Here is a 54,078-nt window from a genome sequence, read left to right on the forward strand (position 1 = left end):
TGACCACATAGCCGAGGCCGCCAGCTTCCGCTGTCAGCAATTTCTCATAGATGCGCTGCAATTGGGCGCGCAGTGCGGTGGAATAGAGCAAGTCCTCCCGCATATGATTGCCGGTGGCGAATTCGCGAAAGCTTGCGATGCCCACCGCCATGACAATGGCGACGGACAGCAGGGCGCCGATCAGCCCGATGATGGTCACGGAGCGGATCGAGCGCCGGTAGGTGCTGCCTTTGTCGCTCATGGACGCGATCCGCCGCGCCGCGGTGCCGGGCGCGCCTTGTGCGGGCGGACCTTATGCGGGCGGGCGCGGGCCGACACGCCACCTTCAGCCGCCTTCGCCGGCGCGTGCCTGGCGCGAACCTGCATCCCTAGCCCCATCTCCCGCGGCGCGTGCCGGCGTGGTGCATGCCCACGTGGCACGAAGCGTTGTCCATCGGTCCGCCGGACGCAAGGGCGCAGGGCGAGAAATTTGGGGTTTCAAGAGACTTAGCGGCATTGGGCGCGCGCTGGTCGGTGTGGGTTGGCCCTCCCGGCGCGGGGCCAACGCCGGCGGGGCGGCTACCGGCTCTTCTCCGGCATGGTCAGGCCGAGCCAGCTGTCGAGGAAGCAGTCCAGCCAATGGCACACGGCGGGGTCATAGCGGCTCCAGCCGGCAAGATGCGCCTCGCCCGGTTGAGCACCCGGCTTGGTGAGGTGATGCGCCCCGCGGGTTGCCCAGCGGCACATCATGTCCTGGGTGACTTCCGGATGAAACTGCAGGCCAAAAGCATTGTGCCCATGGCGAAACGCCTGGTTCGGAAAGGTCTCGCCCTGGGCCAGCAGCTCGCTGCCGTGCGGCAGGTCGAACCCTTCCGAGTGCCAGTGATAGACATGGCTCGGCCAGGGTAGCAGGTCACGCCCGAGGTCGGTGGGCACGAGGGGATAATAGCCAATCTCGCTCATGCCCTCGGCGTGGCGCGACACTTTGGCGCCCAACTGAACCGCCATGATCTGCGCCCCGAGGCAGACGCCGAGCAGCGGCGTGTCGGCAGCCATGGCCTTGCCGACAAAGTCGATTTCGTCGCGCATCCAGGGCAGGGGATCGTTGACGCTCATCGGGCCGCCAAACACCACCACGCCGGCATGGTCGTCGAGATGCGCGGGCAAGGCCTCGCCAAGGGCGGGGCGACGGATATCGAGCGCATAGCCGCGCTTCTCCAGCCGCTCGCCGATGCGTCCAGGCCGCGAATGAGCCTGATGGAGAATGACCAGCATCCGCCCCGTTTCCAGGGCCTGCGGGCCGGCTTCGATCTCCGGGTTGTCCTCGTTAACTGCTTTGTCCACCTTCGGTTTCCGTGTCGTCTCGGACTTCCCGACGAATACGTACCCGCTCGCGCGAGCTGACATTGAGCAGTTCGGCGGCGCGCCAGACGAGATTATCCTCGAATTCGGACAATGCGCCATCCGCATATGCGACCTCGAACATCATCTCCACCACCCGCTCGCGGCCCTGATCGTCGAGGGCGCGATTGAGGATGCTGGTAAAGGAATAAAGATCAACCGCTTCCGCATCCCGCGCGATGGCGAGATCCACGAGCGCGTCGGTCTCCGTGTCGGCGAGGTCGAAGCGTGTCGCCAGAACGGTCTTGAGGACATTGCGTTCCTGCTCGGTCACCGCGCCGTCGATCGACATCACATGCACCAGCAGCACCGCCGCGGCGAGGCGATAATCATTCTCCACGAAGGTGCTGGCGTCGCGATGACCGCCGGTGATCTCGGTGATGAAGTCGGACAGCGCGCGGAACATGTGACCCCCTGGCCGTGGCTCTGATCCAGTTGCCATGGGGTCAGGCGCCCTTGCAAGTCGCTGGGGCGGAAGGAATTGTCCCAAAAGGAAAAATGCGCGACTGTGACATTCCTGTCACTGGCCGTTCACGTTGGGAAGCGGCTTGCGGGTAGAGCCCTGGATGCGGTTGGCGGCATCGCCGGTGGAGGGGCGCGGCGGGGTCGGCGGCGGGGCGATCATTTGCTGACGCGGTGCCGGCGGCGACGTATTTTGCCCCGGTACGCCCGGATAGGGCACGGTCTGGGTTTGATAGGGCTGGACACGCTGCACCTGCGCCACCGCGGGGGCGGTCATCAGCACGGCGGCGATCGCGGTCATGAAGAAACGCATGTGAACCTCGTTCTGCGGTGCATGTCGTGGCGATCTGGCGTCACGTCGACCGTTCTTACGCGCTTGTGATCTCAAAATACCAACATGCCATAGGGCCGGCTGTTCCTACACAATCGCGTGGTGCCCCATCCCGGCATGACCTGAGCTGCGCCATCTCTCCGCCCGCGTCGGCGCGATGAGGGGGCGGGGGCGCCGCCGCTTAAGTCTATTTCCCTAGAGGAATTTTCTTAAAAAAACGAATAAAGCGTGATCTTTGCAATACGCATCAAGCTTTGCATTTTTGTCTGTCAGATTTAATTCCCATCCAATGATATTTAGACCGAATGCGCGATTGGTAGCGAACGTGACTTGCGTGTATCGGGGAACCTTGCGGCCATGGTGACGTTGCTTTCTTCGTAATCCCGCGCTGAACGCGGCGCTAGAGAACGGAGTTTGCCATGAACACGAAGATGCTCACTGTCACCGCCCTGGCCGCGCTTCTTGCCGGCCCCGCCTTCGCCCAGACCGCGACGCCGCCGAGCGCCGCGCCGTCCACGCCGTCCACCACCACCCCTTCGACCACCACGCCGTCGGCGGCCACTCCCTCCACCTCCAACATGCCCTCGTCGGCCTCCAGCACGATGCCGTCCTCGGCCACCGGCTCGGCCGCTTTCATCGAGAGCCAGAAGCAGGAACAATGGCTTGCGAGCAATCTGATCGGCACCAAGGTGCGCGGCTCGGGTGACGAGAACCTCGGCGAGGTGAATGACGTGCTGCTCGATCGCAACGGCGCCGTGGTCGGCGCGGTGATCGGTGTCGGCGGCTTCCTCGGAGTCGGCGAGAAGGATGTCGCCGTGCCGTTCAACGCGCTCGAACTGGTGCGCAACACCAATGGCGACAGCTTGGTGCTCCGCAAGTCCAAGGACGAGCTGAAGGCGGCGCCCGAGTTCAAGGAATATACCGCTTCGAGCTCGGCCTCCACGGGCGGCACGGCCGGCGCTCCGGCCACCAAGGCGCCTCCCGCGCGCTGATCCTCGCATCGCGCCTGAGACATTGGGGGGTAGGTGCCGGAATGGCACCTACCCCCTTTTCTTTTGGGTTCCTCGCGGCGGCAAGTGGCCGCCGGCGGGCTCTATCCCTTCGCTGCGACGAAAATGCTATCGTGCGCCGGTACGTCACGAAGCGGCCGCGCGGCGGAGCGAGGAATTGGCCCGATTGATGAAAGGGTAAGACGTGTCGCAAACGCCTCAGCCGCGGGGGTGTGCCCTGCTGGTGGAAGACGAACCGTTCGTCGCGATGGTCGCCGGTCAGATTCTGGCCGATGAGGGATTCGAGGTGGTCGAGGCCGCTTCGGCTGCCGCCGCCCTGTCGCATCTCGACGGCAGGCCGGGGGGCTATGCCCTGGCGGTCGTGGACCTCGGCCTACCCGACATGCGGGGCGAGGCCCTGGTCATGGAGTTGCGCGGCCGTGCCGGTGACCTGCCGATCATCGTCGCAAGCGGTTACGGCCTTGGGGAATTGAGGGATATTTTCACGACAGTCGCCGGGGTCGCGCTGGTCACCAAGCCCTATGACACCGCCGCCTTGCGCCGGGCCATGGAAACCCTGGGATTTTCGGTGGGGACCGACTGACTGCGGCCGCCGCGCGGCGGTGCCGCGCCGTCCTCCCAGAGAGGTCGTCTTACCTGGATGGGGAAGCGAGCAGCGTCCATGTCGGAAGTGGGGGGAGGGGAAGGGGTGAAAAACCTCCGCCACGTCCGCCGCTCAGCCTTTTCAACGCCGGCTCGGGGCGCCGGTTCCGATGGGCCGGGACGGGTGGTGATTATTTTTGCAATGCACCCGGGCAAAGGCGAGTTGCGCGCAAACGGCTCGCTCGCCGTCGCCGTCGCCGTGGCCGGGACGGCGGGCAAAAAAAGACCCCGGATTGACCGGGGCCTCATTCACGCAAGGCCGAAGCCGAGACGCCGGATCGCCCGCGAAGGGGATCCGCTGCGGTGGAATCTCTACCGGCGCCGGCCGAAGAGTATCGCCTGGCCAACCCCGATCAGGGCCGCGACCGCCACGGTGGCGATCGGATGGCGCTCCGCCACGCGCGTCACCGAGGTGAACGCGCCCAGCGAAAGGGGCGCAATCCCCTGGTTGCGGCGCCCGGCGGTGGCGATGGCGGCGAACAGGCCGGCCACGACGAAACCCGCGAGGGCGGTGAAAAGGGCTGCCATCGTCGGATCGTAATGCTGGCTCAGCGCCTGATAGAGGCAGATGGCAAGGAAAGCCGCGCCGATCCACAGGAAGCCGACAGCGATGAAGATCAGCAGCGCGCGCGCTGCCATGGACTTCACCGACGAACCAGCAACTGGCCCAGCAGGGCGCCGGCGCCCGCGGCGATGGCGCAGGCGGCGAGCGGCTGGGCGACGATGCGCTCACGCAGGGTGTTCATCTGGCCTTCGGCCCAATCGGACACTTCGTCCGCAGCGGCTTCCGCTTCGCCGGCCGCGCCGCGCACGCCGTGGCGCGCGGTCTTGCCGAGGGTGCCCACCAGTTGCGCGAAATCGGCGCGCAGCTTCTCCAAATCCTGCCGCAGGTCCGCGAGGCTCGGCTCCACGCCGGCGTCGAAGGGCTTTCCGGTTTTCGCGTCCGGCTGATCGACCATGCTCTTTTCTCCGCTGTGTGGAAGCTTTCGCGCGGGCTTTGACCCGCTCGCGCACACAACGCGGGGACCGCTGTCCAGTTCCAGATATCGACGCGGGAGAGGGGCGCCTCTCCCGCGGTCGGGACCTGGAGCATCAGGCGGAGCGCGCTTCCGGGCCGAGGGTGCGGGCCTCGTGGAAGAACAGCGCCTGCGCGATGGTGGCCTTCACGGTCTCGCTCAGGAACGGCTTGGTGATGAGATAGGTCGGCTCCGGCCGCTCGCCGGTCAGCAGGCGATCGGGGAAGGCGGTGATGAAGATCACCGGCACGTTGAAGGTCTGGAGGATGTCCGTGACCGCGTCGATGCCCGAAGAGCCGTCCGCCAGCTGGATGTCGGCCAGCACGAGGCCGAAGTCGCTCTTCTGCGCCAGCTCCACCGCCTTGGAATGGGTGGGCGCGACGCCGACCACTTCATGGCCGAGCTCGGTCACCAGGGTCTTCAGGTCGAGCGCGATTACCCATTCATCCTCGATGATGAGGACACGGGTGGCCAGCTGCTCGTCGATCTCCTGCTGCGCGGCAACCACCTGGGCTTCCACCTCATCCAGCGAGATCTGCAGAATGGAGGCCGCCTCGGCGAAGGAAAAACCCTCCATCGCCGTCAGCAGCAGCGCCACGCGCGAGGAGGAATCCAGCAATTGCAGGCGCTGGTCGGCGCGGCTGGCGACTGCCGCCTGGGCGGCCGGGCGCTGGGCCCACACATGGTGAAACGCCTGGTAGAGCGCCACCCGCGGTGAGACCGAAAGGTCCAGCGGCACGCTCGCATTGAGAATGCCCTGCAGGGTCGCCTGCACAATGCCGTCACCGGCTTTCTGGGAACCAAGAAGTGCGCGGGCATAACGGCGCAGATAGGGAAGCTGCTTGATGAGCTGTTGCTGTGGCATGCTCTCTCGCCTCGGGACAGGTCCCTCATAACTCGGCCGTGCAGGAAAAGTTCCCCGGTATAGGAACTTTCAAGCGCTCGTGCGCATTATAGACGCGGTTGGCCGGCAATGCAGCATCCCTTGGAGCTTCAGTGCCGTCGGCTGCGGACGGTTCCGTGAACAACGCAGGATCAGGCCCGGCGCGCCGCCGGGTGGGGTGGTCAGAACAGGCCGAACCGCGGAGCGAGGCATGTGGTGGGTGAGAGGCGAGGCGGCTCGGGCGCGTCATCGCGAACGAGCGGCCATTTTCGCTTCTGCGGTCGGGCAGCCGCGTCATTTGCTGGATAGCGTGCGGCGTGGACTGCTGGTGGTCATCCTGCTGGCGATCACGCCGATCGCCTCCGCGAGCATGTTGCAGGGGGTCCTGCAATTGCGCCGCGCGGGGGAGGAGGCGCAGCATCGGCTGCTCCAGGGTGCCATCGCCGGTGCCGGCAGCCAGCAGAATGTCTTTGCCTCCGCCGAGAACGTGCTGCAGGCGCTTAAGAATGTGCAGGCCGTGCGGGCCGCCGGCAGCGAATGCGCGCCCACCTTGTACGGCGCCACCTTGAGCTTGCCGTTCGCCTCCAATATCGCGCTGATCGACAAGGAGGGACGGGTCGCCTGCTCCGCCCTGGCTGCGCGCGGGCACGATGTGTCGCAGGCGGGATGGTGGCGCGAGGTGCTCGCCTCCAAGGTGTTCGTGATCAGCCATCGGATGCTGAGCCCGGTGACCCGCCAGCAGATCCTTGCCGCCACCCTTCCGCTTTATGGCGATACCGGCCTGTTCGAGGGCGCGATCTCGATCGCCATCGACGCGACCTGGCTGGACAATCTGCTGAAGCGCGAAACCCCCCTCAGCGACGGGGTTGCGGCGGTGCTGGACGATGACGGCACCGAGCTGGTTTCGAATGCGCCGGACATCTCGCGCCGCCTGTTCGCCGACAATGCCGCCGTACAGGCCCCAGGATCGCTCGAGGAAGCGACCGACCAGGCCGGCCGCTCCTGGACCTTCGCCACCGCCCCGCTGGACCGCCAGGGGCTTCGGGTCGCGTTTGCCAAGCCCACCGACCAATTGTTCGCCTGGACCACCTTGCATGTCGCGGTGAGCTTCGTTCTGCCCGTGGTCATGGTGCTGTTCACGATCGTCGCCATCTGGCTCGCGACCGACCGCATCGTGCTGCAATGGCTGTTGTATCTGCGCCGGGTGACGGCGGTATACGCGCAGGGGCATTATGGGTTCCGCCCCTCGCGCATGGGGGATGCGCCGAGCGAGTTCCGTGTGCTCGGCAACGCCATTGAGGACATGGCGCTTGCGGTGCGCGAGCGCGACGGCAAGCTGCGCGAAGCGCTGGCGGAGAAGACCGCGCTCGTGCGCGAGATCCATCACCGCATCAAGAATTCGCTCCAGGTGGTGGTGAGCCTGCTCAGCCTCTACGGCTCGGGCATCCCGCAGGGACCGGACCGGCGGCGGTTCGAGCAATTGCGGACGCGCGTCAACACGCTCGCCGTCGTGCATCGCATCCTGTTCGAGGCCAATGAAGGATCGGAAGTGCGCCTGCGCGAACTGCTGCGCGAGTTGAGCGCGCTGCTGGAGGGCTCCTCCGACCGCAATGTGATGGTGATCGTCGATGCCGAGGACGTCACCCTGTCCACCGATCTTGCCGTGCCGCTGGCGCTGATGCTGTCGGAAATCGTCATGGCGCTGTCCGTCAGCAAGACGCGCGGACCGGTGCGGATCGCGCTGCATTGCGTGCAGGAAGCGGAGCTGATCGCGCTGCGCATCGAAATCGGCGAACCGCTCGGCGATCGCCTGGCCGAGGGCAATGCGGACCTGGCCTACGGCTTTGCCCGGCAGATGGGGGGCTCCATCGTCACGGAGGAAAACCTGACAGGGGCGCGTGTGATCGTGCGCTTTCCGCCCCGCCAGATTCATCGGGCGTCGTAACGAGATACCCTTTCTCCCTGTGAGGTATCAAGATAAGGGCGAGTTCCTTGTCTTTAGTCGGAACCTCCGCCGCTCCCGCTCGTTGTTTGGAGGAGACTCGGAAGGGCTCATTCCCCCAACGCTAAGGAGCTAGGAGATGACGAAGGCTCAAGGAAAGGGCTCGTCCAACCGCGGCTTTGCGGCGATGGACGCCGAAAAGCAGCGTGCCATCGCCCGGAAGGGCGGCGAAAGCGTGCCTGCGGAAAAGCGCAGCTTTTCCCAGGATCGTGCTTTGGCCTCCGCCGCGGGGCGCAAGGGCGGCCAGAGCGTGGCGGACGAGGATCGCAGTTTCTCGCGCGATCGTTCGTTGGCTTCGCAGGCGGGCCAAAAAGGCGGCCAGGCCTCTCATTCCGGCCGGTCCTGAGAACCGGCGGATTTGTTAATCCCTCTGCGGGGGAGCCGACGTGGCTTCCCCGTTTCTTTTTGCGATCGCCGCGCATTTTGGCGGCACCACGGGAACTTCGACACGCCGCGTGCGTTAGGTCGGGATGGAAGGGATGATACGCTTCGCGATCGCCACGGTTTCGGGACGGCGCCCAATGGCGTCGAAATCGGCCGTGCCGCTTTCACCGGGGCGCGCGTCGTCCGGGTGGGAGAATGATCGTGGACGCATCGATGTGTCATCCGAAGGAAGCGGAAACCAGAAGCCCCATGGATGCTGACACCGAGACTTCCGCCCCCGTGGCTTTCGACCTGCGAACGCAGGTGCTGGAACTTCTCCCCGCCCTGCGCGCCTTCGCCCGCTCCTTGACGCGGAACCGCACCGAGGCGGACGATCTCGTGCAGGAGACCCTGCTGAAGGCGCTGTCGAACATCGACAAGTTCGACCCCGGCACCAATCTGCGCGCCTGGCTCTTCACCATCCTGCGCAATACCTATTACACCGAGATCCGCAAGCGCCGGCGCGAGAACGACGGCATGGCGACCTTGGCCCAGCAGGATTCCAATATGGGTCCGGGCCAGGAATGGGCGGTCACGCTCACCAGCCTCAAGGAAGCGCTGGAATTGCTGCCGGCGGACCAGCGCGAGGCGCTGGTGCTCGTGGGTGCGGCGGGACTCTCCTATGAAGAGGCCGCCGACGTCTGCGGCTGTGCGCTCGGTACCATCAAGAGCCGGGTCAATCGCGCCCGTGCCAAGCTGCTGACCCTCATGGGCGCGGAAGATACCGCGGACGTGGTGGAGGGCGACGCGCTCGCCATGTCGGCCGCCCGTATCACCAGCAGCAGCACCTGATTTTTTAAATCCTCCTGAGCGTCCCGTGGCCATTGCGCCCTGCAAAAGGGGCGCGTGGCGCCGCGGGTCCGTTCTGCGGCCCCCTCAGACAGTCTCCCGCCCCTCCCTGCTCTTGATCCTCCCGCCCGGCGCAGTCAGCAATAGCGCCCGCACGGCTGCACGGCCTTGGGGGCGACCGGGGCTGTCTCGGCATAAGGGGATGGGCCAAAAAAAGAGCCCCTTGCGGGGCTGCTGCGGCTTTAATGCGGCCCGCCATAAGGGCACGGGCCGACGAGTGCCGTGCCCACAGACCCGTGAATCGCTCGAAAACCCGCGACAGGCGAGCCTGCGGCAGGAGTTCACACGGGATCGTAAAAATCAAAAAACGCGGCACCTCTTCCTTTGGGGGAAGGGATGTCGCGTACGATCGAACAAGGCGGACGGGCGTTACGCCTCGTCTTTTTGCTTCGGCGCGTCGGGAGCTGCCGGAGTGTCGTCGGCCTCGGCCTCGGTCTCTCCCTCGCTTCCGGAACGAGCTTGAACCGCACCCTGCAATTGCTGCGCGAGACGCAGCAGATCGTCGGGCACGTCTTCCTGGGTGAATTCATCGAACAGCTGGCGCAGTTCCTTACCCAGAAGATCCTGGCGTGCGGAAATGTCCCTGCGATGAGGGGCTCGCATACCGCCTCCCTCTCTTTGGTCCTGCATGGTCACGGTTTGATCTGGACGCAGAGTGCGCATGACGTGGGTTCGCCAAATGGCAGGTGGGCACTGCACAAGAGCAAGCCAAGCTTTGCCATGTGAGTATCCATCCCTGCAAGGGGCCGGTGTGGAAACGGATGCGGGCGGGCCGTGGACGACGTCATTCGCGGTAGAGCCGCGAGGAACCGTCCGCCGGTCCGCTGTCGGTGTCATTGTCCCAGCGCGGGCTTAGGGCCGGTGCGGGAGGCCGGGACATCGGGCGCTCGGCTTGGCCGGGGGTCTCCCCGTCGCCGATGGCGGCCGAGACCGCGCGCAGATGCCGACGCTCTTCGTCCGGACCGTGAGCTTTGCGCGGCCGGGCATAATCACGCGGCGCCTGGGCGGGCGTGAATTCGCACTGATCATATCCGTGCGGCGTCAAAAGGCCCTGTGGCAGGGTCTGTTCGGCCGGGTCATGTCGCGGTCCGGGCATTCTGCTCTCCTCCGCTGATGCACTATTCGCAAACAAACGCGGACCCGGGGTCTTTGTTCCGGCGGATTGGGCGCCCGCGCAAAATATTCCATTCCTTCGCAAAGCCTGGCCGGAGGCGGGAACTCCGGCGGCGCGTGGCGGTTGACAGGGCAAGGCTTCATTTGCCTCGCAGCGCGCCGCGTCGGGACGCGTCGCGGCCGGGGCGCAACACGGAAAGGCAATGCCATGATCAGCTGGGCCATCACGTTTCTTGTGGTCGCTTTGGTCGCCGCGGTCCTCGGCTTCGGCGCCATCGCTGGCACCGCCATCGAAATCGCGAAGATCATCTTCTATGTCGCGATCGTCCTGTTCCTCATCTCCGCGGTCGTCGGCTTCATGCGGCGCGGCGGCGGACCGAGCGTTCCCTGATCGGCGCAGGCTGCCGGGCCAATGGCTCGGCGCGGCTGCACGCAACGAGCCCCGGCTTCGGCCGGGGCTTTCGTTTGTGCGGATCGCAGTCAGCCCGGCGTTTTTCGGGCGAAAGGTGAACCCGCCGCCAGGATAAAAAAATGGCGGACCGCAATTTCGGCCCGCCAATGAAGATGACTTGGAGGCGTCGGCACCAAAGCCGACACCGAATCAACATTCCAGCCCGTGTCCGGTTCCATGCGAAACCGGGTCGCGGCTAAAAATATAAGCCGGAAAACAAAAAGGGCGCCCGGTGAGGGGCGCCCTGATTGCTTGCTGTCCCAATATCGGGGGAATGATCCGCCCGATATGACTCAGGGGCAGGTGACGCGATAGGAATTGCCATAGGCGTCGCGCGCCCAGCAGGCCTTGGGGGTGGTGGCCGCGCCGACGATGGCGCCGGTGGCGCCGCCGAGCACGCCGCCCACCACGGCGCCGCCGGCCGTGCCGGTGGCTGCGCCGCCGATCAGAGCGCCCGCGCCCGCGCCGAGAAGACCGCCGCCGACAGCGCGATCGGATTCCGAATACTGGCTGCAGCCAGCGAGCGCGAGGCCCGCAGCGAACACGATGATAGCCGCCCTCATTTTCATCTCCACATATCCTTCTCGCCGGCGGGCGCCGGGATGCGTCCGGCCGTTAGACTCTTTTGCCCTCGTTGGCGGCCGGCGGACAACCCGCCAAACGAGGGAATTCTCAGTGGCGCCGCGAAGGCGCACCCGTCATAGCATACAGGGCATATCCAACGGTCAAGCCCACGACCACCGCGCCCAACAGGATCGAGCCCGGCTTGCGGGCCACCAGATCATGAGCCTGGTCGACCACGTCATCAATGTGACGCCCCGCCTCGTGGCGCCCCTTGCGCGCCAGCGAGAGGCCGTTCTTGGCCACATGGGCGGCTTCCTGCTCCAGCGTTTGCAAGGCGTCGGAAAAATAGCGGCCGGCCTGGTGGCGCGGCGCGCGGGTGTTTTCCTCCGCCGCATCTGCCAGGGCTTCGCCCAGAAGCGAGATATCGTGGCGCAGGGCTTCGAGGCGCTTGGAAATGTCGCTCGAGGAAGATCGGGACTGTCCGAACATGCGTTTTGTCTCCGTGGATTCGCAGACCAAACGCCAGCGGCCGCGCGCGGTTCCGGTCGAGGTTGGCGAAAGGCCCGGAAACCAAGAGCCGGCGCTGCTTTATTCATCGTGGCGCTTTTTTGTTCGGATTATGGGGGAACCTGAGCTCGACCAGGGACGTTTCAATGGCATCATGACCCTGGATCGACGTTTCATGGCGACTTTCACACCCGGCTTTTCCGCTTCCGCACTCGCTGGCTCCGGCCAGCACGAGGTGGGCGGCGAAGCTGTCTCGGGACCTGGTGTCGAGGCCTTGATGGATCGGCTCGACCCCGCCCGCTGCGCCTTCTTCTTCGACGTGGATGGAACTCTGATTGATATCGCATCCCATCCGGACGCCGTGGTGGTGCCGCCGCGCCTGCTGGAGGATCTCTCCGCGCTCCAGGCGCGCAGCGACGGCGCGCTTGCCCTTGTGAGCGGGCGCGCGATCGCAAATCTGGACCGGCTGTTCGCACCCTTGCGGCTTGCGGCCTCCGGCATCCATGGCGCGGAAACCCGGACCCAGCCCGGGCAGGAAATCCAAGCTTCCGTCATGCCCCTGCCGACCGACGTGCGTGAGACCCTCGCTTCCATCGCCGACGACCTGGACGGCGTGATGGCCGAGGACAAGGGCTCCAGCGTCGCCATGCATTATCGTGCCGCGCCCTCCATCGGCCCGGTGCTGGAAGGGCTCGTCCACGCCCTGGTGGATCAAAGCTTCGGCCGCCTCGTGGTGTTGCCGGGGCGTTTTGTTTTCGAGGTGAAGCAGGCGGGCCACGACAAGGGCCTCGCCATTCGCGCGTTCATGAATGTGCCGCAGTTTGCCGGCCGCACCCCGGTCTTCCTGGGCGATGACGTGACCGACCAGGCAGGCTTTGCCGCTGTCTCCGCCCTTGGCGGTGTTGCTGTTTCCGTCGGCCGCCGGTTCCCCGGTGTCCATGCCGTCCTTCCGGAACCGGAGGATGTGCGTGCCCTCATCGCCACCTTGGCGGCGAACCCCATCGAACGGAGGAATTGACCGTGTCGCGTCTCATCGTCGTATCGAATAGGGTTGCCGTTCCCCAGCAGGGCGGAAAGACCGCCGCTGGTGGTCTGACCGTCGCCGTCAATGCCGCCTTGAAGGATCGCTCCGGCATCTGGTTCGGCTGGTCCGGCCGCATCAATGACAACCCCTCCGATCGGCCGGTGGTCTCGACCCGCGGCAAGATCAAATACGCCGTCGTGGATCTCAAGGACGACGATTATCAGGAATATTACAACGGCTTCGCCAATCGCGTGCTGTGGCCGATCCTGCATTACCGCGTCGATCTCGCCGAATTCCAGCGGGCGGATCTGTCCGGCTATATCCGCGTCAACCGCAATTTCGCCGAGCATGTCTCCAAGATCTTGCAGGAAGACGACGTGGTGTGGATCCACGATTATCACATGATGCCGCTCGCCAAATATCTGCGCGAGCGCGGGCACAAGAACCGCATCGGCTTCTTCCTGCACATTCCCATGCCGCCGCCGGAATTGCTGGCGACCTTGCCGCGCCACGGCGAGATCATCGGCTCGCTCGCCCATTATGACCTCGTGGGCTTCCAGACCGAAAGCGACCGCGACAATTTCGGGCGCTATCTGGAAACCCGCGGCGGACAGGCAACTTCCGACGGAACGGCCTATGACATCGCCGGCCGGCGCGTGAGGATTGGCGCGTTCCCGGTCGCCATCGAGACCGAGGCCTTCGCCCGCCGCGCCCGCCATGCCGGCCGCACCGCTTATGTGAAGAGCTTCGGCGAGAGCCTGACCGGCAAGAAGCTGATTCTCGGCGTGGACCGGCTCGATTATTCCAAGGGCATTCCCAATCGCCTGGAAGCGTACGAGCATCTGCTGCGCACCGCGCCCGAACTGCACCAGAAGATGACCTTCGTGCAGATCACGCCCAAGAGCCGCACCGAGGTGCCCGAATATATCGAGATGGATCGCTTCATCTCCCACAAGGCCGGGCAGATGAACGGCCTGTATGGCGATGTCGCCTGGACGCCGCTGCGCTATGTCAACAAGACCTACTCACGGTCCGCGCTCGCCGGCTTCTATCGCCTCGCGGACGTGGCGCTCGTCACCCCGCTGCGCGACGGCATGAACCTGGTCGCCAAGGAGTTCGTTGCGGCGCAGAAGCCGGATGATCCCGGCGTGCTTGTGCTCTCGCAATTCGCCGGTGCGGCGGCTGAGCTGTCTGGCGGCGCGCTGATGGTGAACCCGCATGAAACCGAAGGCATGGCCGTCGCCTTGCGGCGTGCGCTCGAAATGCCGCTCGACGAACGGCGCGAACGCCATGCCCGCATGATGGCGGTGCTGAAGCGCAACGACATCGACAGCTGGGCGCAATCCTTCCTGGAAGCGCTCAACGAGAAGCCGCGTATTCCGGCGAGCCATTTCACCACCCGCTCGCCCCTCCAGAGCCTGAGCTTCGGCACCGGCTGGCATGGTGTGCACAGGCCGCAGGGCCTGTAACCCAGCCGTCCGGTCCCGAACAGCCGGCTCCCGGATGTGACCGGCGGTGACGCCGCCTCAGGCGGGAGAACCGCGCTTTTTTTGTTGGCGCGCCCCGCAAGCCGTTATAGATAGCGCCTGATGCGGGCGTGGTGGAACTGGTAGACGCGCCGGACTCAAAAAGAGGTTTGTCTACCAATTCACAGGAAATCACGATGAAGTGAAAACATCGTATTTTCAACGGGGTGGCGGTGTGGAAGGGAAGTGTGAGAATTCCGCCGAAATGGCGCTAGGGGCAGGCTAGGAGCCAAGGCCCAGGGTGACATCGGCGGCGAAGTGCGGGCGTGGCGGAATTGGTAGACGCAGCGGATTCAAAATCCGCCGTCCTTACGGATATGTCGGTTCGAGTCCGACCGCCCGCACCATCATCCTAGTGTACCGCTCGGGCACCGTGGTTTCGGGGACCGGCGCCGATCATAACTCGTGATCGACGCCGGGAGAGATGGTTGCGGGAGCATGCATCCATCTTAACTTGCTTTTCCGTACGGCAGCATAAGTGTTTCCAGAACTTCGGCGCCACGTCCATCGAGTCCAGGCGAAGGATTTCCAGGAATTATCGGCTGAAGCCGGTCTTACTAACGACTAGCTTTAGATTGCCGTGCTCATCGATAATTTCTCGCGGGCGCAATTTTGAGACCCAAGTCGGGTGCATTCCCCCATCGCGCCCGCTCTTGATCGGGGCAGTTTCCACGCCCTGCGAGACGAGTTGCTCGAACTCCTGGTCATCGCGTCGCTGCTTGTTCCGCACCGCCTGAGCGATCTCCGTTGGCACTTCATAGGCCGGGCATTCACCATATGGATCGAATTTCAACTGAAAGGCATGGTCTCCTGGCGCGAACGCGTTGAACACGTAGCGTTTGTTGCAGACATCGACTTTAGGTGGGCGGCTCGTCACCTCGAAATGATCGTTGCCCTCCTTGAGCATGCGCCAGAACGGCATGTGGGGGTTTCCGCGATGCCTGGCCATGTTGGCGGGGGTCATGCGGAACGGGAAAGCTTGCACTTGGAAAGACCTCTGTCCGCCGGAGAAGGACTCCCGGCCGAGTGCGAAGATTTCCAGGATTTGCGCGTCGGTCATCGCGTAGCAGCCTTGCGAAGAGCAATCACCATGCACCATGAGATGGGTTCCGGTGCGCTCATGGACACGATCGAAGGCGTTCGGGAAGCCGAGATTAAACGACAGATAGTACTCCGAGTTCGGATTCATCTGCGCCGGCGTGATGTCATAAAAGCCCTCCGGCGTCTGCCGGTCGCCTTCCCTGATCTTCGGGCCTAGATCGCCTGACCACTTACAGATTGGATAGATTTTTAGGAGCGCGAAGCGGCCTTTGCGATCCTCCTTCCATACTTCGAGCTCGGCTTCTACTTTGAACACGCGCAGAAGGATCGGCGATCCTAATTCCATGTTCAGAGTTGCCATTTTGGCTCGCAGCGTGCGCGGGACAGGAGCAATTGCCTTAGTGTCGGCGGTTGCCAATATGTCAGTCTGGCAGCCCCCAAGCGCCGCCGTCCCTAACAGAGCGGCCGAGTTCGCGATGGTCCGCAACGCGCTTCGGCGGGCGATCAGTTTGCCGGGCTTCAACGTCCTTCCCCCGTTTCCAATCGCCCGAGGCAACATCGCAAACTTAACGCAAGCTTAAAGCAGGAATTCTCGGCAAAGGAGACAGCGAGATAGGCAAATAGCGATATGGATGGATCATGGTTTTCGAGCGATCCGTATTGCATGAGCACCCGCGGGTTGAACCAACGGTATATCTGACTATTTCAGCCAAATGGTCCGATGTTCGCAGCGTAGACGCCCTGAGTTTGCATCAGGTTTTGAGAACCGCTCGGATAACGAAAGCGACCAGCGTCAGCATCAGGACGCTGGCCAGCCAGATGGCTCCGAACCACATCAGACGTTTCCAGAGCTTTGGCACAGTCTTGTCAGTGGTATCCGGTTTCATCTACTTTGCCTCGGAAGACCCAATAGGCCCAGGCTGTATATGCCAGGATAACCGGGACGAGCAGGCCCGCACCGATCAGCATGAAGACCTGGCTTCGTTCGGGCGCGGCGGCATCCCAGATCGAAACTCGGCCGGGGATCACATCGGGCCAGATCGAAATCGCCAACCCGGCCATCGAGAGACCGAACAGAATAAGCGTCATCGCAAACGGCAGCCAGTCACGGCCGCGGTCGATCGATCGCCAGAGAATAAATGCGGCAATGGTGACGAGCAGAGGCATCTGGGCCGCCGCGAGCACACCCGGCCAGCCGAACCAACGTTGGTAATAGCTGGCATCGAGAAAGGGTGTCGCTGCGCTGACAGCGACGATCGCCCCGACAAGCGCGATCGTGAGTAGGCGAGCATGTTTGCGCGCATGGGCCTGCGTTGGGCCGTTAGTCTTCCAGATCAACCACCCCGCTCCGAGTAGCGCGTACCCCGCCATGAGGCTGGCACCCGTAAGAAGGGTGAACGGGGTGAGCCAATCCCACCAGCCGCCACCATAGGCCCGGCCCTCAACATGGATGCCTTGAAGAAGCGCGCCGAGCGTGATCCCCTGAGCGAAAGTGGCGACAACCGACCCGCCGCAAAAGGCTATATCCCAGAACCGTCGATGGCCCGGATCACGCCACCGGAATTCGAAGGCGACGCCGCGAAACACCAGGCCAAGCAACATTGCGATGAGCGGAGCGTAAAGGGCCGGAAGCACGATCGCGTAGGCAAGCGGGAAGGCGGCCATCAGGCCGCCGCCGCCGAGGACTAGCCAGGTCTCGTTGCCGTCCCAGACCGGCGCGATGCTGTTCATCGCGCGGTCGCGCTCGCCGCCGACTCGAAACGTGGGGAACAGGATACCGATTCCGAGATCGAACCCGTCCATGACGACATAGGCTGCCACGGCAAAAGCGATGATCGCTGCCCAGATGATGGTGAGATCGATCATCACGACGCTCTCCCTTCGACGGCCACTGCCGGGGTGATGCCGGCGGCGCGGATAGGCTTTCCACCCGACGGATCGGCTGTCTCGTGGGGCTGCGGTGGTTTGGCCATTAGCTTCAGAATGTAGAAGGTCCCCGCGCCGAAAACCGCGAAGTAAACGACGATGAACGCGACCAATGAGGCGGCGACAGCGGGTGCCTCCAAGGGCGCCGCCGATTCCGCCGTCCTCAGCAGGCCGTAGACTGTGAAAGGCTGACGCCCGACCTCGGTTGTGACCCAGCCGGCGATCACCGCCACGAAACCGCTCGGCCCCATTGCGATCGCAGCGCGATGCAGCAACGGCCAATCGTAAAGGCGTTTGCGATACCGGGCGGCGAGGCTCCAAAAGCCAAGCCCCAGCATCGCGAAACCCAGAGCGACCATGATGCGGAAGGACCAGAAGACCACGCCAACCGGAGGATGCTGATCCTCGGGAATCGTGTCGAGTCCGGCCAGGGGCACATTAAGATCGTGCTTTAGGATGAGGGAGGACGCCTTCGGAATCTCAAGGGCGTAGTCGACGCGCTTCTCGGCGCTGTTGGGGATACCGAACAGGATGAGCGGCGCACCTTCAGGATGACTGTCGTAGTGCCCCTCCATCGCCATCACTTTGGCGGGCTGGTGCTCAAGCGTATTAAGGCCGTGCAGATCGCCGGCGAAGATCTGGATCGGTGCGACAATCGCCGCCATCCACATCGCCATGGAGAACATTTTGCGCGCGCCCGGATTCGTCTTGTCTTTGAGAAGATGCCAAGCACCGACCGCGCCGACCACGAACGCCGTTGTGAGGTAAGCGGCGATGACGGTGTGAACGAGGCGATAGGGGAAGCTTGGATTGAAAACGATCGCCCACCAGCTCGGGCCGGGCAGAAACTGGCCGTTGGCGCCGATCTCGAAGCCGGTCGGTGTCTGCATCCAACTATTGACCGACAGAATCCAGAAGGCGGAAATGAAGGTGCCGAGCGCGACCATGCAGGTCGCCACGAAATGCAGTCTCGGCCCGACCTTGTTGATGCCGAAGAGCATCACGCCAAGGAAGCCGGCCTCAAGGAAGAAGGCCGTCAGCACCTCGTAGGCCATCAACGGACCAATGACGGGACCGGCCTTGTCGGAAAAGACCGACCAGTTCGTGCCGAACTGGTAGGACATGACGATCCCCGATACGACGCCCATCCCGAACGCAAGTGCGAAAATCTTGAGCCAGTACCGGTACAGATTAGCGTAGACCCCGTTGCCGGTCTTCAGCCAGAGCGCCTCCAGAACCATGAGGTAGCTCGCCAAGCCGATGGAGAAAGCCGGGAAGATGAAATGGAAGCTGACGGTAAAGGCGAACTGGATTCTGGCGAGCAGCAGGGCGTCGAGCATCGCGATTTTCCTCGGATTGAGTAGGGTGCGGTCCCGACGCGCCGCCCTTCAACAACAGCCGACCCGTCGAGTACTGAAACTCCGCTCCGCGGCCGAGCTTCACGTTCATTGTCGAGCTTTCTGAAAGCTTTGAACGGGCGCGCCCAGCTCGACAACGGCAGCATTTGCTACCACGGCACGCAAATCACTTATGCTATTTTCGAACTATGTAATTATGTAAGCGTCTTGCGTCAACCCGAACGCCGTGCGACATAGAGGGTGAATGACTTTTGCGAGACCGCTTTTCGAATGGACAATGTGACCACGTATCCCAGGGCTTTGCGGATGGGCGACCCCGCTCCCGACTTCGAGGCACGTTCGACCCAAGGAGCGCTCCGGCTTTCCGACTACAGGGGCCGGTGGCTTGTCTTCTTTTCGCACCCTGCGGATTTCACCCCAGTCTGCACGACAGAGTTCGTGGCGTTGGCCAAGGCGCACGATCGTTTCGTCGCGCTGGACTGTGCCCTGGTGGGATTGTCGGTGGATAGCCTTTACGCGCACCTCGCCTGGACCCGAGCGATCCGCGAACTCTTCACCGTCGAGATTCCCTTCCCGGTCATCGAAGACCCGTCGATGCTCGTGGGCCGTGCCTACGGCATGATCGACGAGGCGGCTGAGAATAGCGCCGGCGTGCGGGCGACCTATTTTATCGACCCGGAGGGCGTGATTCGGGCGATCACGCACTATCCCCTGACGATCGGCCGATCGGTCGACGAGATGGTGCGGATGGTAGCGGCGCTGCAGGCCACCTATTCGGGTGAGAGGCTGGCGCCGGCCGACTGGAAGCCTGGTGAGTCACTGCTTCATCTCGCCGACGAAAAGGCTCAAAACGAAGCCGACTGGTTCTGCCGGAGGGAGGCATGAAAACGCTTTGGCAATCGCGGCCCCAAGCGGATATCGCCGCTGATAAGCTTCGCAGGTTCGCACAGCCCCAGCGTTTGATGATCCTGTCCCTCCTGCTTGAGGGGGAAAAGTCGGTCACCGAAATCGACATGGCGACAGGAATAGGCCAGCCAGCGTTGAGCCAGCAGCTTGCCGAGCTTCGCAAGGCAGAGCTCGTATTGACACGACGTCAGGCCAAGCAAGTCTACTATAGCCTCGCCGACGATACCGTCGTGCTGTGTGTGCGCAGCATCGAGGCTGTCTTCGGGGCCGGAGACCCCGAGCGAGCGCTCATGAGCATGGTCAGACCGGACGTGCGACCGGAGCGCAGCGGCGTGGTGCGTGGAGCGGCCAACTTCGCGCGAATTCGTTGATCTGACTTTTGGCCTTAAGCCGCTCTTAAGGTTGCAGGCAAGGCGCTCTTCCGAACAATCAGCGTCGGAGGAGAGTATTAGAAATGGCAGCAGAAGCACGCCGCAATATCACGCTTATACAGGTCAACGATACGCACGGATATCTGGAGCCGCATCCCGAACTGGTCTGGCACGGCGCCACCCCGCATCTCCCAACGCTTGGCGGTTATGCGCGTATCGCAGGCTATCTCAACAAGATCCGATCGGAATGCCCTGACGCAGTCGTCGCCCTCGACAATGGCGATACGTTTCACGGCACCTATGCAGCCGTTTCCTCCAAGGGAGAAGCCCTCGTTCCATTGACCAACGCGCTTTCCCTCGACGCGATGACTGCACATTGGGAGTTCGCGTGGGGTCCAGCGCACTTCAAAGCGCTTGCCAAGCGGCTCGATTATCCCGTCCTGGCGATCAACTGCTTCGACCAGAAAACTGGGCGTAGGCCGTTTGCTGCATCGCGTGTCATCGAACGCGGGGGCGTAAGGATCGGCGTCATCGGCGTCGCTGCGACCATCGTCGACAAAACGATGCCGCCGCATTTCAGCGAGGGCCTGCGGTTCACCAATGGCGACAAGGAGTTGCCGCGCGAGATACGTCGGCTCCGCCAGAAAGAGCGCGTCGAGCTTATCGTCGTTCTATCCCATCTCGGCCTGCCACAGGACATCAAGCTCGCCGGACTGGTTGACGGGATCGACGTTATTCTCAGTGGCCATACGCATGACCGGCTCGAACGACCCGTCCTGGCCAACGGTGCGATCATAATTCAGTCAGGATGCCATGGCGCTTTCATCGGCCGGCTGGACCTGAGCGTCGGCAAGGATGGTGTCCGAATGGAGGCCCACGAGTTGGTCGCCATGGATGAGACAATCGATCCCGATCCGTCGATGGCCGAGCTCGTGGAAGGCGTGATGGCTCCTTTGCGGGCGCATCTGTCAGTCGCTGTCGGCCACCTCGATATGGCGCTGCATCGCAACACCATCCTCGATTGCACGATGGACGACTTCTTGCTGGCAGCCCTTTGCGACACCTCCGGACGGAAAATCGCTTTCTCGAACGGGTGGCGCTACGGCGCGCCGATCCCGCCGGGCACGGTCACGATGAACGACCTCTGGAATATCATCCCGGTCAATCCTCCCGTCTCGAAGGTGACGATGACCGGCGCAGAGATCCGCGAGATGATGGAGCAGAATCTTGATCGGACGTTCTGCGCGGATCCATTCGGCCAGATGAGCGGCTATGTGAAACGCTTCTGCGGACTGACGATCTTCGCCAAACTCGAAAACCCCTTCGGCAGCCGCATAGTCCAAATCTTTGCCGGGGAGGAAAAGCTCGATCCGGAGGCAGGCTACGAGGTGGCATTCGTCACGGCCCAAGGCGTGCCCAGCCGGTTCGGTCGCGACCGAGGCCAGATGGAGGTTTCCGCAATCGAGGCGCTGCAAGCCTATCTGAAAAAGAGCCCGCGATCCGCCGCCACACCGGGACGTGTCATTCCGATCTGAGGCTAGAGCGCAGTGCGTTGACGCGCTACACGATCGCTTCTTTGCTTGTTCGTGCCGCTTCATACTTCTCGGTCTGCGGTCCGCGCTCTTCCAGCGATCGCATTGTCGACATTCTTGAAAGCCGCAGGCTATTTCCCGCCACGGAAAACGAGCTGGCGAGCATGGCCAGCGCGGCCATGGATGGTGTGAGTACGCCGGCGATCGCGACGGGAACGGCGATCAAATTGTAGACGATGGCCAGGCCGATATTCTGCCGCGCAACTCCCATCATACGGCGTGACAAGGCGATACCCGCCATGAGTTGGGCGATGCCGCCTTTGACGATGACCAGGTCAGCCGTCTGTGCGGCGGCGCCATGCGCTCCGGCGACAGACACGCCGCAATCGGCTGCGGCAAGCGCAGGTGCGTCATTGACGCCGTCTCCAACGAATAGAACCGGGCCAGCCACGCCCTTCAGCAGTTCGACCTTGTCAGCGGGCGAGGAGCCGTACACAGCCTGCTGCGGCGGGATGCCAAGCGCTGCCGCGATCCTGAGCGTCGGACCTGCAGCGTCCCCAGAAGCGATCCACACGTCGATATTCATCTGGCTCAGTCGATTGACGGTAGACAGCGCTTCGTCGGTCTGAACATCGGCCAGACCGAGCTTGCCGATAGGCTCATCGTCGAGGCTGACGGCAAGCCATGTCAGATCGTCATCTCCCCCAACACTGCAGACGGTAATCGACCGGCCATCCCGGTCGAGAGCCTCGGCGCCGCGATCCAGGCGGGTCCCGCCCGTTCCTTCTTCGCGGCCGTGTCGTGCGACGATCGCACGCGCCAGCGGATGATCGATGCCGGTCTCCGCGCAGGCCGCAAGACGCAACACCTCGTCTTCGGTCCAACCCTCGGCTGCAGAGACCGCGACAACCGTCGGGTGGCCGCCCGTCAGCGTTCCAGTCTTGTCAAAGATCGCAGTCGCCGGATTGGCCAGCGCTTCGAACGCAACAGGATCGCGCAGGCGAAGCCCACAACTGGCCGCGATGCTTGCAGCGCGCGCCTGCGCGAGGGGGCCAGCGATCGACAGGGCACAAGGACATGCGGCCGCCAGTACAGTCAGACCTCTGACCACCGCTTCCGTCCACGCTATGCCAGAGGTTGGAAGGACCGTCACTGTGGCGAATGCGAGGCAAGGAATTGCCCAGCTCAAGGCTGCTGCGAGCTGGTCGGCTTGTGACGCCGCCGTACCCTTCTGAGCAACCTCCAGCGCGATTGCCCCGCCCATCCGATCCAGGTCGCAATCGCCGAACGCGCGATCGACGGTTACGAGAATGCGACGTTGCAGGTTTATCGAGCCCGCCTCGACACGATGCCCGATCTCGACGGGGATTGCGCGGCTTTCCCCGGTCAGGACCGCGCGGTTGATAAGGCTTTGCCCGTCAAAAATCTCTCCGTCCATGCCGATGATGGAGCCGGCGTCGACAACGATCCTGTCACCGATCTCGATCTCTTCAGCCGGGATGGCCTCGTCGCCAGTCGCAGTTCGCCTGACAACCATTCGAACGGATGTGTCTTCGAGCGCCTTCAGGGCATCGATCGCGCTTCTTCGCGTGAAGAGATCGACGAGGCGCCCTATGAGCAGCAGCGTGATCAGCATCGTCGCCGTGTCGAAATAGACATGGGAGGAGCCCGACGCGAGCGAGACAATGGAGAGAACGAAGGCGCCGCCGGCGCCGAGCGCGATCAGCAGGTCCATGCCGGGCGCGCGCAGGCGGATTGATCGAAACGCCATCCAGAAAATGCCGGCTCCTGCCCAGAAAACGACAGGCAGTGCCAGAAGGCCGGAGCCCAAAGCGATCCACCAGGCAACCACCGGATCGAGAACGGAAACATAGAGCACGACAGCGAGCGCCATCGACCACATGCCCGACATGACGGCGACGGCAAGGCGCAGAGACAGGCGGCTTATGTCGGCGGACAGGATCGCCGAGAGTTCCTCAGGCTTGTGACGATCGATCAGCCTATATCCGGCCCGTGATACAGCTTCGGCGATGTCGTCGACGGACAGCCGCTGCGCATCCCATTCGACCAGCATCGAAGCCGTGAGGTGATGCACCCCGACGGCGGTGACCCCTTCAAGCCGACCGATCTGGCGTTCCAGCCCGCGCGCGCACCCGCCGCAGGCCATGCCGCTGAGGCCGACGAGGCGACGCATAGCGTTCAGTCCACGGCGCCGACCGGGCGATCCGGATCCGGCGTGCCCACACCGAGCAGCACCCCGTTGACGGTCTGACCGTAGTAAATCTGATCGCCGTCGTGGTATTGCTTGCGTGTTTCCTCGATCGTCTTGCCCTTCTGGCGCGGGTCCTTTGGCCGCTCGAAACTGTCGATATAGGCCGCGACGTCCCAGGCCTCCTGATCGGTCAGGCGTCCGGGTTGCGACAGCGGCATGTTGTGCTTGATGAAGGCTGCGGCAGTGTCGATGCGTGCCATGCCCGCGCCCCAGTTGTAGGAATTCGCTCCCCAGAGAGGCGGGAAGACATAGCGCCCATTGATGTCCTTCTGACCCTGCCCGTCACCGCCATGGCAGACGGCGCAATTGGCGGCGAAGACCTGCGCGCCGCGTTCGGGGGAATAGCCGGCCTCGGTCTTGGCGACCTTGCCGAAGCCGACTCCTTCGAGCTCCTTGTTCGTCGGCGCGTTGGTCGCGAGCCAGAAGAAGTAGCTTTCAAGGTCGCGATAGATGTCGTCGCCATGCGGCGGTGGACCGCCCTTGACCGAATGCTGGGCGTTCATCGAATAGGTGAAGCAGCCCTGGACGCGGTCCTCCATGGTGTTGATCTGTTTGTTCTTGGACCGGTATTTCGGGTACTGAACCCAGGCGGCCCACATCGGCGCCGAGAAAGGTTGGCGGCCGGCGCCGAGATGGCAGTTGGAACAGGACAGGCCGTTGCCGACATATTGCGAGGCATTGGTCGAGGTGTTCATGAAGATTGCCTGCCCGCGGCGGACAGCCGCTCCGAACTGATCGTTCGGAATCTGCTCGTCTGTCGGAGGCTGGAAGAAGTCGGCGGTCGCGTGACCTTGCGTATCCTGCGCCGCCTGCCGACCTGGAATGAAGCCACTCTCATAGGCGAGCGCGCCGAGCGCGGCAACGATCAGGCCGGCGCCGGCCGCATGGATCCACATTCGCGCAACGCGCCCCTTTTGGGGATCGGCTGGTTTGGCTGGTGGGCTTTGTTCTGGCTCCGTCATGGCCGTTCTCCAATCCTGGCAATCTGGGCGTCTTCTCCTGCCGGCACGGGGGGAAGCGAGGCGAGATAGTCTGCGACCGCTCTGCGATCGGCATCGGACAGCGCTCGGGAAATCCGTCCCATCAGGTCGAGCGATGAATTGTTGCGATGTCCACCGACCCAGGCCGCGAGCTGGCTTGCCGTGTAGGAGGCGTGCTGGGCGGCGAGCGCTGGAAACTCCGGCGAGACCCCGAAGCCCGAGGGTCCGTGACAGGAGAAGCAGGCTGGCACGTTGCGGCTCCAGTCGCCGTGCAGCGCCAGCGCTTCGCCGCGCGCGAGATCGCCGCCGAGTTCCGGCTTGGCGTTCGAAGGTACGCGCAGGCCGGCATAATATTCGCCGAGCTGGCGCTTCTCTTCGTCGGTCAGCGACGCCACAACGATCTTCATGGATTCGTTCTGGCGACGTCCGCTATGGAAATCGTCGATTTGCTTGACGACGTAATCGGCGGGAAGGCCCGCAAGACGCGGGACGTTTTCCTTGCCCTGTCCGAGATCGCCGTGACAGCTCGCGCAGGCCCATTGCTCTCCGCGCCCTGTGAAGATCATCGCGGAGACCTCCGGGCTGAGCGAGACGGCGGTCTGCGCCACGAATGGCGGCTGGCTGCCGAGTGCGAGGCCGGAAGAGGACGCGATCTCCGCCCCACCTTTGAAGCTGCCCTTGTCCGCGATATCGCCACGCAGCTTGGCGACGGCCCCCGCTTCGATTGTCTCGGAGGACTTGCCGAAGCGGTGCGCCACATAGGTCGCGAGCTCGCCAACCTCGACATCGGTGAGGACGCTGGCGAAGCTCGGCATGTGGCCGTTGTAATTGTGGTCGCCGACGCGGATCGGTCCGTCGATGCCGCGCAGCAGGATCGTCGACACCAGCTCGGGGCCTTGCGCGACGAAGGCGGAGCCTGCGAGCGGTGGAATGGCGCCGCGCACGCCCATGCCATCTGCCTGGTGGCATGTCGAGCAGCGGGCGGTGAACAGCGCGGAGCCCGGTTCTGTGCCGCCGCCCGTTGCCACGCGGCTTTCCGCAATTCGTTCATCGCGCGCTGCAGCGACATCCTCGCGTGTATCGAAGAGCGTTGCGGCGCCCCAAATCCCGAGGCCGACGGCGATGGCGATCAGCGGCCACGGCATCTTGCCGTGAAGCTCGTAGGGTTCGAAATTCTCATCCGGCCGCCCGGCCTCGTCCTTGCGGGGAGATTTATCTACCGTCATTGCGCACCCTCCGGACGGTTGTAGCCGTCGTCGCGCAGGGCGTTGGCCGGCGCGGGATAGGTTCGGTCGAGGGATTGTAGGTAGGCCGTCAGGTCGAGCGCTTCCTGCTTGGCGATCACGACGCCGGATTTCGGCGCGTATTCCGATGGGAGGGCGACGACAACATCGCCGGGAGCGGCCGCGCTCTTCTCCTCGAACAGGAAGGGATAGGCCGGCATGATGCTCCAGTCGAAGATGGCACGCGGCTGATAGAGATGGGTCAGATGCCAGTCGCGCGAGGGAAGCCGCGCGCCAACATTGAGGAGGTCCGGTCCGGTCCGCATCGTGCCGAGCTGGTGCGGGCGGTCATAGGTGTAGTCGGCGGCGATCGCCGGCCGGCCCCAGCCGCGCACGCCGTCGGGCGCCTGGTCGGGCGAGCGAGGCTGCTGGCTGTGACAGTAGACGCAGCCGAGCGAGACATAGACCTCGCGCCCGCGCGATTGTTGCTCGGTATAGGGCTGTAGCTCCGGCGGGATGTCGTGCCGGCTGATCTGGATGCCGGGCGCGATGACGAGCATGAGGGTCGCGAAAGCGAGAATGCCGAGGGCCAGAACGGAAAGAGGAAGATAGCGGTTCATTCTGCGGGCGCCACCTTTACGGCTGCCGCTGCCCGGCGTGGAAGGAGGATCGCGGCGACGTTGATTGCGAACAGGATGTGGCCAAGCGTCATCAGGCTGCCGCCAACGCTGCGCGCCTCGAGATAGGGAATGGTGACAGTGACGCTATCTGCAAACGGCCGGGTCGCGTCGAGCATGGCAAGACCCTGGAGAACGCCGCCGATCGACAGCCCGAAGAAGTAGATCGCGAAGCCGACCACGATCAGCCAGAAATGTGCGTTGATCAGCGCGGGCCACTGGAATGCTCGCCCGGTCATGCGCGGGAGCATGTGATAGGCCGCGCCGAACATGACGATGGTCACGAAGGCATAGGCACCGAGATGGGCATGGCCGACGGTGTAATGGGTGAAGTGTGTGACGGTGTTGATGGAACGAAGAGCTTCGGTCGAGCCCTGGAAGGATGCCAGCGTGTACATGACCGCGCCGAAGGAGATGAAGCGTAGCGTTAGCGATTCCTTCAACGCCCACAGATTGCGAGCGACCGTGACATGCTGGTTGATTGCGACTGCGATCACCGGGATGAACATCATCACCGAATGGACGATTGACAGGGTCACAACCCAGGTGGGCACCGGTCCGCCAATCAGATGATGGATGCCCACCTGGCTGTAAAAGAGCGCAAGGCCCCAGAACCCAAGCAGTGATACCGAATAGGAATAGATCGGCTTCCCGATGATCTTCGGGATGAAATAGTAGGCTGTGCCGACACCGAGCGGCGTCAACCAGAGTCCCAGGACGTTATGGGCAAACCACCAGTTGACGGTGGCTTCCTCGACACCCGAATGGATGTAGGGGATGTTGGCGATGACGAAGAGACAGGGGAACCAGAGAATGCCGGCGAGGAAGTACCAGCCGGACACGTAGATGTGGTGCACCTGTCGTGCGATCGTCGTCTTGACCAGAGGGATGACGAAGAACACGCCGGCCAGCGCCAGGAGCATGTCGAGCTGCCAGGGGATCTCCAGCCACTCTTCGCCGTCAGTCCAGCCGTTGGCGATGGCGAGCGCGCCGAGACAGACGGCAATGTTCCAGAGGATCGCGCCGATGATAGGCAGCCGGGGTGCGCGCAATGGCGTGTGGAAGATGCGTGGCAGGATCCAGATCATCGAGGCTACGCCCATCTGCGAGAGCCAGCCGTAGATGACGAGATTGAGATGCAGGGTGCGGACACGGCCGAAGGTGAGCGGCGCATAGGCCGAAAGCCAGTCAGGCCAGTGCAGCTTGAGCGAGGCGATCAGGCCGAAGGTCGAGCCGATGATGAGCCAGAAGGTCGCCGCGACAAGCAGCACGGTAACGGGCATGGTGGAAATGCGATCAATGCCGGAGGTGGCCGCGTCGAAGTAATGGCGCCTGGCAGGTGAATGTTCGGCATCGGGACTGTCGAGGTGACCCTCGTCGCCGTCCGCGAAGATGACCTTCGCGTCGTCCTGATCGAGCTTGAGCTGCCGGTTGCTGATTGCCCAGATCAGGAAGGCGAGCGCGAGCAGCGACACGGCGAAGCTCAACGCCAACAACAGTCCCATAGTCACCATGCGCTATCCCTCCCGCTTGCGTCCTGGCTCTTGCGGCAGGCACACAGGGTTCAGCGCTCGGAAACCAACCTTAAGGCAAACTTAAGAAACTCTTCGGACTTGTGAAAAGCGACGCCGAGGCGCGGGATTCAGTTCGTTGCCACGAGCTCGTCGCTGCGCGCGGTCGACCGGCGATGCCAGTTTGCTCTTGTATTGATCCCGGCGAACAGCGGCAGCTCCGCCTGTTCCGATGCGCTGGAAAGCACGCCATGGCTGACGCTGTCCTTGCCGCTGCGCTTCACGGCATACATCAGTCGATCGACACGCCTCATCACTTCTTTCAGCGACGTGTCGACACAGGGCGGGATAACGAGCGCGCCCATGCTGCAGGTGGCATCGATGCTGGTGGCGAAAAGCGCTGCCGCCAGTTGCGCATGGAGCGTTTCTGCCCGGTCTTCCGGGGATTCGTTCGGCTCGAGGGGCATCAGAATGGTGAACTCATCGCCTCCCATCCGTCCAAAACAGTCGTGCTTGCGAAGGAGCGAAAGGGTTGACGCGCCCAATGCTTCCAGTACGCGATCGCCAGCGTCATGCCCGTAGCGGTCGTTGATAGCCTTGAAACCGTCGAGGTCGAGATAGAGCAGCAGCAGCCTCTGGTGTTCGCCGGCAGCGCGCAGGATCATCCGCTCCGCTCTCTGTTCGAACGCCAACCGATTATAGGCGCCGGTTTTCCCATCGCGGCGGGCCAGGAAGTGTTCGCGATCGAAGTTGCAACGAAAGCTGGAGACGATGGCGGCGAGCACCGGGAGCGTCAACAGTTGAAGCGCCAGGTTGCCGAGCGCCAATGCTTTGCCTGGCCCCCACCAGCTCAGGCATATGGCCATCGAGGTCGCAGCCGCGGCGAGCGAGAGAACGATGCCCGCCCGCAGTCCCAGCCTCCAGCTGACGAGGCAGACGGGGATCATGTAAAGCGGCGCGATATGCAGACCGCTCGAATGAAGCAGATAGCCTGACACAGCGATCGAAACGAACGTGAGAGCGGTCACGGCCCACACGCCCCTGATGCTAAGATTATCGACGTGATGGGCGAGAGAAAGAAGCGTTCGGCACGCCTTCTGTTCCGGTGTGGCTCGCTGATGATGCTTCAAAACTTCATGTCCTCCGACGTCTTCAAATACGATGCGCATCCCAAAAAGCTGATGTGACAGCATGCTGGCTGGCAGCGGAGAGAATGACGTGGGTCAACAAAAGTTCGAATGGCATCAAGTCTGACGGCAGCGATTCGGCCGTTATCAGAACTGATGCTCGTTGTACCCTATGCACTTAGGTCGTCTGCTGAATATCGCCGCGCGAGCGATTTCCTTTTAACAGATGAGTGTTAACCTTCGTGACAGCGGATCAGTAAAATTTGAGCGACATGGACGGGGCGGTCGCCCAAGCGCTGATCCGCTCAATATCTCGCATCTTTCGGCTTCTTCACGCCCTTCCAGTCGTTGACCTTGCCCGCGAAATCCGGCCGCGGCATGTGGGTGAAGAATTCCGCCACGTCGACGGCATCCTGATCCGAGAGCACCCCGCCGGCTCCGAGCGGCGCCTCCAGGTGCATGGCAGGCGGCATGGCGTATTTGACGAATTGCGCCGCCTTGTAGGTGCGGGCAAGGCCGGCGCCGATATTGAACGATTCATCACCCCAAAGCGGCGGGAAGATGTAGTCTCCGACCTGATCCTTCATCCCCTGGCCGTTGGCCCCATGGCAGGAGGCGCACTGGGCGGCGTAGATCGTCCTGCCCCTCTCGGGATCGGGCACGAGGCTCTCGTCAATCGGTCCGGCGTTGCGCACCGCTGTCTTGTCGCCTTTCGCAACATCCTGGCGCAGCCAGTCCATATAGGTGAGCATGGCGTGCATCTCGGTGCTGTCGGGATCGAGCGGCTTGCCGTTCATCGAGCGCTGGAAGCAGCCGTTGATGCGCATGGTGAGATCGACCTCGCGATTGGCGCGAGGGTTGAAGGACGGATAGCTGTTGGTCGTGTTGATGTAGGGATTTGCGTCGGACAGCTTTCCCTGGGCCATGTGGCACGAATTGCAGTTGAGACCGTTTCCGACATTGACTGGCAGCAGGCGCGCGGTCTCATTGAGAAGCCGCTTTCCGAGAAGGATAGCTTCGGCGTTCGGCTGCGCTGCGATCGCGCTGTCTGCCGGAATTCGATAGTCGCCGATCCGCTTGTTATTTGCATCCAGGACCGCGATCGCGTCCACGGCCGGCGCGTCCAGCGTCGGTTCGTGCAGGAACGCGAATGCTCCTGCTGTGGCAGCGAGCGCCACGATGGCAGCTCCGGTCAGGATAAGGGAGCGCTTGTTCATTTTTGTTCTCCCGGCACGTAGTGTTTCGGCTTGCGCGCAATCTCGTGGCGCATGCGCGAGATGTCGGCTTCGGTGATCTCGCTGCCGTGATTGCCCCAGCCGTTGCGGATGAAGTTCAGGACGTCGGCGACCTCCCGGTTGGTCAGGCTGGCGAAACCCGGCATCGTAAAGGCCATCGTGTCGTGCGGGGTCTTCGGCATGCGCCCGCCGGCAAGCGTCACCTGGATGAGCGAGCTTGGATCGTCAGCGAACACCATCGAGTTGCCGGCGAGCGCCGGATAGATGCGTGGTGCGCCCTTGCCGTCCATGCGGTGGCAGATTGCGCAATGCTCGACATAGGAGGTCGCGCCCGGTGCGCTGAAATCGCCGGCCCTGAGCGGCGCGGTGGTGAGATCCTCATTCGGCTGCCATGTCGGGCTTCGGTCGTCGCGAGCTTTCAGGGATTTCAGATAGGTCGCGATCGCCGTGAGGTCCTCGTTCGAAAGGTGCTGCGTCGAGTGCTCGACGACATCAGACATCGAGCCGAAGGCCGCGGTCTTGTCGTTGCGTCCGGTTTTCAGGAAGTCGACGATCTCGGCGGTCGTCCATGTCGACAGGCCGGTGTCCTCGCTGCGCAGGTTTTTCGCATACCAGCCCTCGAGGACCGAGCCCGAGAGAAAGCGACTGTTGGCGCCGTCGAAAAGCGCCGTCTCCTGGAACGCGATACCGCGCGGGGTATGGCAGGCGCCACAATGAGCGAGCCCCTCGACCAGATAGGCTCCACGCTCAAGCTGCGGATCCGCGGCCGTCGTGGTGAAGTCGCGTGGCTGAGCGAAGGCGAGCTGCCACCAGGCGAGCGGCCAGCGCATACTGAGCGGCCACGGCATGGTCGTCGGCTGGTTGTCCTGCCGGACTGCCTGGACGCTCGACATGAAGTAGGCGTAGAGCGCCTTGATGTCGTCATCGCGCACGACGGCATAGGACACATATGGCATGGCCGGATAGAGATGCGTGCCGTCCGGTCGGACCCCCTTGCGAACCGCCCGCTCGAAGTCCCCGTAGCTGTAGCCGCCGATCCCGGTTTCCTTTTCCGGGGTGATGTTGGTGGAATAGATGGTGCCCATGGGAGTCTGCATGCCAAGCCCGCCGGCGAACGGTTTGCCGCCGGGGGCGGTGTGACAGGCGATGCAGTCTCCAGCATGGGCGAGATATTCGCCCTTCTGAATCAGCGTCGCATCCGTGATATCGACGGACGCTTCGGTTTTCGGCTTGAACCAATAGGGTGTTGAAAGGGCGATGGCGTAGGACAGGCCAAGCCCGCATACACCGGCAAAAGCGAGTTTGAGTAATAGTTTCACGGCAGATTCCACGACTTTCTTTAATTATGTAACTATCCTGACTCTTCATCATGTCGCCTTGATTTCAATCAATGAGAGTTGGGCCGCTTCAGCGGCTATGCGAACGGGCGCAGGCGTCGAATGAGATCGCGTGCGGTCACGGACCCGACCGATCGGGTGCCGCTGTATTCGCGACCGCTCTCGGTCTGGATCACGAACAGGGTCGGCGGTCCGTCGGCGCGCAGGTGTCTTAGGAGCTCACGGCTCGTCTGATCCATTCGGGTGACGTCGACCTTGATCAGCGCGATCCGCTGCATCGCCCGCTGGACACCGGGATCGGGAAGGATCTTCCGGTCGATCGTCTTGCAGACGGCGCACCACTCCGCTCCGATGTCGACAAGCGCTGCCTGGTAGTGCGGGGACAATCGCGCCAGGGCCTCACGAAATTCACGGAGATTCGTGACTATCAAAGGCGCGGCGTTTGCGTTGGCAGACAGGGTGCCGACCGTCGCCATGGATAGCGCGCCGATGAGGAACTGGCGCCGCGTTGCAGTTCCTTCAACTCGCCATGGGACGCCTTGCCGGCTGGGTGGTATCTCGGCCCGGTTGAGGCCGGTGACGTATTTCCACTTCGTATGAGGCATGCGGGTTTCTCCGTTGTCGACGGCAACGGGAAGCTCCGGCCTTAAGGCAGGCTTAAGGTGGGGTTGTGATTTCGGCCCTCTGAACTGAATGAATTCAGAAGGTTGAGAGACAATTGACGAATACCATGTTTATCGGCCCGATGGGCCGACGCGCGTTCATGCTGGGTGCCAGCGCCTTTACTTTGGCCGGCTGCGTTTCGACCGGCCAAACCGTTCCGACGATGGCGCCTGTCGCTGCGATCGAGCCGGAACCTGTGGTCCCGCTCATGTACGCGGCGCTGCCGAACGAGCAATTTCCGATCCCCGAAGTCGATGTCTCCAAGGTCAACCAGAAATGGTGGCGAACCGAGGTAGACTATCCGACCGGCGAAAAGGTAGGGACGGTCGTCGTCGATACACCAAACCGTTATCTGTATCATGTCAGATCGAACGGTCAGGCGACCCGGTATGGTGTGGGCGTCGGACGTGATGGGTTCGCCTGGGCCGGTCAGGGGCACATCGCGTACAAGCGCGAATGGCCTCGTTGGCGTCCGCCCAACGAAATGGTCGCGCGCCAGCCTGAGCTCGAGCCGTATAGCATCGACAATGGCGGCATGCCTCCCGGCTTGAACAACCCGCTCGGCTCCCGGGCGCTTTATATTCATGAAGGAAACCGCGATACGATCTATCGCATCCATGGGACTCCTGAATTCTCAACCATAGGGAAGTCGGTGTCCTCCGGTTGCATCCGCATGCTCAATCAGGATGTCATTCATCTCGCCGACAACGTCCGCGACGGCAGCGCTATTGTGGTCATCCCTGATCCCTCGATGTCGCATTTGCTGGTTGGATAGCGGGGGTCAGGTGCCGAACGAAGTCGTCAGCTATGAAGTCGAGATGCGTGGGTATGTGCTGCACGCGAGCTACTTCGGGCCTCGGGATCGATCGGCGTTGCTGTTGCACGGCGGCGGCAACACTGCTTCCGCGGACATATTGCCGCTTCGCGTCGATCTCGCCGAGCGGGGAATTGGCACATTGGCATTGGATCATCGGGGCCATGGCCTGACTGGCGGCGACGTGCAGGAGAGCTCGCTTGCGCTGAGGGTCGAAGAAGCGCGAGCAGCGATCGAGGCGATCCAGCCGAGCGATCTGCTCGGTGCGATTTCCATGAGCATGGGAGGCTATGTCGCCGTCAGCTTGTCGCAAACCGTCTCGCTGAAAGCCTTGGTCATGATCGCGCCGGCGATGTACGACGGCCAGGCGTTTGCGGTGCCCTTCGGTCCGGCATTTTCCGGCATCATCCGGCGCCACGAGAGCTGGCGCGACAGCGACGCCTTCGACATCCTGAGAGGCTTTGCAGGGCGGGTGCTGATCGTTGCGGGCCAAGAGGATCGAACGATCCCGCCCGGCGTGATCGAGGCTTGCGCGGACGCAATGCCTCGTGGCCGCTCCGCCCTGATCTCGCTGCCCGGCGTCGATCACTTCGTGATGAGCTGCCTGCGGGAGGTGCCGGCCGCTCGTCTGGCCAGGATCCTGGATCGGATGGCTGTGGCTCTTCTGGGAGACGATCAGCGGTTTGCGACCGCGACATCCGCATCGGGTCGTGCGGAAGCCTGAGCGGCAACACGAGGATCGGCGTGCTCGGCCCCAATCGTCGGTAACGGAAGGGCATCGTGCATTGCCTTTTCGGCAACGAGATCGATCAGCGCCGACATTCCGGAATGCCCCGCACCTTCCTCGATCACGCTGTCATGCGCGCGAAGATGGCGGATTTCCCAATGCCCGAACGATCGGATCAACAGATCCTGTGTATAGAGATGGTCGGCATGCGGCGGGCCTCCGGTGCCATAGCCCTGCATGATCAGGAGCCCGCCCGGCTTCAGGCAGGTGTGAAACCCTTCGAACATCTTGCGGCGCAGTTCGGGCGGCGCGAACTGCACGAAGATCGCGACCACGAGGTCGTAGGTCTCGGGCTCCCACTCCCATTGGGCGAGATCGGCGAGCACGGTCTGCAAGGTGACGCCGCGACGGCGGGCGAGCTCGCGTGCCTTGGCAAGACCGACCGTCGAGGCGTCGATCGACACGACGTCGAGGCCATGCTCGGCGAGCCAGACACCGTTACGCCCCTCTCCGTCGGCGACCGCCAACACCTTCATGCCCGGTTTCAGCCGAAAGGCCTGAGAGGCGAGAAATGCATTTGGCTCGGTCCCGAAGAGATAATCTTCCCGCTCGAACCTGCGATCCCAGTTGTTCTCCATGACAATCGTCCCGGTGATTTGGACGGCTTCCGGCCCGAGGAGCCGGAAGCCTGTTCTTGTTGACCATGCAGCTTTTCGGCACAGCTAGATCACGACAACCTTCGATCCAGTCGGTACGCGGCGATAGAGATCGATGACGTCCTGATTCATCATGCGGATGCAACCGGAAGAAACAGCATGCCCGATCGTTTCCGGCTGGTTTGTGCCGTGAATGCGGAATAGTGTGTCCTTGCCGTTCTTGAAGAGATAGAGCGCGCGGGCGCCGAGCGGATTGTTGGCTCCGCCCTGCATGCCGCCGGACCATTGGGCATATTTTTCCGGCTCGCGCCGGATCATGTCCGGAGTCGGCGTCCACTTCGGCCATTCCTGCTTCCAGGCGATATTGGCCGTGCCCGAGAACTCCATTCCCTCCCGGCCGACGCCAACACCGTAACGCATCGCCTTCCCGCCTTCCTGAACGAGATAGACGAAGCGGTTCTTCGTATCGACCACGATCGTCCCCGGCGGCTCGCTCGTGCGATAGTTCACCTGCTGTCGGAGGTTCTTCGGATCGACGCGGGAAGTGTCGATCGCAGCGACCGGAAACCTCTCATTGGTCTGGGCGGCGTAAGCGGCCGTCGCCGGCCGGCTGCGTTCAAGCTGCTGGGTAACCGCGGTTGTTGGCGTCGTGGTCGTGGTGCAGCCGGCTGCGGCCAGGCTGAGCAGTAAGGCGGAAAACGCGCCGCTCGTCTTTTGTAGATTCATATGGATTCACGCATCGTTGTCCGCGCTCCGGTCAGGCAGGCGGATGGTTCAGGTTCGGGGTTAAGGGAACGGGCTGCCCGCCATCGGATTGGGCAGGCAGGCATCATGTCGAGCCTCCAAGCCTCTCGATGGCGGCGTTGAGCGCCTCGCGCGAGATCTCGCCCATATGCATCGAGGCGAGCGTCCCGTCGGCTCTGAGGAAGAGGGTGATGGGAAGTCCCATGCTTCCGTAGTGACGGGGGATCTGCATCGACTGGTCGAGCAGGACGCGATCGAGCTTGAGGTTTTCTTTTGCGAGATAGGCGCGAATCGTTTCCGAGCCTTCGCCCTGATTGACGAACAGGAAGGCGACGTCGTCGCGGCTTGCAGCGACTTCCGCCAGCAGCGGCATTTCCCTGCGGCATGGCGGGCACCAGCTCGCCCAGAGATTGACGACAGCGGGTTTGCCGATCACGTCGCTCACCGCAAGAGGCGGGCCATCCATCTGCTGGAGCGCCATGGTCGGCGCAGGCTGTCCGAGCGTAGCCTGGGTCAATTGTGTCACGCCGACCCAAAGCACGAGGCTGAGGCCGAGAGCTCCTGCGGCAGCAAGCCCGGCCTTGAGCGAGCGGATGAAGAACGCGCTGACGATCATCACTCCGACAAAGCCGGCGATCGGCTGAAAGCCGCCCTGCCAGAAGGCAAAGACTCGCAATGGCTCGCCGGCAAAGCTCTGCCAGTGCAGCGCGACATGGCCGAGACGGGCCGCGACCAGGCCGCCGATCAGCGCCCATGTCGACCATCGTCCAATGATGGGGTCGACGCGGCGCGCGAGGATCGACGTCGCGATCGTGAAGGTGAAGATGCCGAGAATGGCGGCGAATTGCTCCGAGGCGAAGACGAAAGGCCCGATCGCGATGGCGTTCATCGCATGGTTCCCGTCTTCTCGGCCCCAACCTGCCCAACAGAGGCCTGCAGGGTCGCCTTGGTCACGTCTCCCACAAGCCGCGTTCCGGCCGCCTCCCGCCCTTCGGGATCGACGAAGATCATCGTTGGAGGTCCGACCACCTGAAGGCCCTGCATGATCTCGCGCTGCTCCGGCGTGTTGCCGCTGACATCGAGCTTGATGAGGTTGAAGCGGGCGAGCGTGGACTGGATGGCGGGATCGGACAGCACGCTGCGATCTATGACGGCGCAGGTGACGCACCAGTCCGCGGTGACGTAGAGCAGGCTCGGTTTGCCGTTCCGATCCGCGATCTCCGTTTGAAGCTCGGCGGGCGTGCCTGCGCTGCGGAAGGCCAGCGCTTCCGAGGTGCTGGAGCTGCCGCCTGTTCCGGCAACGAGATTGCCTAGCGGCCGGAAGGGATCGCCGGCGCCGCTAGCCGCCCCCACAGCCAGCACGACACCGTAGAGCGCGGCAACGATGCCGGCAGCCTTCGCCGCCCGGCGCCGTCCTGGAGTATCCGGCCCGATCGAATCGAAGGCCCCGAGCCAGACCGCCATGCCGATCGCGAACAAGGCCCAGAGCGCAAGGCCCGCTTCTGCCGGGATGATGCGCGAGACCATCCAGATGGCAGTCGCCACGAAGACGAACCCGAAAGCCTGACGGACCACCGTCATCCACGCCCCCGCCTTGGGGAGCGCTTTCGGGCCGAGCGTGCCGAAGGCGATCAGGGGAATGCCCTTGCCAAGGCCAAGCGCGAAAAGGGATGCCGCACCGAGCGCGACGTCGCCGGTCTGCGCGATATAGATCAGGGCACCGGCGAGCGGCGCGGTGACGCAAGGTCCGACGATCAGTGCCGAGGTGAACCCGAGCAGCCCGGCCGAGGCGAGCGAACCGCGATTGCCCTGACCGAGCCGGCCAATCGCATTGACCCAGGCCGATGGCAGTTGCAGCTCGAACAGGCCGAACATGGATAAGGCCAGCACGACGAAGAGGGCGGAGACTGCGCCGATGGCGAGCGGAGACTGAAGCGCCATCTGCAAATTCTGCCCGGACCAGGCCGCAGCCACGCCAAGCAGGCCGAACGCGCTCGCCATCGCCAGCACGTAGGCAAGCGACAGGGTAAACCCCCTGAGCGCCGTGACCGACTCACCCTGTCGCGCGATCGCGCCTGCGAGGATCGGGTACATAGGGAAGACGCAAGGCGTGAAGGCGAGCAACACGCCAAACAGCATGAAGCTTGCCAGAACCATTGCGACGCCACCGTCCTTCAGCAGCGAACCGATCATACCGCCATTGTCGGCAGCGATGGCGATGCCGGTGTCGTTCCCCGTCGCGGGCGTCGTGGCCGCCGGCGTCGTCCACTCGCTCGCCTGTGTCGCCGGGGCGCGTTCTTCGGGATCGGTTACGGCAAGCGTCGTCGCATCGACATGGCGCACGATCGGCGGATAGCAGATGCCGTGGTCCTGACATCCCTGATAGTGGACTTCAAGCGGTCCGGACGTCGATGCGTCAAGGGGAATCACGGCGGCGACATGATCGTGGTAGACAGTCGAGGGGCCGAAGGTCGGGTCGTCCTTACTCTGCCCGTTTCCCTGAAGGTCCGGCGCCGTGAGATCCGACCCGCCGCGCGTGAAGCTGATCTTGTCCTGATAAAGGTAGTATCCCGACGCGATCGTCCATCGTATCTGCACGCGACCGTCGTCTTGCCGGCTCGCCGAGAGCTTGAACGCCTGATCGACCGGAAGCGGCATTCCGCCTGAAGACGTCACTTGCGCCGATGCGGGCGTGATCGACAGCGCTGCAAGCGCCATGATCATGGCCGCGAGAATGACAGACCAGACAGTTCTTGAAGGCAATGCACGGCTCCCGCTTGACGTTATCACGGCGGGAGAGGTCCGATCGGCAGCTTAAGGCAGACTTAAGGACATCTGTATTCGTTGAATGTGCGAAACCTGCCGGCTGAAACGCCTAGAGCGGCCCGAAAAGCGCTTCCAGGGCGTCTCCTCGGGGTGCCCCGCTCTGGAGGATCAGTTCGCCATCGGTGCCTTGCGCGACGAGGCCGGGCGTACCGCTGAAGCCCAACCGCCTCATCAGCTCGACATTGCTGTTGAGCTTGGCATTCGTCTCCGGCGATATTTTCGCCAGCGGAGCAATCCCGCCGGAGCCATGGTTCATCTCGTTTTGCGTCAGGGCGGCTTGCGGATCGGCGGCTTCGATGATCGCGGCTGCCTTTGCGGCCGAGTCGGCGCGGATCACGCCGACCATGACATGTCGGATCTGCACCTTGCCGGCCTCGACCCATGGCCGCGCCGAGCGCCATAGCTCGTTGCAGAAAGGGCAATTGGCGTCGGTAAATGCGTAGACGACGCGCTCCGCATTCGGCTTGCCGTCCTGAACCCAGGCCGCGGCTTCCAGCGCTCCCCAGGCCTCGCGTTGCATGGGCTCGCTCGTTGCCTGCTTCAACGCGGCGTCAGCGACAGACTTGCCCTTTGCATCGATCAGGGTGCCGATCAGCGCATAATTGGCGTCGGGCATGATGTAGACGGCGAGCGGCTGCGTGCCCGAGCTCGCGGCATAGGCTTGCAATCCGCCCGGCACCTCCAGGGGGCCATGAATGGTCAGGCCCTGGCTCTTGAGCGATTCGAGGATCGCTTCGGAGCTGCTTGCCGTCCCTGACGAGGTCGTTCCAGTATTTTCGTTGCAGCCGGCGAGCATCGTTGCGAGCGCAATGGCGGGTAGAAGCTTTTTCATTCCTGACGCACCAGTCGATATTTTAGAGATCTTCATGTTTGCTGCCTTTTTGCCTGCAAGCTTAAGGCAGCATTAAGCGCCGCCGCTGCGTTCGCTACGGCGCGACCTTCACCGTCACGAGCCGTCCACCAGAGAGTAGATGTCTTTCCTGAACTGCGCCGGGCCGGCCGGAACGCCCCATGCCGTGATGTAGACGAAATGGACCGGAACCGGACTGGCGATCGCGACGTCCCGGCGCTGACCGTTTGTCAGGAATTCCGCGACGGTCTCGGAAGACCAGCCCGGCGTCTCCTTGAGGAGCCAGGTCACGAATTCCGGAATACGCTGGACCCTGACGCAGCCGGATGAATGAAAGCGGCTGGCGTCACCGAACAGGCCGGGGTCGGGCGTGTCGTGAAGATAGACCGAATGTTGATTGGCGAAGTTGATGCGGACGCGCCCGAGAGCATTGCGGCTCCCCGGCTCCTGCCGGAACATGTAGTTTGTCGCCTCGTCGGTGCTCCAGTCGATGCTCGACGGTGACACCTCTTTCCAATCGCCGGTGTAGATTCGCATTCCCATGCGGGTCAGGTAATCGGGGTCGCGGCGGATGATCGGAATGAGGTCGCGGCGGATGATGCTTTTCGGCACATGCCAATAGGGATTGAAGTTGACCTCGTGGATATTGCTCGAAAGCAGCGGTGTCGCGCGATTGGGCTGACCGACGACGGCCGATTGGCGCAGGACGACCGCGCCGTCCTCGACCATCTCGATCTGCGCCGAGGGAACGTTGACAGTAACCTGGCGGCGATCGTCGACCAAAGCGGCCTGCAATCTGGGAATATTCGCATCGAGGCTTCGCGCCCTGTCTGCCGCCGGAAGGTTGAGTGCTTCGTAGGTAGCGGTGCCCGCAACGCCGTCGACGGTCAGACCATGCCGCGCCTGAAACCTGCGAATGGCAGCGTCGACGAAACTGTCGACGACGCTGCCCGCGCCATATTGCGGCGCGAGGTCACCGGTCACAGCGAGCCGTTGGCGCAGCCAGGAGACTTCGTTGCCCTGCGCGCCAAGGGAAAGCCGTTGCGTGAACGGATAGGCAGGCCATCCCCCTTCAGCCGCCCAGCGGGCATAGGTTTCGGAAGCAATCCGCGTCGCATGCAATGTCGTCGCCGAAAGCAGCGGCGTTTCGACCTCCTGCAGGCCATCCATACGGGCGCTTGCCGTGTCGAAGGCGCCGTCCCAGGCGCGAGCGGGCGCGGCAGCGAAGGTTGCGGATGCCAGCCCGCCTATCAGAAGAGAGCGTCGGTCCAGCATCACGTCCGTTTCCCCCTCGCTTCGAGAACGGCCTGGGCGAGGCCTGTTCGATCGAGCACGCCGCCGTAGATCTTCGAGCCGATGGCGAAGGAGGGCGTGCCGGCCAGGCCAAATGCCTTGGCCATGCGATCGTTGCGCGACAAGGTGTCGGCCACCGCTTCCGGTGAGTGAGCTGGCGCAAGCCCTTTGACACTGGCGTCCTCGAGCACTTCGAGGATGTCGTTCTCGGTGAGCCGTCCTTCCGTATCCATCAGCGCCTCGTGGGCGCGGCCGTAGTCCTGCGGATCGAGGGCCAGAACACGCTCGGCTGCGAACCGCGACGCTTCGCCGAAAATCGGCCAGTCGCGCATCATGAGGCGCAGATTGCCGTCCTCGCTGACGAACTTCTTGAGCTCGGGATAGGTGCTCTTGCAATACGGGCATTGATAGTCGAAAAACTCGACGATCGTGACGTCACCATCCGGATTGCCGAGCACTGGTGTCACCGGATCGGAAAATACTTCCTCACGGGATGGTTGCTGGGCAGCGACGCGCGTGAAGGTCGCGGGGATCGACAAGACCGCGGCGGTCGAAATCAGAAAACGTCGTCGTGACTGCATTCATTCGGTCCTCTGTTAGTTTTCGGACCGAAACGCAGTCGCAAGCTTAAGCTAGCCTTAAGTAGGCGGATCGACGGCTCCCACCCATCGAACATTGATGATGTCGGGAGAGTGTCATCCGTCGAGGACGCATTGCATGATTGGTCGATTGGCCGGCATCGGTACGCGGCGCGCCGGCTTGCCGATGCGCGGCCTTGTCGCCATCATTCTCGGAGTTGCGACGTCAACCGCTTTTGAGCCTTGGGCCGTCTGGTACGCCATGCCGCTCGGAGTATGCTGCCTCATCTGGCTGCTGCATAACAGCGGGACGTGGCGCGACGTGATGCTCTGCGCGACCGCTTTCGGTTTCGGCCAGGCGTTTCCCGCTCTGCGCTGGATCGTAGATGCGTTCGGCTTCCAGGCAGCGCTGCCGCCTGCGATGGGTTGGCTGGCCGTGGCGCTGCTTGCAGGATATCTCGCGCTCTACTGGAGCCTTGCGGCCATGGCCGCTTGGTTCCTTGGGCGATCCGATCCGTTCCGCTTTGCAGTCGCATTTGCTGCGGCCTTCACCATCGCCGAATGGCTGCGTGGCACAGTCCTGACGGGATTTCCCTGGAATCCGATCGGCGTGATCTGGCTGAACGTGCCACCTGTCGCCAGCAACGCGGCGATCGTCGGCACGCTCGGATTGTCGGGTCTGACGATCCTGCTATCCGGGCTTTTGATGCCGCCGGCTCTGCGCGATGGCCGGGCTCGCGGATTGGCGGGCGTCGTGCTGATGATGGCGATAGCCGGCGCGAGCATGTCGTCCACTCAACCACCGCCTGACACGACAACACCTATTGTCGTCGTCCAGCCCAATATCTCGCAGGATCAGAAGTGGCGTCCGGAGGAGGCCGTCGACCATCTTTACCGGCATATGGCGCTTTCGGGGACCAATGCGGAGCCTGGTCGCATGCGTCTGGTGTTCTGGCCGGAAACGGCGATCACGGCGGAACTGGACGGGGATCCGCGAACACGACGGCTGATCGCCAGCGTGCTCGGCGAAAAGGATCTTCTGTTCGTCGGCGCTATCGGCGCGGCCCGCCGTCCAGACGGAGGTGTGAGCGGCGCCACCAACAGCGTGTTCGTCATCGGCTCCCAAGGAGAAATACGCGGCAGGTATGACAAGCGGCATCTCGTGCCTTTCGGAGAGTACGTACCGGTGCCGCACCTGCTTGAGGCGCTCGGCCTGTCGCGCTTTGCGGCCGGCAGTGGGCCATTCATCTCGGGTTCGGGCTCCCGTTCACTGGAAATGGAAGGTCTGACCGCAGGCGTGGACATCTGCTATGAGATCATCTTTGCAGGCGCGGTTGCCGACTCACACCTGCGACCGCAATTCCTCTTCAACCCCTCTAATACCAACGGCCCTCATGCCTGACCGATGTGCGCCCATTCGCGCATCCCGATGGATGTGATGGTCCTGGGCTGATCGACGAGGCGGTTCCATGCGTCGCAGGCGGCGTCGATGATGTCGCCGTAGGTGTCGAAGACGCGGTTTGAGAGCCAGTTGGCGCGGAGATACTGCCAGATGTTCTCGACCGGGTTTAGTTCGGGCGAGCGCGAGGGCAGGAAGATCAGCGAGATGTTTTTCGGCACGGCGAGCCTGGTCGTCGTGTGCCATCCGGCGCGATCGAGCAGCAGGACGGCATGGGCGCCCTTTGCGACCGTCCTGGCGATCTCGTCGAGATGGGCCTGCATGGCGTGCGTATCGGCGAAGGGCATGGCGAGCGCGGCGCCGACGCCCCGTGCCGGGCAGATCGCCCCGAACAGATAGGCGCTCTCGTAGCGCTGATCGGCGGGCTGACGCGGCCTGGTTCCGCGCCTGGCCCATTGCCGGACCAGGCCGTTCTTCTGGCCGATGCGGGCCTCGTCCTGGAACCAGAGTTCGATCGGCTTGCGCTTCGGCAGATGGGCGAGATGGGCCTTCAGCGTCGCCGCGAAGTTTTTTTGAACGCTTCGATCACGCGCGCGTCCTGCGCCGGGTGGTGCGGGCGCGCGCTGATATGGGAGAAGCCGATCTGCTTCAAAATCTTGCCGATCGTGCGCTCGTGATAATCGACGCCGAAGCGCGCGCGGACGACCTTCTGCAGATCGATGCGCCGCCAGCGCACCACCCCATCGACGGCCCGGTCGGGGCCGGTCTCGACGATGGTCGCCAAGGCGGCGAGCTAATCAGTCGAGAGCCTGGGCGGATGCCCCTTCGAGCGGATGTCCTTCAGCCCGTCGGGGCCGCTTTCGTTGAACCGGTGAACCCAGTCGCGCAGCGTCTGGCGATCCATGCCGCCGATCCGCGCGGCCTGCTCCCGATCCATCCCATCGAGAACCGCCGCCAGAGACAGAAGCCGTCGGCTCTGGTTGGCGTGCCGCGACCCCGCCGCGAGCCGTCGCAGGTCGAGGGCCGAGTAGTCCATTCGAAGCTTCACCGCAGCAGCCATGGCGCGAATCCTCCTCGCATCCATGGAATCAGCGAAACAAGCCGCCGGAAAGACCCCGTGAGTCAGCCTCACCGGCCGTTGGTATAACGACGCGTGGTTCGGTGAAGCCGGCCCGCCTCAGCATCTTGCTCAGGCCCGTCTGCGCGCAATCGAAGAAGGGCTCCCCGTGATACGGGCTACGACGAATGGGATCTCCGCAGTCATCCGCGCTGACGGCAGTCTCGCGGCGAGCTCGCCGTGGCGAACGGCCGGGCGGATTGCGACCGTTCTTCCTTCCCAGGCGCCCCCGACCATATTTTCGACATGGGGCAGAATTCTACCGCTGACCGCTGCGATGCTAACGTTTGCGGCCCTCATGCTGGCATGGCGCTTCGGCGATTGATCACGCGGCCAGGCGCGTATCGGACACGTCGATCAAAGCCAGCGCGAGCCGCTCGACCTGCCCGGGATGCAGGCCGGCGATATTGATACGACCGCTCTGGGTCCCATAAATCGCGAATTCATCGCGCAGGCGCGTCATCGCTTCAGACGATACAGGCAGAAGCGAGAACATGCCCTTATGCCGGCGAAGCGACTGAAAGCGTTCAGGCGCTCCAAGCCTTTCAAGGGTGTCGGCGAGCAGGGTGCGGATCGAGAGCACCCGTAGCCGCATCGCCTCGAGCTCTGCGTGCCAGGAGGAAGGATCGTCAAAGAGCATGGTCGCAATAGCTGCGCCATATTCCGGAGGCATCGAGTAATTGCTACGGGTAAGACGTTCGAGCGTCCCGGGAACCGACTTGAGCAGCGAGGCATTGGCGCCGATCACGCTCGCCGACCCTGTCCGCTCGCAATAAAGCCCCATATTCTTGGAGCAGCTTGCCGCAACCAACACGGTCTCGTTTGCATCGACCACACGGCGCAGACCGCTCGCGTCCTCCTCAAGCCCATCGCCAAAACCCTGGTAGGCGATGTCGACCAGCGGAACGAGACCCTTCTTCGCGCATAGATCGCTGATGGCACCCCATGCTTCCACGGGCATGTCGATCCCGCTTGGATTGTGGCAGCAGCCATGGAGGATGACGACATCTCCGGATTTGGCGGACCCCAGGTCATCCAACACGGCCTCGATGTCCAAGCCGCGCTGGGTTTCCTTCCATCTGTAGGATGCGACGTGAAGGCGCGCGGCTTCCATGATCGGGCGGTGGTTCACGTAGCCAGGGTCGGAGGACCAGACGGTCGCCTCGGGGCTGGCTTTCGCAATGAAGTCGGCAAGCACACGCAAGGCTCCGGTCCCGGCCACCGTCTGCATCGTGTATTGGCGTTCGAGGCGGGCAGGATCGTCACCGAGGAGCAGCCGCGCCATTCCCTCGCAGAAAGCCACGTTCCCTCGTAGAGAGCGGTAAGCTTTCGAAATCCCCTGCTCGGCCAATTTTCGTTCCGCGGCCTGAACCGCAGAAAAGACCGGCGTCATGCCAGCTTCGTCGCGGTAGACGCCGACGATAAGGTCGATCTTATCCGGACGCTGGTCCTGTCGAACGGCAGTGGTGAGACCCCAAAGAGGATCGGGCGGCAGTATTGGCAGAGCAGAGAGCATGGCGAAAAAACCTTCAGATCAGGGGCGATTGGCGATGATGACGCCGACGGTGATGGCGGCCACGCCAAGACCGATGGCCGGTGTCAGAGCTTCGCCGAGAAGAGGGACAGCGCCGATCGTAGCGAGTGCCGGGGCAAGCGAGCCGATCACCGCGCTTCGCGCGGGACCCACGCGGGAAATGGCGGCGGCATATGTCAGGCTGGCCACGACGCCGACGCCAAGACCCTGCACGAGAAGGAAAGGCAATGCATCGGCAAAGCTGAAATGGCCAAGATGCGTGGTCACCGCGCCCGCCGAGAGTAGCGCCAGGAGCACCGCGAACGATGGCAGCGTGAGCAGCAGGGTGCAGCCGACGGCGTCCAGCCGGGTACGCCTCAGGCCGATCGTATAGGCCGCCCACAGGAGGCTGCCGATCAGTAACAGCGTGGCTCCTTTCCAGATGTTGCCATGGCTGGACTGCGAGTGCGCGGCCACGAGGGCGATGACACCTAATGCGATAACGAGAAGTCCGCTTCGCTGGCGAGGAGAAATCCTCGTTCTGTTCAAGAGGTAGCCAAGCAACGCGACCGACACCGGAACGGTGCCGGCGATGAGTGCGCCGACATGCGCAGCCGAGGTTTCGGCTCCACCCGCAGCGGCGATCCAAAAGAAAGGCAGGCCAGCACCTGCCAGCACCATCAGCGCGTCGCTCCAACGAATGGAGCGTAGGGCGCGCCATCGCGCGGGGAGCATTGGCAACAGGAGTAATGTGGGAATCCCGAACCGGATCAATGCGACGTCAGCGGTCGCAAGGGGAGAAGCTCCAATGGCCCGGATGGACAGGGCAAAGCCGGCCCAGACCGTCACCGCCACAGCGATGGCGAGATAGCCGACGACCATCTCCGACTTCACGGGCTTCAATGGCGATAGTTCATCTTCTTTCAAGGCTGCGACAGACATTAGCGGGCGTTCCATGTTTCCAGCAGAATGGCATGGCGCCAAAGGCGGTTTCTTGCTATTTCTGCCCGCTGGAAGCTTATTTGTGGCAGCATCTGCCAGTGCTGGAGTAAATTCATGGACGAGAAGGATCGCCAGATTATCGCCGCGCTCCAGGACAACGGACGGCTCACAAACCAGGAGCTGTCGGAGAAGGTGAACCTGTCACCTTCCCCTTGCCTGAGACGTTTGCGCATCCTCGAAGACGAGGGCGTCATTCGTGGGTACACAGCTTTGGTGGACGAAGTGGCCTACGGCCTTCCGATCACGGCGTTCGTCAGGATCAGGATCGAGCGCCACCGTCAGGACGTGGTCAAAGCTTTTGAGCAACGCATCCGCGACATCGACGCGATCGTCGATTGCTATGTCATGACCGGCGATGCCGACTATCTCCTGCGCGTCCTCGTCGAAAGCTTGCAGGATTACGAGAATTTCGTGCGTTCCAGGCTGCACATGATCGAGGGTATCGCTTCCATCGACACCAGCTTTGCCTATGGTGTCGTCAAGCGATCCGCACGATTTCCAAAAGCGTCACAGGGGTAGTTGTTCCGCAGCACGTCCATTCAGCAATCGGCAAAGTATCTCTATTTTGCAAGTTGATCACAGGCCTCAAGGGCCTGGGCGGCGTACATGACGGACGGTCCTGCTCCCATATAGACAGCCATGGCCAAGGTCTCGCTGATCTGTTCACGGCTCGCGCCAGATTTGACTGCACCTTCGGCATGGTAAGCGATGCAAGGCTGGCACCGCGTCGCGACGCCAATGGCGAGCGCAATCAACTCCTTCGTTGTCTGGTCGAGCGCTTGCCCACCATGGGCCGCCCGTGACATGTCGCTGAAAGCCTTCATCACATCGGGCGCATCCTGCCGGAGGGACTTTACGCCGCCATTCATGTTCTCAATGAGTTTCTTCCAGTCTTCGATCATAGCCATCTCCTGTGTTAAATCTGTGCTGCGCAGTTCCAAACCGCTGAGCGCTGCGAAAATACGAAATTAAATCACGTCATGAAGGTGCCAGCGCTGCGGTAAAGCACATAGGCCGCGACAACAAAGATCAGGCCCGCGAAAATCCGGTTCAGGGTGTTCTTGCCGGTCGACAGGCGATTGGCGAGCATCATGCCGGCGATACCGCCTGCAATCCCTCCCGCAATAAACTCAAAGGCAATGGGCCAATCGACGAGGCCGGAAGCGGCATAGTTGAGCGCGGTGGCAAGCCCGAAGCTGCCGACCGCCAGGAGTGAAGAGCCGATTGCATTGATCATCGGCATGCCGGTTGCCAGAATGAGTGCGGGTACGATCAGGAAGCCGCCGCCAATCCCGAAGAAGCCGGATGCCGACCCGGCGGCAAATGCGACGGCGGCCGTGATGAGGCAGGTACGCAGATCCGCAGGACGCTCCAGAGCGGCGCCGGGCTTACGCGGTCGCAGCATCAGGATGCCGACGAGGATCATCAGCAGGCCAAACAAGAAAAGCAGCCGCTGACCGTCGACGAGTTTGCCGAGAGTCGAGCCGGCAAACGCACCGAGCGTTCCGACCCCGGCGAAGACGATCGCGCAGCGCCAGCGGACATTGCCGCTCTTCGCATGGCCGATGAGATTGGCAAAGGCGTTGACGGAAACAGCAAGCGCGCTGGTCCCTATGGCGATATGCGGTTGGGTCACTCCGACCACGTAGAGCAGCAACGGCGTGGCCAGGATCGAGCCGCCGCCGCCGACGAGACCGAGGGAAAAGCCGACGAGGGCGCCCGAAGCGAGCGCCGGGCCGATATTGGCAAGCATGGCTTACCCCTTGCCGGCCAGGAATCGATCATGGGTGACCATTCCGATGAACATGGCGACGGCGAAGATGACTGCGGGGAGCAGGCCAAGCGAGAGTGACGCAATCGCAGGACCCGGGCAGAACCCGGCCAAACCCCACCCGACGCCGAAAATCGCCGAGCCGATGATGAGCGGACTGTCGATGCGGGTCTTGGTCGGCAGATGGAGCTGTGAGTCGAGCAGCGGCTTGTTGATCGCAAAGGCGATCCTGTAACCGATGAAGGCGACGACGACGCCCGCGCCGAGAACGAATATCAGGCTCGGGTCCCAGGCGCCTGTGATGTCGAGGAAGGCCTTCACCTTGGCAGGATTGAGGAGGCCGGAAATGGCGAGGCCGAGCCCGAAGAGCAGGCCGGCGGCAAGACTGGTCAGGATACGCAGCATAGCGGTCATAGCCAGCCTCCGAGCCGCATCGCGAGAACGGTGAGGACCGCCGTCACAAGAAACGTAATCACAGCAGCGAAGGACCGGGGCGACAGCCGGGCCAGGCCCGAAATGCCATGTCCGGAGGTGCAGCCGGAGCCCATGCGCGTACCGAAGCCGACGAGCAGACCAGCGACGATCAAAAGCGGCCAGGACGCAGTCACCACGACCTGCGGCGCATTGCCGAACATGGTGAGGTAGGTCAGCGGGCCGAGAAGAAGGCCGGCGACGAAGGCAATGTCATGGCCGAAGCGCTCGCCGCGATGGCCGAGCAGCCCGCCGACGATGCCGCTGATTCCGGCGATGCGGCCATTGAGCAGCATGAGGAGGCTGGCCGAAAGGCCGATCAGTGCGCCGCCGGCCACGGGAGCGAGATAGGCGTCCATCACCATACTGCCCTCTCAAGCGCGTTGAGCGGAATTTTCAGGTAACGCTTGCCGTTATCTTCGGGTTCGGGAAGCTGGCCGCCGTTGATGTTCACCTGCAACGCATGCAGGATGAGCTTCGGCATCGGCAGGGTCGCGTCGCGCTCCTTGCGCAGTTTGACGAAGCTCTCCTCGGTCTGACCGGCAATGTGCGGATTGAACTTCTTCTGCTCGCCGACCGTGCTCTCCCACCGCGGCTGGCGGCCGTCAGGCTGGTAGTCGTGACCGGTGAAGACTCGGGTCTCGTCCGAAAGGGCGAGAATGTCCTGAATGGACTTCCAGAGCGCTTTTGCGCTGCCGCCAGGGAAATCCGCGCGTGCAGTTCCAGAGTCCGGCATGAACAGGGTGTCGTGGACGAAAGCTGCGTCGCCGATGACATAGGTGATCGAGGCGAGCGTGTGTCCCGGCGAGAACATCACTCTCGCGTCGAGCGCGCCGACCTTGAAGGTATCGTCCGCGAAGAATAACCGGTCCCACTGATGACCATCGGCGGGAAAATCCGGCCAGTTGTAGATTCCCTTCCACAGTTTCTGCACATCGACGACATGCGCGCCGATCGCTGTTGGAGCTCGGGTCTTCTCCTTGAGGTAGCAGGCGGCGGAGAAGTGGTCGGCATGGGGGTGGGTGTCGAGGATCCATTCGACGTTAAGGCCCCGCTCCTTGATGTAGGCGAGGATTCTGTCGGCCTGCGCGGTACTGGTCGATCCGGACTTCTCGTCATAATCGAGTACCGGGTCGATGATCGCGCATTTCTTCGTCGCGGGGTCGGTGACGACATATTGAATGCTGCCGGTCCGCTCTTCGTAAAACCCTTTGACCTCCGGCTTGCCGACGTGCCGATGGGCGGCCAGCCAGTCACGGGCATTGTCGGGCGCAATGCCTAGCTTACCGGCGACGGCTATCAGCTTGTCGTCGCTGAACCCTTCGACGTCGGCATCTCCGGCCAACACCCACATATAGAAGGAGCGCGCACCGGATCGGCAGTGGGCGAGCACCGGACCGTCGGAGGCGACGATCGTCTCCGCGAAGCGCCGCACGTCTTCCGGCCGCATATTGCTGCTGGTTACCGGGATGAAGACATAGTCGAGACCTGCCGCTCTGGCCGCCTCTTCTTCTGCCGCCGATCCAGGCTGCGAACTTTCCTCGCCATCCGGTCGATTGTTGATGATCGTCTTGAACCCACTACGGGCAAGTTCGGCAAAGTCCTCGGGCTGAAGCTGCCCCGCGACGGAAAATTTCTGCGTGACCGGTATCGGTTTCATGGGACGGCTCCTTGACGCTTGTCAATATGAATTACATACTTACATAAAACCAGATATGTAATTCTGCAAGTGGGAGGAATGCCATGGAAGCCGCTCAAGCACTGAATCTGAAACACAGGATCGTTATTGTCGGCGGCGGGGCAGCCGGCATCACAGTGGCGGCCGAGCTCAAGCGCCATGATGCGAAGCTGGACGTTGCGATCGTCGAGCCTTCCGACTCGCATTCCTATCAGCCTGGCTGGACAATGGTCGGCGTGGGCGTCTTTACGCGCCGGCAAACCGAACGCGAGGAGCGAACGCTGATCCCAAAGGGCGTGACGTGGATCAAGGCGGCGGTCAGCGCCTTCGACCCCGACAACAACCTTGTCAGGCTGAGTGATGGTCGATCGCTCGGATACGACTATCTCGTCGCCTGCCCCGGTCTGAAAATCGACTGGGACGCGATCCAGGGGCTGAAGGAAACGCTGGGCAAGAATGGCGTGTGCAGCAACTACCGCGCAGACACGGCCGAATACACATGGCGCCTCATCCAGGAGTTTCAGGGCGGGACGGCGCTGTTCTCCCAGCCGGCGATGCCGATCAAATGCGCCGGTGCGCCCCAGAAGATCATGTACATGATGGCCGATCATCTGCGCCGGCGCGGCAGGCTCGACAGTTCGACGCTGAAATTCTGCCTCGCCGGAGACGCGCTGTTCGGCGTTCCCTTCTTCGTTCCTCCCCTGCAAAAAGCCGTCGACGATTACGGGATCGACGTCTGCTACCGGCACAACCTGATCGCCATCAACGGTCCGGCGAAAGCGGCGCTGTTTTCCGTCACCGACAAGGAGGGTGTGTCGCGCGACGTCGAGATGCGCTTCGACATGATCCATGTCGTCCCGCCGCAGACGGGACTCGATGTCGTGCGGGAAAGCCCGCTGGCCAATGCGGCGGGCTGGATCGAGGTCGATCCGGCAACGCTGCGCCACGCCCGCTATCCGAACGTGTTCTCGCTCGGCGATGCGGCGTCGACCTCGAATGCCAAGACGGCGGCAGCCGTCCGGCTCCAGTCCCCCGTCGTGGTTGCCAATCTGTTGGCCGCCATGCAGGACAAGGCCTTGCCCAAGACATATGACGGTTACGGGTCCTGCCCGCTAACGGTGGCGCTCGGCAAGATCGTGCTTGCCGAGTTTGCCTATGGCGGCAAGGTGACGCCGAGTTTTCCGCTCGATCCCCGCGTGCCCCGCAAGAGCATGTGGTACTTGAAAACGAAGCTCCTGCCCTGGCTGTACTGGTCTCATATGCTGAAGGGCGGCACGATCGACATCAGGCATCGTGAGCGAGGCTGGTGAGACCGTGGCCCTCTCACTTGCCTTCCGCCTGCTTCTTACGTGCGTCCGACACGACCTGCTTGAACCCCTGATAGTCCAGCGTCGACGTCTGGAACGGTCCGACGAGGTAGGCTGGCGTGCCCGAGAAGCCGATGGCGTCGGCCTGAGCCATATTTCGCTGGATGATGGTTTGAATCTCCGTCGACCTATTTTTCATGTCGGCATCCAGGCGAGCCATATCGAGTCCGGCTGCCTGAAGTCCCTGCCGCATCTTGTCTTTGGGAACGCCCACGCCGGGGATCCCCATCAGGGCGTGATGCGCGACATCGTATTTGCCCTGATATTTGGCAGCGAGCGCCATCATGGCCCCATCGATCGAAGTTGGACGGATGACAGGCCAGTCTTTGTAGACGAGCCTGATCTTGCCATCCTCCTTGACGATGCGGTCGAGGTCGGGGGCGGACTTTTTGCAGAATGGGCAATTGTAGTCGAGGAAGGCGACGATCGTCACGTCGCCTTTGGGATTGCCAGCCGTCGGTGCGGCAGGGTCGTTGAGAATCATCTCCTTGGAGACGTCATCGGCCGCCTGCGCAAACGACGCGCGACCTATGAGAGGAATGGTCAATACGGCGCCGCCGATGGCAAGCACGGCGTCGCGGCGCGTGATAGCTGGCATGTAGGATCTCCTTTTGGCCTCGGATCTGACAGGACGAAGCCTGTGCGGCCTGCGATCCACGCCCGCCACCTTAAGGCTGGCTTAAGGTGGGCACCGGATTTCCATTGTTCTGTAGCATCCGGGGTATTGTGCGCATGAGAGTATTGTTGGTCGAAGACGACGCGGTGTTGATGAACGGCTTGCAGGTTGGGCTGGGTCTGGCCGGCTTCACCGTGGACGCCGTCGCCACTTGCGCCGATGCTTCGGCCGCCTTGCGCAGTTCCGCTTTCGACGCGATCGTTCTCGACCTGATGCTACCAGATGGATCGGGGCTGGACGTTCTCGGCGAGATCCGTGGGCGTCAGGTCGCAACGCCGGTGCTGCTGCTGACTGCGCGTGACAGCGTGCCCGACCGCATCGCCGGGCTGGATGCCGGCGCGGACGACTATCTCGGCAAGCCGTTTGATCTGAACGAAGTCGCTGCGAGGCTGCGCGCCCTGACGAGGCGGGGTAACGGGGGCGGGTCTGCCTGTAGGGTCTGGCGGGACCTTCGCCTGGAGCCTTCTACCATGGCAGTCTCGAAATGTGGGGAGGCAGTCCGCCTTTCGCGCCGCGAGTTCTCCATCCTGCACGCCTTGATGGATCGGCCCGGCCAGATCCTGTCAAAATCGCAGCTCGAAGAAAGGCTCTACGGCTGGCAGGAGGATGTGGAGAGTAACACGATCGAGGTTCACATCCACAATCTCAGGCAGAAGCTCGGCCCCGGTATCATCGAGACAGTGCGAGGGGTGGGTTACAAGCTCGCGGAGGATAGTGCATGAGGTCGATCCGCAGCCGGCTGTTCATGATTCTGATGATCACCACTGGCGTCATCTGGATGTCGGCGATCGTCTGGATTTATCTTAGCACGCGTCACGAGGTCGAGAGGGTTCTCGACGCGCGCCTGATCGAAGCGGCGCGCATGGTCAGCTCGCTGATCACCAGCCAGGAGATCGACCCAAAGCGAGCCGCGCAGATACCGACTGTCGAGCCGGCGCTCCACGCTTCCTACGACCGTCAGCTCTCGTGCCAGATTTGGGCGCTTGACGGAACATTGGTCGGGCGCTCCGACGCGGCGCCCGCAACACCTTTGACAGATGGCAGGGATGGATTTTCCGAGACCCTTATCGGAGGCGAAACTTGGCGCGTCTATGCGGTGGTCAACACCGATCTCGGCATGCGAGTCCTCGTCGGAGACAATATGCGCGTTCGAGATCGGCTGGTGGCCGATGTGATCCGGGGTCTGGCACTGCCTGCATTGCTGATCTTGCCGATCCTAGCCGGGCTGATTTGGCTGAGCGTCAGGAAAGGTCTCGGTCCCCTCAACAACATGGCTCACGCGCTGGAGACGCGGTCCGCCTCCGATCTAAGCGCCCTACCGGATGTCGACACGCCTTCCGAGATCAAGCCGGTCATCCGCTCGCTCAACGGTCTCTTCGGGCGGGTGCATGCGGCCCGAGAACGGGAGCGCGATTTTACAGCCTTCGCAGCGCATGAGCTGCGTACGCCGATCGCCGGATTGAAGACCCAGGCGCAGGTGGCGCTCGGGAGCGAGGATCCGGGCATTCGTTCGAACGCCCTGCGTCAGATAGTGGTCGGCGTGGACCGGACGTCTCGGCTGATGCGACAGCTTACCGACCTGACGAATGCCGAAAGGGGCGAGACCGACAGCGACAATCAACGTGTCAATTTGGGCAAATTGGCCAGCCGACTGGCAGATGATATCCGCCAGCACTACCCGGGCGCCGCGCTCATCGAGATCGACGAAAAACTACATGACATAGATCTTGATATCGATCCGTCAGTGTTCATGCTTGCGGCGCGGAATCTCATGGAAAATGCCGTTCTGCATTCCCGCGTTGAAAGCCCTGTCCATTGTGGAGTGCGGCTTGAAGGCGACGGCGTCGCACTGACGATCGATGACAGCGGACCGGGAATACCTGAAGACGAACTGCCCAAGGTTTGCGAGAGGTTCTATCGCGGTCGCAACAAGACCGCGATGGGAAGTGGCCTTGGGCTCGCGATCGCCGACCTCGCGGCGAAGCGGCTCGGCGGGAGCCTGTCCCTGAAAAACCGTCCAGAGGGAGGCTTCCGCGCGGAGCTGCATCTCAACGCCGCTCCGATTTCGACAACGCCCCACGGCGAGTTCCGCCACAACGACGGCGAGCTATCGACCCTCCCGGTTATGGCGGATGCGCAGGGGGATAGGCTCGCTCATGAGAGATAGGCTCGCGAAGCGCCACGAGGCAATCGATGTACGCCATCTCTGCTACTTCGTGGCAGCAGCCGAGCAGGGCAGCTTTAGAAAAGCCGG

59 protein-coding genes, 1 tRNA gene and 1 pseudogene (2 of these 61 only partly in view) are annotated in these 54,078 nt (G+C 62.9%); 21 read left to right on the forward strand and 40 right to left on the reverse strand.

All coding sequences use genetic code 11. The features are described from left to right. The 4 genes from V5F78_RS22395 to V5F78_RS22410 form a co-directional block, all read right to left on the reverse strand. Positions 1-241, reverse strand: partial view of an ATP-binding protein gene (locus V5F78_RS22395; protein ID WP_394069890.1) — the 5' end (the start) only. 2,258 nt of this gene lie to the left of the window's left edge; only the first 241 of its 2,499 coding nucleotides appear in the window; it begins with the start codon at positions 239-241; its stop codon lies beyond the left edge, outside the window. A 317-nt stretch (positions 242-558) separates the two neighbouring features. Then, complete coding sequence (locus V5F78_RS22400; RefSeq protein WP_394069888.1) at positions 559-1,323, reverse strand: glutamine amidotransferase; 765 nt, start codon at positions 1,321-1,323, stop codon at positions 559-561. Then, the gene (locus V5F78_RS22405) at positions 1,307-1,786 is read right to left on the reverse strand and encodes a tellurite resistance TerB family protein (protein ID WP_394069886.1); all 480 of its coding nucleotides are present in this window, start codon (positions 1,784-1,786) and stop codon (positions 1,307-1,309) included. The genes V5F78_RS22400 and V5F78_RS22405 overlap by 17 nt, the downstream gene beginning before the upstream one ends. Before the next feature lie 114 nt (positions 1,787-1,900). After that, positions 1,901-2,155 (reverse strand): hypothetical protein, encoded by a 255-nt coding sequence (locus V5F78_RS22410; protein ID WP_394069884.1) that lies wholly within the window; start codon positions 2,153-2,155, stop codon positions 1,901-1,903. A 437-nt stretch (positions 2,156-2,592) separates the two neighbouring features. Here V5F78_RS22410 and V5F78_RS22415 point away from each other — a divergent pair, with 437 nt between their 5' ends. Together V5F78_RS22415 and V5F78_RS22420 are read left to right on the forward strand one after the other, a co-directional pair. Then, entirely contained in the window at positions 2,593-3,165 is a 573-nt protein-coding gene (locus V5F78_RS22415; protein ID WP_394069883.1) for a PRC-barrel domain-containing protein, read from the forward strand. A 202-nt stretch (positions 3,166-3,367) separates the two neighbouring features. Continuing rightward, the gene (locus tag V5F78_RS22420) at positions 3,368-3,766 is read left to right on the forward strand and encodes a response regulator (protein WP_394069881.1); all 399 of its coding nucleotides are present in this window, start codon (positions 3,368-3,370) and stop codon (positions 3,764-3,766) included. A 371-nt stretch (positions 3,767-4,137) separates the two neighbouring features. Here V5F78_RS22420 and V5F78_RS22425 read toward each other — a convergent pair whose 3' ends face one another. The 3 genes from V5F78_RS22425 to V5F78_RS22435 form a co-directional block, all read right to left on the reverse strand. After that, complete coding sequence (locus tag V5F78_RS22425) at positions 4,138-4,464, reverse strand: hypothetical protein (RefSeq protein ID WP_394069879.1); 327 nt, start codon at positions 4,462-4,464, stop codon at positions 4,138-4,140. 5 nt (positions 4,465-4,469) lie between these two features. Further along, positions 4,470-4,784, reverse strand: coding sequence for a hypothetical protein (locus V5F78_RS22430; RefSeq protein WP_394069877.1), 315 nt, complete (start codon positions 4,782-4,784; stop codon positions 4,470-4,472). A gap of 133 nt (positions 4,785-4,917) precedes the next feature. After that, positions 4,918-5,706: a response regulator gene (locus V5F78_RS22435; RefSeq protein ID WP_394069875.1), complete on the reverse strand. Its 789-nt coding sequence runs from the start codon at positions 5,704-5,706 to the stop codon at positions 4,918-4,920. A gap of 328 nt (positions 5,707-6,034) precedes the next feature. Here V5F78_RS22435 and V5F78_RS22440 point away from each other — a divergent pair, with 328 nt between their 5' ends. From V5F78_RS22440 to V5F78_RS22450, 3 genes are all read left to right on the forward strand, one after another. Beyond that, positions 6,035-7,669: a sensor histidine kinase gene (locus V5F78_RS22440; protein WP_394069873.1), complete on the forward strand. Its 1,635-nt coding sequence runs from the start codon at positions 6,035-6,037 to the stop codon at positions 7,667-7,669. A gap of 136 nt (positions 7,670-7,805) precedes the next feature. Continuing rightward, the gene (locus tag V5F78_RS22445) at positions 7,806-8,072 is read left to right on the forward strand and encodes a con-10 family general stress protein (protein ID WP_348845434.1); all 267 of its coding nucleotides are present in this window, start codon (positions 7,806-7,808) and stop codon (positions 8,070-8,072) included. Between the two features lie 287 nt (positions 8,073-8,359). Further along, the gene (locus tag V5F78_RS22450; protein WP_394069871.1) at positions 8,360-8,941 is read left to right on the forward strand and encodes a sigma-70 family RNA polymerase sigma factor; all 582 of its coding nucleotides are present in this window, start codon (positions 8,360-8,362) and stop codon (positions 8,939-8,941) included. 426 nt (positions 8,942-9,367) lie between these two features. Here the strand turns inward: V5F78_RS22450 and V5F78_RS22455 are convergent, their stop codons facing one another. Both V5F78_RS22455 and V5F78_RS22460 read right to left on the reverse strand, forming a co-directional pair. Next, on the reverse strand, positions 9,368-9,634 hold the full coding sequence (locus tag V5F78_RS22455; RefSeq protein ID WP_394069869.1) for a hypothetical protein: 267 nt from the start codon (positions 9,632-9,634) through the stop codon (positions 9,368-9,370). Between the two features lie 148 nt (positions 9,635-9,782). Then, positions 9,783-10,094 carry a hypothetical protein gene (locus V5F78_RS22460; protein WP_394069867.1) on the reverse strand — a complete coding sequence of 104 codons (312 nt, stop codon included), beginning with the start codon at positions 10,092-10,094 and terminating at the stop codon, positions 9,783-9,785. A 225-nt stretch (positions 10,095-10,319) separates the two neighbouring features. Between V5F78_RS22460 and V5F78_RS22465 the strand changes: the two genes are divergently transcribed. Further along, entirely contained in the window at positions 10,320-10,502 is a 183-nt protein-coding gene (locus tag V5F78_RS22465; protein ID WP_394069865.1) for a DUF1328 domain-containing protein, read from the forward strand. A 353-nt stretch (positions 10,503-10,855) separates the two neighbouring features. Here V5F78_RS22465 and V5F78_RS22470 read toward each other — a convergent pair whose 3' ends face one another. Then, positions 10,856-11,125 (reverse strand): YMGG-like glycine zipper-containing protein, encoded by a 270-nt coding sequence (locus V5F78_RS22470; protein ID WP_394069863.1) that lies wholly within the window; start codon positions 11,123-11,125, stop codon positions 10,856-10,858. A gap of 109 nt (positions 11,126-11,234) precedes the next feature. Next, positions 11,235-11,615 carry a hypothetical protein gene (locus V5F78_RS22475; protein WP_394069861.1) on the reverse strand — a complete coding sequence of 127 codons (381 nt, stop codon included), beginning with the start codon at positions 11,613-11,615 and terminating at the stop codon, positions 11,235-11,237. Between the two features lie 193 nt (positions 11,616-11,808). On the opposite strand from V5F78_RS22475, the gene otsB reads away from it, so the two are divergent. From otsB to V5F78_RS22490, 3 genes are all read left to right on the forward strand, one after another. Beyond that, complete coding sequence (gene otsB / locus V5F78_RS22480; protein WP_394069859.1) at positions 11,809-12,651, forward strand: trehalose-phosphatase; 843 nt, start codon at positions 11,809-11,811, stop codon at positions 12,649-12,651. Between the two features lie 2 nt (positions 12,652-12,653). Beyond that, complete coding sequence (otsA, locus tag V5F78_RS22485; protein WP_394069857.1) at positions 12,654-14,126, forward strand: alpha,alpha-trehalose-phosphate synthase (UDP-forming); 1,473 nt, start codon at positions 12,654-12,656, stop codon at positions 14,124-14,126. A gap of 317 nt (positions 14,127-14,443) precedes the next feature. Continuing rightward, positions 14,444-14,530: transfer RNA gene (locus V5F78_RS22490), tRNA-Leu, on the forward strand. Between the two features lie 188 nt (positions 14,531-14,718). Here the strand turns inward: V5F78_RS22490 and V5F78_RS22495 are convergent. From V5F78_RS22495 to V5F78_RS22510, 4 genes are all read right to left on the reverse strand, one after another. Then, positions 14,719-15,747 carry a L,D-transpeptidase family protein gene (locus V5F78_RS22495; protein WP_145925957.1) on the reverse strand — a complete coding sequence of 343 codons (1,029 nt, stop codon included), beginning with the start codon at positions 15,745-15,747 and terminating at the stop codon, positions 14,719-14,721. Positions 15,748-15,976: 229 nt separating this feature from the next. Beyond that, on the reverse strand, positions 15,977-16,111 hold the full coding sequence (locus tag V5F78_RS22500; RefSeq protein ID WP_084438127.1) for a DUF2474 family protein: 135 nt from the start codon (positions 16,109-16,111) through the stop codon (positions 15,977-15,979). Then, entirely contained in the window at positions 16,092-17,090 is a 999-nt protein-coding gene (gene cydB, locus V5F78_RS22505) for a cytochrome d ubiquinol oxidase subunit II (RefSeq protein ID WP_064331605.1), read from the reverse strand. Before cydB ends, V5F78_RS22500 begins: the two co-directional genes overlap by 20 nt. Then, positions 17,090-18,490, reverse strand: a complete 1,401-nt coding sequence (locus V5F78_RS22510) for a cytochrome ubiquinol oxidase subunit I (RefSeq protein ID WP_064331606.1) — start codon at positions 18,488-18,490, stop codon at positions 17,090-17,092. The genes cydB and V5F78_RS22510 overlap by 1 nt, the downstream gene beginning before the upstream one ends. Positions 18,491-18,778: 288 nt before the next feature. On the opposite strand from V5F78_RS22510, the gene V5F78_RS22515 reads away from it, so the two are divergent. The 3 genes from V5F78_RS22515 (at position 18,779) to V5F78_RS22525 (ending at position 21,320) form a co-directional block, all read left to right on the forward strand. After that, positions 18,779-19,393: a peroxiredoxin gene (locus V5F78_RS22515; protein WP_064331607.1), complete on the forward strand. Its 615-nt coding sequence runs from the start codon at positions 18,779-18,781 to the stop codon at positions 19,391-19,393. Next, positions 19,390-19,785 (forward strand): ArsR/SmtB family transcription factor, encoded by a 396-nt coding sequence (locus V5F78_RS22520; RefSeq protein WP_064331608.1) that lies wholly within the window; start codon positions 19,390-19,392, stop codon positions 19,783-19,785. Before V5F78_RS22515 ends, V5F78_RS22520 begins: the two co-directional genes overlap by 4 nt. Positions 19,786-19,868: 83 nt before the next feature. Then, entirely contained in the window at positions 19,869-21,320 is a 1,452-nt protein-coding gene (locus tag V5F78_RS22525; RefSeq protein WP_064331609.1) for a bifunctional metallophosphatase/5'-nucleotidase, read from the forward strand. A 25-nt stretch (positions 21,321-21,345) separates the two neighbouring features. Here V5F78_RS22525 and V5F78_RS22530 read toward each other — a convergent pair whose 3' ends face one another. The 9 genes from V5F78_RS22530 to V5F78_RS22570 form a co-directional block, all read right to left on the reverse strand. Continuing rightward, the gene (locus tag V5F78_RS22530; protein ID WP_064331610.1) at positions 21,346-23,511 is read right to left on the reverse strand and encodes a heavy metal translocating P-type ATPase; all 2,166 of its coding nucleotides are present in this window, start codon (positions 23,509-23,511) and stop codon (positions 21,346-21,348) included. 5 nt (positions 23,512-23,516) lie between these two features. Further along, a complete protein-coding gene (locus V5F78_RS22535; protein WP_064331611.1) occupies positions 23,517-24,551 on the reverse strand; it encodes a c-type cytochrome in 1,035 nt (344 codons plus the stop codon). Continuing rightward, complete coding sequence (locus tag V5F78_RS22540) at positions 24,548-25,795, reverse strand: c-type cytochrome (RefSeq protein ID WP_084438131.1); 1,248 nt, start codon at positions 25,793-25,795, stop codon at positions 24,548-24,550. The genes V5F78_RS22535 and V5F78_RS22540 overlap by 4 nt, the downstream gene beginning before the upstream one ends. Next, positions 25,792-26,412, reverse strand: coding sequence for a cbb3-type cytochrome c oxidase subunit II (locus V5F78_RS22545; protein WP_064331612.1), 621 nt, complete (start codon positions 26,410-26,412; stop codon positions 25,792-25,794). The genes V5F78_RS22540 and V5F78_RS22545 overlap by 4 nt, the downstream gene beginning before the upstream one ends. Further along, complete coding sequence (locus tag V5F78_RS22550; protein WP_064331613.1) at positions 26,409-27,983, reverse strand: cbb3-type cytochrome c oxidase subunit I; 1,575 nt, start codon at positions 27,981-27,983, stop codon at positions 26,409-26,411. The genes V5F78_RS22545 and V5F78_RS22550 overlap by 4 nt, the downstream gene beginning before the upstream one ends. A 128-nt stretch (positions 27,984-28,111) precedes the next feature. Further along, entirely contained in the window at positions 28,112-29,173 is a 1,062-nt protein-coding gene (locus V5F78_RS22555; protein WP_084438132.1) for a GGDEF domain-containing protein, read from the reverse strand. Between the two features lie 239 nt (positions 29,174-29,412). Continuing rightward, entirely contained in the window at positions 29,413-30,324 is a 912-nt protein-coding gene (locus V5F78_RS22560; RefSeq protein ID WP_064331615.1) for a c-type cytochrome, read from the reverse strand. After that, positions 30,321-31,661, reverse strand: a complete 1,341-nt coding sequence (locus tag V5F78_RS22565) for a cytochrome c (RefSeq protein WP_064332687.1) — start codon at positions 31,659-31,661, stop codon at positions 30,321-30,323. The genes V5F78_RS22560 and V5F78_RS22565 overlap by 4 nt, the downstream gene beginning before the upstream one ends. 95 nt (positions 31,662-31,756) lie before the next feature. Continuing rightward, the gene (locus tag V5F78_RS22570) at positions 31,757-32,284 is read right to left on the reverse strand and encodes a thioredoxin family protein (protein ID WP_064331616.1); all 528 of its coding nucleotides are present in this window, start codon (positions 32,282-32,284) and stop codon (positions 31,757-31,759) included. A gap of 125 nt (positions 32,285-32,409) precedes the next feature. Between V5F78_RS22570 and V5F78_RS22575 the strand changes: the two genes are divergently transcribed. Both V5F78_RS22575 and V5F78_RS22580 read left to right on the forward strand, forming a co-directional pair. After that, entirely contained in the window at positions 32,410-33,117 is a 708-nt protein-coding gene (locus V5F78_RS22575) for a L,D-transpeptidase (protein WP_064331617.1), read from the forward strand. A 10-nt stretch (positions 33,118-33,127) separates the two neighbouring features. Further along, a complete protein-coding gene (locus V5F78_RS22580; RefSeq protein ID WP_394069850.1) occupies positions 33,128-33,880 on the forward strand; it encodes an alpha/beta fold hydrolase in 753 nt (250 codons plus the stop codon). Here the strand turns inward: V5F78_RS22580 and V5F78_RS22585 are convergent. From V5F78_RS22585 to V5F78_RS22615, 7 genes are all read right to left on the reverse strand, one after another. Then, on the reverse strand, positions 33,832-34,521 hold the full coding sequence (locus V5F78_RS22585) for an SAM-dependent methyltransferase (protein WP_064331619.1): 690 nt from the start codon (positions 34,519-34,521) through the stop codon (positions 33,832-33,834). The two genes, V5F78_RS22580 and V5F78_RS22585, sit on opposite strands and share 49 nt — an antisense overlap. Positions 34,522-34,605: 84 nt before the next feature. After that, positions 34,606-35,265 carry a L,D-transpeptidase gene (locus V5F78_RS22590; protein WP_064331620.1) on the reverse strand — a complete coding sequence of 220 codons (660 nt, stop codon included), beginning with the start codon at positions 35,263-35,265 and terminating at the stop codon, positions 34,606-34,608. A 103-nt stretch (positions 35,266-35,368) separates the two neighbouring features. Beyond that, positions 35,369-36,172 (reverse strand): TlpA disulfide reductase family protein, encoded by an 804-nt coding sequence (locus V5F78_RS22595; RefSeq protein WP_064331621.1) that lies wholly within the window; start codon positions 36,170-36,172, stop codon positions 35,369-35,371. Beyond that, complete coding sequence (gene dsbD, locus V5F78_RS22600) at positions 36,169-38,001, reverse strand: protein-disulfide reductase DsbD (RefSeq protein WP_394069847.1); 1,833 nt, start codon at positions 37,999-38,001, stop codon at positions 36,169-36,171. The genes V5F78_RS22595 and dsbD overlap by 4 nt, the downstream gene beginning before the upstream one ends. Positions 38,002-38,158: 157 nt before the next feature. Then, positions 38,159-38,977, reverse strand: a complete 819-nt coding sequence (gene dsbG, locus V5F78_RS22605; protein WP_084438140.1) for a thiol:disulfide interchange protein DsbG — start codon at positions 38,975-38,977, stop codon at positions 38,159-38,161. 78 nt (positions 38,978-39,055) lie between these two features. After that, the gene (locus V5F78_RS22610) at positions 39,056-40,234 is read right to left on the reverse strand and encodes a L,D-transpeptidase family protein (RefSeq protein ID WP_064331624.1); all 1,179 of its coding nucleotides are present in this window, start codon (positions 40,232-40,234) and stop codon (positions 39,056-39,058) included. Next, positions 40,234-40,833 carry a DsbA family protein gene (locus V5F78_RS22615; protein WP_064331625.1) on the reverse strand — a complete coding sequence of 200 codons (600 nt, stop codon included), beginning with the start codon at positions 40,831-40,833 and terminating at the stop codon, positions 40,234-40,236. Before V5F78_RS22615 ends, V5F78_RS22610 begins: the two co-directional genes overlap by 1 nt. A 136-nt stretch (positions 40,834-40,969) precedes the next feature. Between V5F78_RS22615 and lnt the strand changes: the two genes are divergently transcribed. Beyond that, positions 40,970-42,232: an apolipoprotein N-acyltransferase gene (lnt, locus tag V5F78_RS22620; RefSeq protein WP_064331626.1), complete on the forward strand. Its 1,263-nt coding sequence runs from the start codon at positions 40,970-40,972 to the stop codon at positions 42,230-42,232. Here lnt and V5F78_RS22625 read toward each other — a convergent pair. After that, a pseudogene (locus tag V5F78_RS22625) lies at positions 42,223-43,289 on the reverse strand (IS630 family transposase). The gene lnt and the pseudogene V5F78_RS22625 sit on opposite strands and share 10 nt — an antisense overlap. Positions 43,290-43,428: 139 nt before the next feature. On the opposite strand from V5F78_RS22625, the gene V5F78_RS22630 reads away from it, so the two are divergent. Then, positions 43,429-43,671 (forward strand): carbon-nitrogen hydrolase family protein, encoded by a 243-nt coding sequence (locus V5F78_RS22630; protein ID WP_245337420.1) that lies wholly within the window; start codon positions 43,429-43,431, stop codon positions 43,669-43,671. Here V5F78_RS22630 and V5F78_RS22635 read toward each other — a convergent pair whose 3' ends face one another. Together V5F78_RS22635 and V5F78_RS22640 are read right to left on the reverse strand one after the other, a co-directional pair. Continuing rightward, positions 43,672-44,862, reverse strand: a complete 1,191-nt coding sequence (locus tag V5F78_RS22635) for an amino acid aminotransferase (protein WP_064331628.1) — start codon at positions 44,860-44,862, stop codon at positions 43,672-43,674. An 18-nt stretch (positions 44,863-44,880) separates the two neighbouring features. After that, a complete protein-coding gene (locus tag V5F78_RS22640; RefSeq protein ID WP_394069843.1) occupies positions 44,881-45,801 on the reverse strand; it encodes a DMT family transporter in 921 nt (306 codons plus the stop codon). Between the two features lie 114 nt (positions 45,802-45,915). On the opposite strand from V5F78_RS22640, the gene V5F78_RS22645 reads away from it, so the two are divergent. After that, the gene (locus V5F78_RS22645; protein ID WP_064331629.1) at positions 45,916-46,380 is read left to right on the forward strand and encodes an Lrp/AsnC family transcriptional regulator; all 465 of its coding nucleotides are present in this window, start codon (positions 45,916-45,918) and stop codon (positions 46,378-46,380) included. 41 nt (positions 46,381-46,421) lie between these two features. On the opposite strand, the gene V5F78_RS22650 is transcribed toward V5F78_RS22645, so the two are convergent. From V5F78_RS22650 to blh, 5 genes are all read right to left on the reverse strand, one after another. Then, the gene (locus tag V5F78_RS22650; RefSeq protein ID WP_064331630.1) at positions 46,422-46,763 is read right to left on the reverse strand and encodes a carboxymuconolactone decarboxylase family protein; all 342 of its coding nucleotides are present in this window, start codon (positions 46,761-46,763) and stop codon (positions 46,422-46,424) included. A gap of 71 nt (positions 46,764-46,834) precedes the next feature. Beyond that, entirely contained in the window at positions 46,835-47,614 is a 780-nt protein-coding gene (locus V5F78_RS22655; protein WP_064331631.1) for a sulfite exporter TauE/SafE family protein, read from the reverse strand. Between the two features lie 3 nt (positions 47,615-47,617). Continuing rightward, positions 47,618-48,037 (reverse strand): DUF6691 family protein, encoded by a 420-nt coding sequence (locus V5F78_RS22660; RefSeq protein ID WP_394069841.1) that lies wholly within the window; start codon positions 48,035-48,037, stop codon positions 47,618-47,620. Positions 48,038-48,042: 5 nt separating this feature from the next. Further along, on the reverse strand, positions 48,043-48,462 hold the full coding sequence (locus V5F78_RS22665; protein ID WP_145926029.1) for a YeeE/YedE family protein: 420 nt from the start codon (positions 48,460-48,462) through the stop codon (positions 48,043-48,045). Then, the gene (blh, locus tag V5F78_RS22670; protein ID WP_064331634.1) at positions 48,462-49,763 is read right to left on the reverse strand and encodes a bifunctional sulfur transferase/dioxygenase Blh; all 1,302 of its coding nucleotides are present in this window, start codon (positions 49,761-49,763) and stop codon (positions 48,462-48,464) included. Before blh ends, V5F78_RS22665 begins: the two co-directional genes overlap by 1 nt. Before the next feature lie 83 nt (positions 49,764-49,846). Here blh and V5F78_RS22675 point away from each other — a divergent pair, with 83 nt between their 5' ends. After that, positions 49,847-51,091 carry an NAD(P)/FAD-dependent oxidoreductase gene (locus V5F78_RS22675; protein WP_064331635.1) on the forward strand — a complete coding sequence of 415 codons (1,245 nt, stop codon included), beginning with the start codon at positions 49,847-49,849 and terminating at the stop codon, positions 51,089-51,091. Between the two features lie 13 nt (positions 51,092-51,104). On the opposite strand, the gene V5F78_RS22680 is transcribed toward V5F78_RS22675, so the two are convergent. Then, positions 51,105-51,746: a DsbA family protein gene (locus V5F78_RS22680; protein WP_064331636.1), complete on the reverse strand. Its 642-nt coding sequence runs from the start codon at positions 51,744-51,746 to the stop codon at positions 51,105-51,107. A 134-nt stretch (positions 51,747-51,880) separates the two neighbouring features. Between V5F78_RS22680 and V5F78_RS22685 the strand changes: the two genes are divergently transcribed. The 3 genes in view from V5F78_RS22685 to V5F78_RS22695 are tightly spaced (each overlapping or abutting the next) and all read left to right on the forward strand, a layout consistent with a single transcriptional unit that may run on beyond the window. Next, complete coding sequence (locus V5F78_RS22685; protein WP_064332688.1) at positions 51,881-52,546, forward strand: response regulator; 666 nt, start codon at positions 51,881-51,883, stop codon at positions 52,544-52,546. Next, on the forward strand, positions 52,543-53,991 hold the full coding sequence (locus V5F78_RS22690; RefSeq protein WP_084438144.1) for an ATP-binding protein: 1,449 nt from the start codon (positions 52,543-52,545) through the stop codon (positions 53,989-53,991). The genes V5F78_RS22685 and V5F78_RS22690 overlap by 4 nt, the downstream gene beginning before the upstream one ends. Then, a protein-coding gene (locus tag V5F78_RS22695) for a LysR family transcriptional regulator (protein WP_206362187.1) crosses the window boundary here: on the forward strand, positions 53,981-54,078 show its beginning. Its footprint extends 853 nt past the window's final position; only the first 98 of its 951 coding nucleotides appear in the window; it begins with the start codon at positions 53,981-53,983; the stop codon falls past the right edge of the window. The genes V5F78_RS22690 and V5F78_RS22695 overlap by 11 nt, the downstream gene beginning before the upstream one ends.

This window comes from Roseixanthobacter glucoisosaccharinicivorans, from assembly GCF_043195095.2.
GTDB lineage: Bacteria > Pseudomonadota > Alphaproteobacteria > Rhizobiales > Xanthobacteraceae > NCEH01.

What these genes read in the sequence shown, in the direction of transcription:
- V5F78_RS22515 (WP_064331607.1), top strand. Translation starts at nt 18,779, where the DNA reads ATGGACAATGTGACCACGTATCCCAGGGCTTTGCGGATGGGCGACCCC.
- V5F78_RS22685 (WP_064332688.1), top strand. Translation starts at nt 51,881, where the DNA reads ATGAGAGTATTGTTGGTCGAAGACGACGCGGTGTTGATGAACGGCTTG.
- dsbG (WP_084438140.1), bottom strand. Translation starts at nt 38,977, where the DNA reads ATGAAGATCTCTAAAATATCGACTGGTGCGTCAGGAATGAAAAAGCTT.
- V5F78_RS22590 (WP_064331620.1), bottom strand. Translation starts at nt 35,265, where the DNA reads ATGAATCTACAAAAGACGAGCGGCGCGTTTTCCGCCTTACTGCTCAGC.
- V5F78_RS22595 (WP_064331621.1), bottom strand. Translation starts at nt 36,172, where the DNA reads ATGAACGCCATCGCGATCGGGCCTTTCGTCTTCGCCTCGGAGCAATTC.
- V5F78_RS22530 (WP_064331610.1), bottom strand. Translation starts at nt 23,511, where the DNA reads ATGCGTCGCCTCGTCGGCCTCAGCGGCATGGCCTGCGGCGGGTGCGCG.
- V5F78_RS22570 (WP_064331616.1), bottom strand. Translation starts at nt 32,284, where the DNA reads ATGCCTCATACGAAGTGGAAATACGTCACCGGCCTCAACCGGGCCGAG.
- V5F78_RS22425 (WP_394069879.1), bottom strand. Translation starts at nt 4,464, where the DNA reads ATGGCAGCGCGCGCGCTGCTGATCTTCATCGCTGTCGGCTTCCTGTGG.
- V5F78_RS22545 (WP_064331612.1), bottom strand. Translation starts at nt 26,412, where the DNA reads ATGAACCGCTATCTTCCTCTTTCCGTTCTGGCCCTCGGCATTCTCGCT.
- V5F78_RS22465 (WP_394069865.1), top strand. Translation starts at nt 10,320, where the DNA reads ATGATCAGCTGGGCCATCACGTTTCTTGTGGTCGCTTTGGTCGCCGCG.
- V5F78_RS22665 (WP_145926029.1), bottom strand. Translation starts at nt 48,462, where the DNA reads ATGGACGCCTATCTCGCTCCCGTGGCCGGCGGCGCACTGATCGGCCTT.
- V5F78_RS22415 (WP_394069883.1), top strand. Translation starts at nt 2,593, where the DNA reads ATGAACACGAAGATGCTCACTGTCACCGCCCTGGCCGCGCTTCTTGCC.
- V5F78_RS22585 (WP_064331619.1), bottom strand. Translation starts at nt 34,521, where the DNA reads ATGGAGAACAACTGGGATCGCAGGTTCGAGCGGGAAGATTATCTCTTC.
- V5F78_RS22430 (WP_394069877.1), bottom strand. Translation starts at nt 4,784, where the DNA reads ATGGTCGATCAGCCGGACGCGAAAACCGGAAAGCCCTTCGACGCCGGC.
- V5F78_RS22460 (WP_394069867.1), bottom strand. Translation starts at nt 10,094, where the DNA reads ATGCCCGGACCGCGACATGACCCGGCCGAACAGACCCTGCCACAGGGC.
- V5F78_RS22410 (WP_394069884.1), bottom strand. Translation starts at nt 2,155, where the DNA reads ATGCGTTTCTTCATGACCGCGATCGCCGCCGTGCTGATGACCGCCCCC.
- V5F78_RS22655 (WP_064331631.1), bottom strand. Translation starts at nt 47,614, where the DNA reads ATGCTTGCCAATATCGGCCCGGCGCTCGCTTCGGGCGCCCTCGTCGGC.
- V5F78_RS22610 (WP_064331624.1), bottom strand. Translation starts at nt 40,234, where the DNA reads ATGCTGGACCGACGCTCTCTTCTGATAGGCGGGCTGGCATCCGCAACC.
- V5F78_RS22675 (WP_064331635.1), top strand. Translation starts at nt 49,847, where the DNA reads ATGGAAGCCGCTCAAGCACTGAATCTGAAACACAGGATCGTTATTGTC.
- V5F78_RS22555 (WP_084438132.1), bottom strand. Translation starts at nt 29,173, where the DNA reads ATGCTGTCACATCAGCTTTTTGGGATGCGCATCGTATTTGAAGACGTC.
- V5F78_RS22540 (WP_084438131.1), bottom strand. Translation starts at nt 25,795, where the DNA reads ATGACGGTAGATAAATCTCCCCGCAAGGACGAGGCCGGGCGGCCGGAT.
- V5F78_RS22615 (WP_064331625.1), bottom strand. Translation starts at nt 40,833, where the DNA reads ATGCAGTCACGACGACGTTTTCTGATTTCGACCGCCGCGGTCTTGTCG.
- V5F78_RS22500 (WP_084438127.1), bottom strand. Translation starts at nt 16,111, where the DNA reads ATGAAACCGGATACCACTGACAAGACTGTGCCAAAGCTCTGGAAACGT.
- V5F78_RS22510 (WP_064331606.1), bottom strand. Translation starts at nt 18,490, where the DNA reads ATGCTCGACGCCCTGCTGCTCGCCAGAATCCAGTTCGCCTTTACCGTC.
- otsB (WP_394069859.1), top strand. Translation starts at nt 11,809, where the DNA reads ATGGCGACTTTCACACCCGGCTTTTCCGCTTCCGCACTCGCTGGCTCC.
- V5F78_RS22435 (WP_394069875.1), bottom strand. Translation starts at nt 5,706, where the DNA reads ATGCCACAGCAACAGCTCATCAAGCAGCTTCCCTATCTGCGCCGTTAT.
- V5F78_RS22660 (WP_394069841.1), bottom strand. Translation starts at nt 48,037, where the DNA reads ATGCTGCGTATCCTGACCAGTCTTGCCGCCGGCCTGCTCTTCGGGCTC.
- V5F78_RS22475 (WP_394069861.1), bottom strand. Translation starts at nt 11,615, where the DNA reads ATGTTCGGACAGTCCCGATCTTCCTCGAGCGACATTTCCAAGCGCCTC.
- V5F78_RS22535 (WP_064331611.1), bottom strand. Translation starts at nt 24,551, where the DNA reads ATGACGGAGCCAGAACAAAGCCCACCAGCCAAACCAGCCGATCCCCAA.
- dsbD (WP_394069847.1), bottom strand. Translation starts at nt 38,001, where the DNA reads ATGGCGCTTGCAGCGCTGTCGATCACGCCCGCATCGGCGCAAGTGACG.
- V5F78_RS22635 (WP_064331628.1), bottom strand. Translation starts at nt 44,862, where the DNA reads ATGCTCTCTGCTCTGCCAATACTGCCGCCCGATCCTCTTTGGGGTCTC.
- V5F78_RS22560 (WP_064331615.1), bottom strand. Translation starts at nt 30,324, where the DNA reads ATGAACAAGCGCTCCCTTATCCTGACCGGAGCTGCCATCGTGGCGCTC.
- lnt (WP_064331626.1), top strand. Translation starts at nt 40,970, where the DNA reads ATGATTGGTCGATTGGCCGGCATCGGTACGCGGCGCGCCGGCTTGCCG.
- V5F78_RS22525 (WP_064331609.1), top strand. Translation starts at nt 19,869, where the DNA reads ATGGCAGCAGAAGCACGCCGCAATATCACGCTTATACAGGTCAACGAT.
- V5F78_RS22650 (WP_064331630.1), bottom strand. Translation starts at nt 46,763, where the DNA reads ATGATCGAAGACTGGAAGAAACTCATTGAGAACATGAATGGCGGCGTA.
- V5F78_RS22520 (WP_064331608.1), top strand. Translation starts at nt 19,390, where the DNA reads ATGAAAACGCTTTGGCAATCGCGGCCCCAAGCGGATATCGCCGCTGAT.
- V5F78_RS22405 (WP_394069886.1), bottom strand. Translation starts at nt 1,786, where the DNA reads ATGTTCCGCGCGCTGTCCGACTTCATCACCGAGATCACCGGCGGTCAT.
- V5F78_RS22445 (WP_348845434.1), top strand. Translation starts at nt 7,806, where the DNA reads ATGACGAAGGCTCAAGGAAAGGGCTCGTCCAACCGCGGCTTTGCGGCG.
- V5F78_RS22470 (WP_394069863.1), bottom strand. Translation starts at nt 11,125, where the DNA reads ATGAGGGCGGCTATCATCGTGTTCGCTGCGGGCCTCGCGCTCGCTGGC.
- V5F78_RS22690 (WP_084438144.1), top strand. Translation starts at nt 52,543, where the DNA reads ATGAGGTCGATCCGCAGCCGGCTGTTCATGATTCTGATGATCACCACT.
- V5F78_RS22680 (WP_064331636.1), bottom strand. Translation starts at nt 51,746, where the DNA reads ATGCCAGCTATCACGCGCCGCGACGCCGTGCTTGCCATCGGCGGCGCC.
- V5F78_RS22450 (WP_394069871.1), top strand. Translation starts at nt 8,360, where the DNA reads ATGGATGCTGACACCGAGACTTCCGCCCCCGTGGCTTTCGACCTGCGA.
- cydB (WP_064331605.1), bottom strand. Translation starts at nt 17,090, where the DNA reads ATGATCGATCTCACCATCATCTGGGCAGCGATCATCGCTTTTGCCGTG.
- V5F78_RS22550 (WP_064331613.1), bottom strand. Translation starts at nt 27,983, where the DNA reads ATGGTGACTATGGGACTGTTGTTGGCGTTGAGCTTCGCCGTGTCGCTG.
- V5F78_RS22575 (WP_064331617.1), top strand. Translation starts at nt 32,410, where the DNA reads ATGTTTATCGGCCCGATGGGCCGACGCGCGTTCATGCTGGGTGCCAGC.
- V5F78_RS22640 (WP_394069843.1), bottom strand. Translation starts at nt 45,801, where the DNA reads ATGTCTGTCGCAGCCTTGAAAGAAGATGAACTATCGCCATTGAAGCCC.
- V5F78_RS22645 (WP_064331629.1), top strand. Translation starts at nt 45,916, where the DNA reads ATGGACGAGAAGGATCGCCAGATTATCGCCGCGCTCCAGGACAACGGA.
- blh (WP_064331634.1), bottom strand. Translation starts at nt 49,763, where the DNA reads ATGAAACCGATACCGGTCACGCAGAAATTTTCCGTCGCGGGGCAGCTT.